At 28.1% G+C, this 57,539-nt stretch carries 69 protein-coding genes and 1 tRNA gene (2 of these 70 running past the window's edge); 15 read left to right on the forward strand and 55 right to left on the reverse strand.

Going from position 1 to position 57,539, the window contains the following annotated elements; translation table 11 throughout:
* From K0039_RS01430 to K0039_RS01465, 8 genes are all read right to left on the reverse strand, one after another.
* On the reverse strand, positions 1-466 hold the 5' portion of the coding sequence (locus K0039_RS01430) for an EAL and HDOD domain-containing protein (RefSeq protein ID WP_228103282.1). It extends 746 nt beyond the left edge of the window; the window shows 466 of its 1,212 coding nt (coding positions 1-466); it begins with the start codon at positions 464-466; the stop codon falls past the left edge of the window.
* A gap of 260 nt (positions 467-726) precedes the next feature.
* Positions 727-1,530, reverse strand: coding sequence for a formate/nitrite transporter family protein (locus K0039_RS01435; protein WP_228103283.1), 804 nt, complete (start codon positions 1,528-1,530; stop codon positions 727-729).
* A gap of 19 nt (positions 1,531-1,549) precedes the next feature.
* Positions 1,550-2,518 carry a sulfite reductase subunit C gene (asrC, locus tag K0039_RS01440; protein WP_228103284.1) on the reverse strand — a complete coding sequence of 323 codons (969 nt, stop codon included), beginning with the start codon at positions 2,516-2,518 and terminating at the stop codon, positions 1,550-1,552.
* Positions 2,519-2,529: 11 nt separating this feature from the next.
* On the reverse strand, positions 2,530-3,321 hold the full coding sequence (asrB, locus tag K0039_RS01445) for an anaerobic sulfite reductase subunit AsrB (protein WP_228103285.1): 792 nt from the start codon (positions 3,319-3,321) through the stop codon (positions 2,530-2,532).
* Positions 3,322-4,326 carry an anaerobic sulfite reductase subunit AsrA gene (gene asrA / locus K0039_RS01450; RefSeq protein ID WP_228103286.1) on the reverse strand — a complete coding sequence of 335 codons (1,005 nt, stop codon included), beginning with the start codon at positions 4,324-4,326 and terminating at the stop codon, positions 3,322-3,324.
* A gap of 145 nt (positions 4,327-4,471) precedes the next feature.
* Positions 4,472-5,137, reverse strand: coding sequence for a Crp/Fnr family transcriptional regulator (locus tag K0039_RS01455; RefSeq protein ID WP_228103287.1), 666 nt, complete (start codon positions 5,135-5,137; stop codon positions 4,472-4,474).
* An 11-nt stretch (positions 5,138-5,148) separates the two neighbouring features.
* On the reverse strand, positions 5,149-5,655 hold the full coding sequence (locus K0039_RS01460) for a nitroreductase family protein (protein ID WP_228103288.1): 507 nt from the start codon (positions 5,653-5,655) through the stop codon (positions 5,149-5,151).
* A 229-nt stretch (positions 5,656-5,884) separates the two neighbouring features.
* Complete coding sequence (locus K0039_RS01465) at positions 5,885-6,658, reverse strand: tetratricopeptide repeat protein (RefSeq protein ID WP_228103289.1); 774 nt, start codon at positions 6,656-6,658, stop codon at positions 5,885-5,887.
* 314 nt (positions 6,659-6,972) lie between these two features.
* Between K0039_RS01465 and K0039_RS01470 the strand changes: the two genes are divergently transcribed.
* Entirely contained in the window at positions 6,973-7,422 is a 450-nt protein-coding gene (locus K0039_RS01470; RefSeq protein WP_228103290.1) for a hypothetical protein, read from the forward strand.
* Between the two features lie 72 nt (positions 7,423-7,494).
* On the opposite strand, the gene K0039_RS01475 is transcribed toward K0039_RS01470, so the two are convergent.
* On the reverse strand, positions 7,495-8,859 hold the full coding sequence (locus K0039_RS01475) for an MATE family efflux transporter (protein WP_228103291.1): 1,365 nt from the start codon (positions 8,857-8,859) through the stop codon (positions 7,495-7,497).
* Between the two features lie 83 nt (positions 8,860-8,942).
* On the opposite strand from K0039_RS01475, the gene K0039_RS01480 reads away from it, so the two are divergent.
* Positions 8,943-9,794 (forward strand): MerR family transcriptional regulator, encoded by an 852-nt coding sequence (locus K0039_RS01480; protein WP_228103292.1) that lies wholly within the window; start codon positions 8,943-8,945, stop codon positions 9,792-9,794.
* 32 nt (positions 9,795-9,826) lie between these two features.
* Here K0039_RS01480 and K0039_RS01485 read toward each other — a convergent pair whose 3' ends face one another.
* Genes K0039_RS01485 through K0039_RS01495 form a run of 3 tightly spaced genes read right to left on the reverse strand, consistent with a single transcriptional unit; the run spans position 9,827 to position 11,726 of the window.
* Positions 9,827-10,576 (reverse strand): SDR family oxidoreductase, encoded by a 750-nt coding sequence (locus K0039_RS01485; protein ID WP_228103293.1) that lies wholly within the window; start codon positions 10,574-10,576, stop codon positions 9,827-9,829.
* A 58-nt stretch (positions 10,577-10,634) separates the two neighbouring features.
* The gene (locus tag K0039_RS01490; protein ID WP_228103294.1) at positions 10,635-11,387 is read right to left on the reverse strand and encodes a permease prefix domain 1-containing protein; all 753 of its coding nucleotides are present in this window, start codon (positions 11,385-11,387) and stop codon (positions 10,635-10,637) included.
* A 3-nt stretch (positions 11,388-11,390) separates the two neighbouring features.
* Positions 11,391-11,726, reverse strand: a complete 336-nt coding sequence (locus K0039_RS01495) for a PadR family transcriptional regulator (protein ID WP_228103295.1) — start codon at positions 11,724-11,726, stop codon at positions 11,391-11,393.
* 237 nt (positions 11,727-11,963) lie between these two features.
* On the opposite strand from K0039_RS01495, the gene K0039_RS01500 reads away from it, so the two are divergent.
* The 3 genes from K0039_RS01500 (at position 11,964) to hydF (ending at position 14,229) form a co-directional block, all read left to right on the forward strand.
* Positions 11,964-12,398, forward strand: coding sequence for a hypothetical protein (locus tag K0039_RS01500; protein ID WP_228103296.1), 435 nt, complete (start codon positions 11,964-11,966; stop codon positions 12,396-12,398).
* Between the two features lie 52 nt (positions 12,399-12,450).
* The gene (locus K0039_RS01505) at positions 12,451-12,882 is read left to right on the forward strand and encodes a hypothetical protein (RefSeq protein ID WP_228103297.1); all 432 of its coding nucleotides are present in this window, start codon (positions 12,451-12,453) and stop codon (positions 12,880-12,882) included.
* 117 nt (positions 12,883-12,999) lie between these two features.
* Positions 13,000-14,229, forward strand: coding sequence for a [FeFe] hydrogenase H-cluster maturation GTPase HydF (gene hydF, locus K0039_RS01510; protein ID WP_228103298.1), 1,230 nt, complete (start codon positions 13,000-13,002; stop codon positions 14,227-14,229).
* Between the two features lie 142 nt (positions 14,230-14,371).
* On the opposite strand, the gene K0039_RS01515 is transcribed toward hydF, so the two are convergent.
* The 4 genes from K0039_RS01515 to K0039_RS21885 all read right to left on the reverse strand — a co-directional run bounded on the left by K0039_RS01515 (position 14,372) and on the right by K0039_RS21885 (position 20,690).
* The gene (locus K0039_RS01515) at positions 14,372-17,017 is read right to left on the reverse strand and encodes a cation-translocating P-type ATPase (RefSeq protein WP_228103299.1); all 2,646 of its coding nucleotides are present in this window, start codon (positions 17,015-17,017) and stop codon (positions 14,372-14,374) included.
* A 325-nt stretch (positions 17,018-17,342) separates the two neighbouring features.
* Positions 17,343-19,016, reverse strand: coding sequence for a hydroxylamine reductase (gene hcp / locus K0039_RS01520; RefSeq protein ID WP_228103300.1), 1,674 nt, complete (start codon positions 19,014-19,016; stop codon positions 17,343-17,345).
* 349 nt (positions 19,017-19,365) lie between these two features.
* Positions 19,366-19,953 carry a sugar O-acetyltransferase gene (locus K0039_RS01525; RefSeq protein ID WP_228103301.1) on the reverse strand — a complete coding sequence of 196 codons (588 nt, stop codon included), beginning with the start codon at positions 19,951-19,953 and terminating at the stop codon, positions 19,366-19,368.
* Between the two features lie 608 nt (positions 19,954-20,561).
* On the reverse strand, positions 20,562-20,690 hold the full coding sequence (locus K0039_RS21885; RefSeq protein ID WP_265589382.1) for a hypothetical protein: 129 nt from the start codon (positions 20,688-20,690) through the stop codon (positions 20,562-20,564).
* Positions 20,691-20,870: 180 nt separating this feature from the next.
* Between K0039_RS21885 and K0039_RS01530 the strand changes: the two genes are divergently transcribed.
* The gene (locus K0039_RS01530) at positions 20,871-22,295 is read left to right on the forward strand and encodes an SH3 domain-containing protein (protein ID WP_228103302.1); all 1,425 of its coding nucleotides are present in this window, start codon (positions 20,871-20,873) and stop codon (positions 22,293-22,295) included.
* Positions 22,296-22,394: 99 nt separating this feature from the next.
* On the opposite strand, the gene K0039_RS01535 is transcribed toward K0039_RS01530, so the two are convergent.
* From K0039_RS01535 to K0039_RS01550, 4 genes are all read right to left on the reverse strand, one after another.
* Positions 22,395-22,610 (reverse strand): PF20097 family protein, encoded by a 216-nt coding sequence (locus K0039_RS01535; RefSeq protein WP_228103303.1) that lies wholly within the window; start codon positions 22,608-22,610, stop codon positions 22,395-22,397.
* Between the two features lie 61 nt (positions 22,611-22,671).
* Positions 22,672-22,983 carry a hypothetical protein gene (locus tag K0039_RS01540; RefSeq protein ID WP_228103304.1) on the reverse strand — a complete coding sequence of 104 codons (312 nt, stop codon included), beginning with the start codon at positions 22,981-22,983 and terminating at the stop codon, positions 22,672-22,674.
* Between the two features lie 150 nt (positions 22,984-23,133).
* Complete coding sequence (locus K0039_RS01545; RefSeq protein ID WP_228103305.1) at positions 23,134-23,403, reverse strand: hypothetical protein; 270 nt, start codon at positions 23,401-23,403, stop codon at positions 23,134-23,136.
* A 25-nt stretch (positions 23,404-23,428) separates the two neighbouring features.
* Positions 23,429-23,587, reverse strand: a complete 159-nt coding sequence (locus K0039_RS01550; RefSeq protein ID WP_228103306.1) for a hypothetical protein — start codon at positions 23,585-23,587, stop codon at positions 23,429-23,431.
* A 123-nt stretch (positions 23,588-23,710) separates the two neighbouring features.
* Here K0039_RS01550 and K0039_RS01555 point away from each other — a divergent pair, with 123 nt between their 5' ends.
* Positions 23,711-24,412: a pentapeptide repeat-containing protein gene (locus tag K0039_RS01555; protein WP_228103307.1), complete on the forward strand. Its 702-nt coding sequence runs from the start codon at positions 23,711-23,713 to the stop codon at positions 24,410-24,412.
* Between the two features lie 84 nt (positions 24,413-24,496).
* Here the strand turns inward: K0039_RS01555 and rocF are convergent, their stop codons facing one another.
* From rocF to K0039_RS01570, 3 genes are all read right to left on the reverse strand, one after another.
* On the reverse strand, positions 24,497-25,420 hold the full coding sequence (gene rocF / locus K0039_RS01560) for an arginase (RefSeq protein WP_228103308.1): 924 nt from the start codon (positions 25,418-25,420) through the stop codon (positions 24,497-24,499).
* 410 nt (positions 25,421-25,830) lie between these two features.
* Positions 25,831-29,238 (reverse strand): ABC transporter permease, encoded by a 3,408-nt coding sequence (locus K0039_RS01565; protein WP_228103309.1) that lies wholly within the window; start codon positions 29,236-29,238, stop codon positions 25,831-25,833.
* Positions 29,239-29,248: 10 nt separating this feature from the next.
* Positions 29,249-29,950, reverse strand: coding sequence for an ABC transporter ATP-binding protein (locus tag K0039_RS01570; RefSeq protein WP_228103310.1), 702 nt, complete (start codon positions 29,948-29,950; stop codon positions 29,249-29,251).
* A gap of 274 nt (positions 29,951-30,224) precedes the next feature.
* Here K0039_RS01570 and K0039_RS01575 point away from each other — a divergent pair, with 274 nt between their 5' ends.
* On the forward strand, positions 30,225-30,776 hold the full coding sequence (locus K0039_RS01575) for a TetR/AcrR family transcriptional regulator (protein WP_228103311.1): 552 nt from the start codon (positions 30,225-30,227) through the stop codon (positions 30,774-30,776).
* Positions 30,777-30,852: 76 nt separating this feature from the next.
* Here K0039_RS01575 and K0039_RS01580 read toward each other — a convergent pair whose 3' ends face one another.
* Complete coding sequence (locus tag K0039_RS01580) at positions 30,853-31,530, reverse strand: TIGR00266 family protein (RefSeq protein ID WP_228103312.1); 678 nt, start codon at positions 31,528-31,530, stop codon at positions 30,853-30,855.
* Positions 31,531-31,597: 67 nt separating this feature from the next.
* Positions 31,598-32,167, reverse strand: coding sequence for a DUF2238 domain-containing protein (locus K0039_RS01585; RefSeq protein ID WP_228103313.1), 570 nt, complete (start codon positions 32,165-32,167; stop codon positions 31,598-31,600).
* A 197-nt stretch (positions 32,168-32,364) separates the two neighbouring features.
* On the opposite strand from K0039_RS01585, the gene K0039_RS01590 reads away from it, so the two are divergent.
* On the forward strand, positions 32,365-32,961 hold the full coding sequence (locus K0039_RS01590) for a helix-turn-helix domain-containing protein (protein ID WP_228103314.1): 597 nt from the start codon (positions 32,365-32,367) through the stop codon (positions 32,959-32,961).
* A 54-nt stretch (positions 32,962-33,015) separates the two neighbouring features.
* Here K0039_RS01590 and K0039_RS01595 read toward each other — a convergent pair whose 3' ends face one another.
* The 8 genes from K0039_RS01595 to K0039_RS01630 form a co-directional block, all read right to left on the reverse strand.
* Positions 33,016-33,360 carry a rhodanese-like domain-containing protein gene (locus K0039_RS01595; RefSeq protein WP_228103315.1) on the reverse strand — a complete coding sequence of 115 codons (345 nt, stop codon included), beginning with the start codon at positions 33,358-33,360 and terminating at the stop codon, positions 33,016-33,018.
* A gap of 20 nt (positions 33,361-33,380) precedes the next feature.
* The gene (locus K0039_RS01600; protein WP_228103316.1) at positions 33,381-33,746 is read right to left on the reverse strand and encodes a C-GCAxxG-C-C family (seleno)protein; all 366 of its coding nucleotides are present in this window, start codon (positions 33,744-33,746) and stop codon (positions 33,381-33,383) included.
* A gap of 89 nt (positions 33,747-33,835) precedes the next feature.
* Complete coding sequence (locus K0039_RS01605; protein WP_228103317.1) at positions 33,836-34,342, reverse strand: hypothetical protein; 507 nt, start codon at positions 34,340-34,342, stop codon at positions 33,836-33,838.
* A gap of 28 nt (positions 34,343-34,370) precedes the next feature.
* The gene (locus K0039_RS01610; protein WP_228103318.1) at positions 34,371-34,664 is read right to left on the reverse strand and encodes a hypothetical protein; all 294 of its coding nucleotides are present in this window, start codon (positions 34,662-34,664) and stop codon (positions 34,371-34,373) included.
* A 126-nt stretch (positions 34,665-34,790) separates the two neighbouring features.
* Complete coding sequence (locus K0039_RS01615; protein WP_228103319.1) at positions 34,791-35,015, reverse strand: helix-turn-helix domain-containing protein; 225 nt, start codon at positions 35,013-35,015, stop codon at positions 34,791-34,793.
* 12 nt (positions 35,016-35,027) lie between these two features.
* On the reverse strand, positions 35,028-35,513 hold the full coding sequence (locus K0039_RS01620) for a DUF2975 domain-containing protein (RefSeq protein ID WP_228103320.1): 486 nt from the start codon (positions 35,511-35,513) through the stop codon (positions 35,028-35,030).
* A gap of 16 nt (positions 35,514-35,529) precedes the next feature.
* Positions 35,530-35,742: a DUF3955 domain-containing protein gene (locus K0039_RS01625; protein WP_228103321.1), complete on the reverse strand. Its 213-nt coding sequence runs from the start codon at positions 35,740-35,742 to the stop codon at positions 35,530-35,532.
* Between the two features lie 14 nt (positions 35,743-35,756).
* On the reverse strand, positions 35,757-35,969 hold the full coding sequence (locus K0039_RS01630) for a DUF3955 domain-containing protein (protein WP_228103322.1): 213 nt from the start codon (positions 35,967-35,969) through the stop codon (positions 35,757-35,759).
* A gap of 244 nt (positions 35,970-36,213) precedes the next feature.
* Here K0039_RS01630 and K0039_RS01635 point away from each other — a divergent pair, with 244 nt between their 5' ends.
* Entirely contained in the window at positions 36,214-37,032 is an 819-nt protein-coding gene (locus K0039_RS01635; protein ID WP_228103323.1) for an ATP-grasp domain-containing protein, read from the forward strand.
* Between the two features lie 57 nt (positions 37,033-37,089).
* Here the strand turns inward: K0039_RS01635 and K0039_RS01640 are convergent, their stop codons facing one another.
* Positions 37,090-38,460, reverse strand: coding sequence for a cation:dicarboxylate symporter family transporter (locus tag K0039_RS01640; protein ID WP_228103324.1), 1,371 nt, complete (start codon positions 38,458-38,460; stop codon positions 37,090-37,092).
* Positions 38,461-38,587: 127 nt separating this feature from the next.
* Positions 38,588-38,998, reverse strand: a complete 411-nt coding sequence (locus tag K0039_RS01645) for a hypothetical protein (protein WP_228103325.1) — start codon at positions 38,996-38,998, stop codon at positions 38,588-38,590.
* 262 nt (positions 38,999-39,260) lie between these two features.
* Between K0039_RS01645 and K0039_RS01650 the strand changes: the two genes are divergently transcribed.
* Complete coding sequence (locus tag K0039_RS01650; protein ID WP_228103326.1) at positions 39,261-40,172, forward strand: cation diffusion facilitator family transporter; 912 nt, start codon at positions 39,261-39,263, stop codon at positions 40,170-40,172.
* 263 nt (positions 40,173-40,435) lie between these two features.
* Here K0039_RS01650 and K0039_RS01655 read toward each other — a convergent pair whose 3' ends face one another.
* From K0039_RS01655 to cysK, 12 genes are all read right to left on the reverse strand, one after another.
* The gene (locus tag K0039_RS01655; RefSeq protein ID WP_228103327.1) at positions 40,436-40,621 is read right to left on the reverse strand and encodes a hypothetical protein; all 186 of its coding nucleotides are present in this window, start codon (positions 40,619-40,621) and stop codon (positions 40,436-40,438) included.
* A 352-nt stretch (positions 40,622-40,973) separates the two neighbouring features.
* Positions 40,974-41,246, reverse strand: coding sequence for a hypothetical protein (locus tag K0039_RS01660; RefSeq protein WP_228103328.1), 273 nt, complete (start codon positions 41,244-41,246; stop codon positions 40,974-40,976).
* A gap of 11 nt (positions 41,247-41,257) precedes the next feature.
* The gene (locus K0039_RS01665; protein WP_228103329.1) at positions 41,258-41,614 is read right to left on the reverse strand and encodes a hypothetical protein; all 357 of its coding nucleotides are present in this window, start codon (positions 41,612-41,614) and stop codon (positions 41,258-41,260) included.
* A 55-nt stretch (positions 41,615-41,669) separates the two neighbouring features.
* Positions 41,670-41,746 (reverse strand) — tRNA-Trp (locus tag K0039_RS01670).
* 45 nt (positions 41,747-41,791) lie between these two features.
* Positions 41,792-42,235, reverse strand: coding sequence for a recombinase family protein (locus K0039_RS01675; RefSeq protein ID WP_309165151.1), 444 nt, complete (start codon positions 42,233-42,235; stop codon positions 41,792-41,794).
* Between the two features lie 120 nt (positions 42,236-42,355).
* Positions 42,356-43,279 (reverse strand): bacteriophage abortive infection AbiH family protein, encoded by a 924-nt coding sequence (locus K0039_RS01680; protein ID WP_228103330.1) that lies wholly within the window; start codon positions 43,277-43,279, stop codon positions 42,356-42,358.
* Between the two features lie 274 nt (positions 43,280-43,553).
* Positions 43,554-43,892 (reverse strand): phage terminase large subunit, encoded by a 339-nt coding sequence (locus tag K0039_RS01685; protein ID WP_228104166.1) that lies wholly within the window; start codon positions 43,890-43,892, stop codon positions 43,554-43,556.
* A 184-nt stretch (positions 43,893-44,076) separates the two neighbouring features.
* The gene (locus tag K0039_RS01690; protein WP_228103331.1) at positions 44,077-44,610 is read right to left on the reverse strand and encodes a flavodoxin domain-containing protein; all 534 of its coding nucleotides are present in this window, start codon (positions 44,608-44,610) and stop codon (positions 44,077-44,079) included.
* Between the two features lie 12 nt (positions 44,611-44,622).
* Positions 44,623-44,997, reverse strand: coding sequence for an FMN-binding protein (locus tag K0039_RS01695; protein ID WP_228103332.1), 375 nt, complete (start codon positions 44,995-44,997; stop codon positions 44,623-44,625).
* Positions 44,998-45,043: 46 nt separating this feature from the next.
* Positions 45,044-45,661 (reverse strand): TetR/AcrR family transcriptional regulator, encoded by a 618-nt coding sequence (locus K0039_RS01700; protein WP_228103333.1) that lies wholly within the window; start codon positions 45,659-45,661, stop codon positions 45,044-45,046.
* Positions 45,662-45,818: 157 nt separating this feature from the next.
* Positions 45,819-46,385: a serine O-acetyltransferase EpsC gene (gene epsC / locus K0039_RS01705; RefSeq protein WP_228103334.1), complete on the reverse strand. Its 567-nt coding sequence runs from the start codon at positions 46,383-46,385 to the stop codon at positions 45,819-45,821.
* Between the two features lie 12 nt (positions 46,386-46,397).
* Entirely contained in the window at positions 46,398-47,294 is an 897-nt protein-coding gene (gene cysK, locus K0039_RS01710) for a cysteine synthase A (protein WP_228103335.1), read from the reverse strand.
* A 219-nt stretch (positions 47,295-47,513) separates the two neighbouring features.
* Here cysK and K0039_RS01715 point away from each other — a divergent pair, with 219 nt between their 5' ends.
* Complete coding sequence (locus K0039_RS01715) at positions 47,514-48,116, forward strand: GAF domain-containing protein (RefSeq protein ID WP_228103336.1); 603 nt, start codon at positions 47,514-47,516, stop codon at positions 48,114-48,116.
* Between the two features lie 212 nt (positions 48,117-48,328).
* Entirely contained in the window at positions 48,329-48,775 is a 447-nt protein-coding gene (locus tag K0039_RS01720; RefSeq protein ID WP_228103337.1) for a MarR family winged helix-turn-helix transcriptional regulator, read from the forward strand.
* A gap of 52 nt (positions 48,776-48,827) precedes the next feature.
* Here K0039_RS01720 and K0039_RS01725 read toward each other — a convergent pair whose 3' ends face one another.
* Positions 48,828-49,466: a nitroreductase family protein gene (locus K0039_RS01725; RefSeq protein ID WP_228103338.1), complete on the reverse strand. Its 639-nt coding sequence runs from the start codon at positions 49,464-49,466 to the stop codon at positions 48,828-48,830.
* A 779-nt stretch (positions 49,467-50,245) separates the two neighbouring features.
* Here K0039_RS01725 and K0039_RS01730 point away from each other — a divergent pair.
* Positions 50,246-50,923, forward strand: a complete 678-nt coding sequence (locus K0039_RS01730; RefSeq protein ID WP_228103339.1) for a hydrolase — start codon at positions 50,246-50,248, stop codon at positions 50,921-50,923.
* 40 nt (positions 50,924-50,963) lie between these two features.
* On the opposite strand, the gene K0039_RS01735 is transcribed toward K0039_RS01730, so the two are convergent.
* The 4 genes from K0039_RS01735 to K0039_RS01750 all read right to left on the reverse strand — a co-directional run bounded on the left by K0039_RS01735 (position 50,964) and on the right by K0039_RS01750 (position 54,269).
* Positions 50,964-51,455, reverse strand: a complete 492-nt coding sequence (locus K0039_RS01735; RefSeq protein ID WP_228103340.1) for a flavin reductase family protein — start codon at positions 51,453-51,455, stop codon at positions 50,964-50,966.
* A gap of 154 nt (positions 51,456-51,609) precedes the next feature.
* A complete protein-coding gene (locus K0039_RS01740; RefSeq protein WP_228103341.1) occupies positions 51,610-51,924 on the reverse strand; it encodes a tetratricopeptide repeat protein in 315 nt (104 codons plus the stop codon).
* 142 nt (positions 51,925-52,066) lie between these two features.
* Positions 52,067-52,918 (reverse strand): YitT family protein, encoded by an 852-nt coding sequence (locus K0039_RS01745; protein ID WP_228103342.1) that lies wholly within the window; start codon positions 52,916-52,918, stop codon positions 52,067-52,069.
* A gap of 499 nt (positions 52,919-53,417) precedes the next feature.
* Entirely contained in the window at positions 53,418-54,269 is an 852-nt protein-coding gene (locus K0039_RS01750; protein ID WP_228103343.1) for an AraC family transcriptional regulator, read from the reverse strand.
* Positions 54,270-54,610: 341 nt separating this feature from the next.
* Here K0039_RS01750 and K0039_RS01755 point away from each other — a divergent pair, with 341 nt between their 5' ends.
* Entirely contained in the window at positions 54,611-54,949 is a 339-nt protein-coding gene (locus K0039_RS01755) for an Mbeg1-like protein (RefSeq protein ID WP_228103344.1), read from the forward strand.
* A 356-nt stretch (positions 54,950-55,305) separates the two neighbouring features.
* Here the strand turns inward: K0039_RS01755 and ppnP are convergent, their stop codons facing one another.
* The 3 genes from ppnP to hypD all read right to left on the reverse strand — a co-directional run.
* The gene (ppnP, locus tag K0039_RS01760) at positions 55,306-55,620 is read right to left on the reverse strand and encodes a pyrimidine/purine nucleoside phosphorylase (protein ID WP_018592666.1); all 315 of its coding nucleotides are present in this window, start codon (positions 55,618-55,620) and stop codon (positions 55,306-55,308) included.
* 37 nt (positions 55,621-55,657) lie between these two features.
* A complete protein-coding gene (gene proC / locus K0039_RS01765) occupies positions 55,658-56,458 on the reverse strand; it encodes a pyrroline-5-carboxylate reductase (protein ID WP_228103345.1) in 801 nt (266 codons plus the stop codon).
* A 116-nt stretch (positions 56,459-56,574) separates the two neighbouring features.
* Positions 56,575-57,539, reverse strand: partial view of a trans-4-hydroxy-L-proline dehydratase gene (gene hypD / locus K0039_RS01770; RefSeq protein ID WP_228103346.1) — the 3' end only. It continues 1,405 nt past the right edge of the window; the window shows 965 of its 2,370 coding nt (coding positions 1,406-2,370); the start codon falls outside the window, past its right edge; the stop codon is at positions 56,575-56,577.

Consider the following 57,539-nt stretch of genomic DNA (forward strand, 5'->3'; position numbering starts at 1 on the left):
TATTTTTATATTTCCTAGCTATTTTTCTTCTTTTATATGAATCAAGTAAACTATATTCAACTTTTATAATATCTACATAAGGTAATAATGAATCATAAGTACCATCATCCACAAAATCATCAAGTGCTAATGTATATTTTTTATATTTAAGAAAAGCAACTCTATCTATTAACTCCTGATCCATCTTAGTATTTTCTAAAATCTCAATTATAATGTTCTCGGCATTGAAAAGCAAAGGTATATCAGACATTAATGATTCTTTATTAAAGTTTATAAAACCATACTTTTTCTTAATCAAAGAATATAAATCAAATTCTGATAAAACATTATAAGTTAACTCCCTTGTAGCTTCATCTTCATCAACATTTGCATATCTATTTTCATTACTATTTCTATGTAATAATTCATATCCAAATAGCAATTTATCACTATTAAAAATAGGTTGCCTTGCTATATAAATTTTCATATAAACCCCCAAGCATTTAAATATTTTTCAACTAACATATATATATTAATACATGCATCTACAAAATACCATCAATTTAGACATATTAATTATTTTATATCACATTTGAATAAAATTTTTTAGAATATTAGGCTCTATTAGAAAAAAATAAATATAAAGCCAATAATTGCAATCATTTTGATTATCAACTATTGACTTTATATTTTTAGTAATAAATGTTTTTCCCACACATCTACGATTAGACGAAGTAATGCATTTTTTTATATTTGCTTTACAGAAGAATTACTTATACTTTTGTCTTCACTTCCCATTATAAAAACTCCAAGTCCCATTACTAATGCTCCACCAACCATGTTTCCAAGAGTTACTGCAACTAAGTTGTAAACAGCTCCTGCTAAAGTTGCTCCTTGAATAGCTGGTGATATTAAAGCCACAGAGAATATTGTCATATTTGCAACACTATGCTCAAATCCACTAGTTATAAAAGCAAATAAACATAAAAATACCATAAGTATTTTCGCTGTATCGTCGTTAGTTCTAAATGAACATAAAACTGCTACACAAACTAATATATTACAAAGAACTCCTCTAAAGAATAATGACATAAATGGTGCTGATGCTTTTGCTATGGAAGTTGTTGCAAAAAATTCCATTATGGGGCCTTCATTTACAAGACCTGTTCCAACGAAAAATCCTGCAACTAGTATAGATCCAAGTAAATTTCCAACAAAACTAGATAGCCATACTTTGTTCATATCTCCTGTAGAGACACCTTTATTTAATCTACCTGCAGTCATAACCATATTGTTTCCAGTAAATAATTCTGTTCCTGTCATTATCACTAAGCATAGTGCTACTGCAAATGACAACCCCATTATGATTTTTGTTGCAGGAGAGTTTGCTGCACTTAATAATCCCCCTACTGTAAATATTAATATGATTCCTAATCCCACATATAACCCTGCGAAAGCTGCTGATACTAAGTATTTTAATTTACTTCTATTTAATAAATTAATCTTATTTTTTGCAGCGTTGCTTAATTTTAATACTGTTTCATTATGCATAATAAACCCTCCTGAATTTTTAATATTTTATGCCGCTCCAATAAATATTTTCATTTACTTTAACTATATCTGCAAACTCTACACCTTCTAAAGCCCATTTTTTATATTCCATAAATCCAGTTCTATCAATTATATATCCAATATGCTCTTTACCTCCTGGAGCATCTTTATCTATATATTGTTTAACATATTTATAAGTATTAAGAACAATTTTGATAATTGATTCTTCATCTGCCCAAACTAAAAAATCTTCAGCAAGTCTTGGATTTTTCTTCCCAGTTCTACCCATAATAGCTAATCTATAATATTTATTTTCATCTCTAGTCCATGCACTTGTTGGACAGTTTAGTGTACATTCTCCACATCCTATACATTTGTCGTGATTCCTTACTATTTTGTAGTTTTCCATTTTGAGAGCACCTGTAGAAAGTTTTTCACATTTTTTCACACATGCACCGCAAGATACACATCTATTTTTATCATATAGAGGAAGTGTCATTCCTATTATTCCAAAGTCATGAGTTCTTGCTTTTATACAGTCATTTGGACATCCGGTAAAAGCAATTTTAAAATGTAAATCGTTTGGGAATACTGCCTTTTCCATTTCCTTAGCAAATTCAGTAGTGTTGTATTGTGCCTTTGGACAGACTTTATTTCCTATACAAGCACATATGTTTCTAGTTCCTGCTGCTGGATATCCTGAGTCTTTTGTTTCTTGATTAATATCCATTTTATCTATAACAGGTTGAATGATTTTATTTACTGCTTCCATATCTTCCATTTTGATACCAAGGATTTCAAAACCTTGTCTAGTTGTAATATGAATTTCTCCATTACCAAACTCATTAGCTATTTTTGAAACTGTCATCAAGCTTTCTGAATCTACACATCCTCCAGGAATTCTAACTCTTAGAGAGGTTTCATATTTTTGTTTAGTAATTCTATAAGCATTTTTCATTACTTTTTTAGTATTTACATCTCTTAACATTATCTTTCCCCCTAGTCTATAAGATTTTTCGCATAAGAATAGTCAAATACAGGACCATCTATACAAATATAAGTGTCATCTATTTTACAGTGTCCACATTTACCAACACCACAACACATTTTTCTTTCATAAGAAACCCATATGTTTTTTTCGTCTAAATCTCTTTTTAAAAATTCTCCCACAGTAAACTTCATCATCATTGGCGGTCCAACAACTATGGCAGACATATTGTTTATATCTTCTATATTTAAATGTGGAATGTATTTTGTAACAAGACCTATATTTCCATCGTATCCTTCCTCAGCTCCATCAACTGTTACAAGAATATCTAATTTTTCACTCCATTTTTTTAGATCATCTTTGAACAATACATCTTTGGGAGATTTGAAACCTACTACTAGCTTAAAGCTTTTGCATTTTTCTGGATTATGGTAGAAGTGCTCAACTATTCCTCTTACGGGTGCTAAACCACTTCCTCCAGCAACAACTACAACCTCCCTTCCTTCGTATAAACTTACATCAAAGCCATTTCCATAAGGTCCTCTTATGAAAAATCTATCTCCTACTTTGTAGTTAAATAACTCACTAGTTACTTTTCCCACGTTTCTTATAGTAAAATCTATATAGTTTTCTCCATATCCACTTACTGAAATTGGCGATTCTCCATATTTTGGTATGGATATTTCATAAAATTTTCCTGGAAGTATATTTTTAGTATATGTCTCTACTCTAAAAGTCCATTCAATTTCTGTATGTTTTACTATACTTTTTATTGGTGCTGCTACTGGTATATAAGCATTCATTTACTTTTCCTCCTCATTGACTACTTCTTTTACTTTATCTATACACTTAGAAAATGATATATATTGTGGACATACATCGTCGCATCTTCCACACCCTACACACATGTCATATTCAAATCTTTTGTTAAAGTCGTGAATTTTGTGCATTACTTTAAATCTCATTCTCTCACCTTGTTTTTTTCTAAATGAGTGGCCACCTGCCATATCTGTATACCCATCTACTTGACATGATGCCCATACTCTTCTTCTCTCTCCTACTTTGTCGTTTTCTTTGTAGAAAATATCTTGCATTGTAAAGCAGGTACAAGTTGGACAGACAAAATTACATCTTCCGCAAGCTATACATCTTGCATCATATTCATTCCACATTTCATGTTTTGATAATTGGGCAGCATTTATATTTCTTGGAATCTCCACTGATATGTTATTTAATCTTACATAATCTACTTCAAAGTCACACTCTTTACCATCAAATACATTTAAATCTTCGTCTTTTATATCTAAATAAACTTCTTCTTCTCTTATATTTAATCCCATTGAGTAATTGTCAGCTTTATTTGACTTCATACTTACACAAAAACAATTTCTATAACTTTCTTTGCATCCGATTAGAACAAACTTAACTTTTTCTCTTAGTCTTTCATAAAAGAAATCCTTTTCTACTCCATTGTTTAAGTAAATTTCATCTAATCTTTTTATTCCATTTAAATCACAAGCTCTAAGAAAAACTAATAACTTCTTATCATCTACATCACTTGTTTTAAATTCTTTTTCAGTAAAATAAAAAAGTATTTGATTTATTGGCAATATTACTTCTTTTACAGAAAAATTAGACTTTTTATTAAATTCTATGTCCTCTATTCTTTCAATTTCTTCGTATTTCGTTAAATCCGTATCAGAAAAAGTACCTTTGAAGGGTTTTGTCACCGGTGCTAATATTTTGTATTCTAACTTTAACCTTTCTAAACCTTGATTAAATCTTTGCTTATCTAATTTAATTTTCATATATTCTCCTCCCTTTAACTTGTTAAAAAAATAATAACACGCCATATTACCCAAAATCTATGATATTAATCACATGTTTATGAAGAAATTATGAATTTTATTTTTTAATATAAAAAAGCACCCACCAAAAGGTAGGCACTTATATTTATGTACTTTTAAAATATGATGATAGTTCATCTCTTTTAATATATACTTTTTTATTTTCTATTTTAACTAAATTTTCATCTTTTAAAACTTTCATAGATCTAGATAGAGTTTCTCTTTTACATCCAAGCATATCAGCAATATATGTTATAGTTAAGTTGGCATTAATCAAAGTCCATTCATCTTTTTCTACACCAAATTCTCTACCCATTCTATAAAGTTTTGCAGCAAGCTTTTTGTCCATTCTTATGGATATTGAGTTTTTAAGTTGTCGATAAAGTCTTCTATTAATATTTTGTAAATGATTTAATACGTTTTTAGTTAAAGTAAAATCATTTTCCATAATGTTCATAAAATCCTTAGAATTGCACTCTAGTAAAGTGCTTTTTTCGAATGCTTCACATGATACTGCGCTACTTTTATTTTCATCTATAAAAATATCATTTATCATTTGACCTTTTGGAAGTATAAAGATAATTTTTCTTTCACCACTTTCATTTATTTTAAATAAGGAGATTTTGCCTTCCTTAATAAAATAAATTTTATCAACAATATCTCTTTCATAAAAAAGAATTTCTTTCTTTGACAATTTTCTAGTTATAATTATTTTCTCCAGATTAACCTTACTTTCTTCCTTAATATTTTTAAATACCTCTATATTATTCATATGAGTACCTACTATTCAAATCTATTTTTATGGATTTTATTTTCATCAAATTTATCTATGAATTTATTTTCTTCATCACTATAACCTATTGCTACAAGAGAGTATGGAATTAAATTTTTAGGTAAATTCAAAGTTTCTCTAACTTTATCCATAACCTTACGTTTAGGATGAACTCCTACCCAACAAGAAGCCAATCCTTGATTAGTACATTCTAATAAAATATTTTGTGTACATGCTCCTAAGTCATGTATCCACTTCCCAGGTTTTAAGAATCTTTCTTTGTTTCCTGTAATTGCTATACATAGTTTTGCATCTTTAATATGCTTTGATTTATGATGAGTCTTTGATAAGTTAGATAAAATTTCCTTATCATCTATAACTACAAATTCCCATGGTGAAGAATTCTTTGACGATGGAGCTTGCATAGCTGATTTTAAAATCTCAAATATTTTTTCTTCTTCCACCTCTTCGTCTATATATGTTCTTATTGAACGCCTATTTTTTATAGCTTCTAACATTTTATCCTCCCCCTTAATAGCTTAAAGCTTAATTACAAATTTAAAATCTATTTTTTATTATTCTAACAAATTTATTAAACTTCTAAAATATACTTTTCATATATATCATAACTAAATTAAATGTCTCGGGCAGTTAATATAATAACACTCATAATAAATATAATAATCAGGATTATATTTTACCTCTTTATTATTATTTATAATTCCATCATAACATTTCTTAATTTCTTCAAGTCTGTTTTTTTTCAGAGGTAATATATTCTTTGTAATCCTCATAACTTTCCCAGTCATCAGAATAAAGTTCTTCATTTATTTCCTTTTCAATCTTTTGTGTAATTTCTACTAATTTTTTATTAGCCTTACATACTTGATTCATCTGCTTTAGTGAATAAAAATATTTATTTAGCCACATAGCATCTTCTAAAAGTTTGCTTTTATCATATAGTTGTACGCAATGTTCATAGTCTCCCAAAATAAACATATAATCTGTATTTAATAAAATACAAGCTATCTTTCTTGCTTCCTCTAAATTTCCTGTAATTGCTAATTCTGTACCTAATACGAAGGCAATCTTCTCATTAATTATTATATATTCAAAAGGATATGTATATATGGACTTTAATAATGAAATACCTTCTCTTTGATTATCATTTATTAAGTGACTAACTGCTTCACAATATTTATATTCTTTTCTTGGAGATAACTCATATGCCCTATGAAATAACTTGCATGCTTTTTTATAATTTTTTCTTTCAAAATTTATTCTTCCAAAAGCATAATAAGTTTTATCATAATTTGAATTGCGATTTACGGCTTGAGAAAGTAAATCATATCCTCCATTTTCACTTTCTTTATCACATCCCTCTTCTATTAAAAAGTAGGCAATACAAGTAGCCCATAATGAAAAACTATTATCAGAGAAACTTTCTTTATTTTTAACATAACATTCTTCTAAGATTTCAATTGATTTATTTGTACTTTCTCTAAGTTCAAATATTAACATGGCAAGTAAACAATAGGCTTCTATATTTAATGGATTTTCACTTATTTCTTTTTTAAGAATATCTCTATATTTCGCAAAATAAACAGCACTTTCATCAAGGCATAAATTCCTAATACTATGAAGTTCTTCTTTTATTTTTTCAATTCCATTAATGACTCTCCTTAATGAAGTAATTGTCTATATCTTTTTTATAAGTATAAGTTATTTTCTTAACATAAACTATACAAATTTTGAAATAAGAAAATTTTTCCATTTGTTTATTTACTATTTTCTTGGGTATAAATCTTACATGATTAAAAATTGGAGATGATATTATGGAATTATTTACACCTAGATGTAAAAAAAGAAGTTTACTACTTATAGCAGGATTAGTTTGGATATTTGCTGGTGGTATGGTATCAAAACTTGGATTTAATGTGTTATTTACTTCATCAATACATCCATTTACTTCATCAATACATCCATTTACTTCAATAATGGTTGCTGTTGTTACTTTTTTAATATTTTTTAACTTTATTTTTATAAAGTTAGTTAAAAAACATAAAGTTAGAATTTCTGAAAAAGAACAGGATAAACTATGTTTATTTTCTTTCTTTGATGTTAAAAGTTATGTAATAATGATATTTATGATGGGCCTTGGAATTACTATTAGATCCATTAATTCAATAAATCCACTTTGTTGGGCTGCTATATATATAGGAATAGGCCTTGCTTTACTTAGTGCAGGTGTTGCCTTTATGGTGGAATGGAAAAACTGGAATTAATTTGCTTACTTTATTAAAATCAACATAAAAGCAGGGGGCGTTACATTTTTGTAACGCCCCCTGCTTTATATATTAACTAACACTTATCTTTCTTTTAAAAGCAAATGCATTATCATACAAATACTCTTTTTTATATTTATACATAAAGATTAAAGATACTACCATAGTAGCAACTTCTGCAAAAGGAACGACTAGCCAAACTCCATCTACTCCCATAATTCTAGGTAATACAAATATTCCCATTAGGAAGAAAACAAAAGTTCTTAATAAAGAAAGAATAGCTGATATCTTCCCATTTGAAAAAGCTGTAAACATTCCAGAACCAAATATATTTATTCCTGCGACTAAGAACGCAATTGAAAATATCATAAATCCATTATGACTTATCTCAAATAATGTGCTTCCTTTTGTAGCAAATAAAGTTATTAATATTTCTGACATAGCTCTAGACATTATAAATGTTATTACACCAAATGCTGAAATTATTATAATACTATATTTAAATAATTTTTCTACCTGATTTTCATCTTGTCTTCCATAGTTATAACTAATTCTAGGTGACACACCTGAGGTAAATCCTAAATAAGCTGCATTCAATAAAAATTGTATATAAAGCATAATAGTAATGGCAGCTACTCCTTCTTCACCTAAAAATTTAAGCATAACAATATTAAATAAAAAAGTTGTAAGGCCTGATGATATTTGTGTCACCATTTCTGACACACCATTGAAACAGCTTCTTGAAATAACTTTAAAGTTAAATTTAGGCTTTACAAAGTGTAATAAGTTTTTTTTGTTGAAAAAGTAAATTATACCTACTAAACTTGGTAAAACATATCCTATGCAAGTAGCTAAAGCTGCACCCCTAACCCCCATATTTAACTGAACTATAAATACATAATCTAAAGCTACATTTAAAATTCCACCAGCAACAGAACTTAAAAGCCCTAAATTAGGCACACCAGCCGTTACTAAAAAATAATCAAAATAAAGCTTTAATATTATAAATGGTGTAAAAATTATCATAAAGAATAAATATTCTTTGCAGTAAAAAAATAAAGACTGAGTTGATCCTAGTGCATATATTATGTCGTTCATAAAAATAATACATATTATTTCAACAACAATTCCTACAATAATAGCGCTTATGGTAATAAGGGTAAAGTACTCTCTTGCCTCTTCATTTTTATTTTCTCCCATGGTTTTAGCAACAATTGCACTACCTCCTGTCGCAAACATAACTCCTATTCCTATTAATACATTAATTACAGGATAAACAATATTTGTAGAAGAAAGTGCATTTGCACCTACAAATTTAGATATAAACATCCCATCAACTATAGTATATAATGAAAAAAACATCATCATTATTACAGTTGGCAAAGTATATTTTATTAAAGAAGTCAACGTGACTTTCTTTTCCAATGAATTTTCCATAAAGACCTCCTTGCAATATAAACTCACTTATCTTATAATAAACTATCCTGTTAATGGATAGTCAATAAGGAGGATTGTAAAAATTGAACAACAATATAAAATATTTTTCCACGGGTGAATTTGCAAAACTGTGTAATGTTCACAAAAAAACACTTTTTTACTATGATGAGATAAATTTATTTAAACCAGAAAAAGTTATGCTCACTGGATATAGATATTATTCTGAGTATCAATTAGAAACTTTCAATATTATTTATACTTTAAAAGATATAGGTATGCCTCTAAAGGAAATAAAAGAATATATGGATAATAGAACCCCTGAAAATATGTTAGAACTTTTTGAATATGAAACTAAAGAAATCGAGAAAGAAATAAATAAACTTAAAAGAAAACAAGAAATTATGGCTAACAAAATTAAACTTATTAAAGAAGTAAATAATATAAAGCGTGATGTTTTACTGGAAGAACAAGAAGAAGAATATATTATTTTAAGTGATTTAATAGATAATAATAAATTAAATAGTTTAATTGGTAACAATAAAGATGCTTATGATATTGATGCATATGTTAATCTTTTGAATCTTGCTTATGATAATGATTTGAATTTTGGATATGCTGGAGGTTCTATAAAAACAAAGGAGGATTTACTTCAAAATAATAATTATAGTTATTATTACATAAGAGTAAACAAAAATTGTAATTACGAAAATATTATAGTTAAACCTAAGGGAACTTATTTAGTTGGATACTTAAAGGGCTATTATTCAAAGGCGCCTATTATTTATAAGAAACTTTTACAGTTCATCTATAAAAATGATTTAGAAATAACTGGCTTAGCTTACGAAGATGTTTTAATTGACCAAGTTTGTGTAAAAAATCCTGATAATTTTGTTCTTAAGGTATCTATTCAGGTAAATAAAAAGGATAAAAACTAGAGAATTTTCTCTAGTTTTTATCCTTTTTATTATTATATTGAGTAATCCCAGCCATTGTCATCGTTATAAATCATTAGCTTTGTCATACCACCTTCTATTTTAATATCTTCACCAGTTATAAAACTTGCTTTTTCACTACATAAAAACATAACCATATTAGAAATATCTGAAACTTGACCAACCCTACCTACTGGGTGTTGCAATTTATCTTCTTTTGAATGTTTTACATTATCTTCAGTTTCAATCCAACCAGGACTTATGGAATTAACTCTTACTTTTCCAGATAAGCTTATACTTAAAGCATGAGTTAAAGCACTAATTCCACCTTTTGCTGCGCTATAACTTTCTGTATTAGATTGGGACATATAGGCCCTTGTAGATGAAATATTCACTATGGCGCCATTTTCATTAAAATTATTCATAAACAATTTCGAAAGCATGTATGGTGCACTAACTCCTATTCTTAATACATAATTGAAGTCATCATAGCTACAGTCAGACAAAATTCCTCCCTTACTTATACATGCATTATTAATTAAATAATCTATTTTATTGTATTTTGATAAAACCATATTGACAAACTCTTTTAGTGTTTCTTCCTTTGCAATATCTCCATGACAATATAATAAGTTATTATTTCCATACTTATTAATTAGAGCATTAGCACTATTTTTGTCCATATCTATAAAACAGACTTTTGCTCCTTTTTCTAAAAATGATTCCAATATACCCTTTCCAATTCCATTGGATCCACCTGTTAAAACTACCACCTTATCTTTCATATGTTATTCTCCTTATTAATATAATTCTTATAAATTTTAATGCCCGAAATTATATAATTTATAAGCTTTCTTTATACTTTCCATTAACATAGAATTTATCTAACATATCTAACTTTGATAAAATAAATCCAATAAATCCAGCTAATCCAACGAATAAATCTATCAATAATAATTTATCAGAAATTAAATATAAGCCACCTTTTACTCCAAGTTCAAAGTGTAATTTATTAGCATTACCTAAGTCATCATTACTACTTTCAAAATAAATGGTATTCGCTAAATTTCCTTTAATATAATTATATTTCAAATTTTCTTTGGACTCATTATTTTCATTTGAATAGATTTTTAGCTGCTTTATTTCCCCATATTTTTCATTTAACATATTATCTAATTTATTCTTATATTGTTTTGGATTATTGATATCTGCAATTATTGTATGCAGATCCTTACTTACTTTGTCATATATTTGCGCATGGTAATCAATCATTTTGTTGTTATAAAAAGTCAAACATGCATAAACTACTACACTTACAATTAATATATTTCTAAATAAAATAGTCATCTTATTTTTTATATTATTTTTCTCAAACCAAGTTTGTTTAATAATTCCTTGTAACTCGTCTTCCATTTCTACTCCTCCATCAAATCTGTCAATTGATATTTTAATAGCATCTTCTTGGCTATAACCTTCATCCTTTAACTCTTTCACCGATTCCAATAAATGCTCTTTCATTTCTAACTTAAGGCTTATTGTTTCTTTACTTTTATCCTCTTTATATAAATTATCTAAGTATTCATCTATTTGTTTCATATTTTAATTTTCCTCCCCTAAAAATGAATTCATTATATTTTGAATAAAGTACCACTCTTTCTTTTTTATGGTAAGAGCTTCTTTTCCTTCTTCAGTAATTTTATAATATTTTCGTCTTCCTCCAACTCCCGACTCCGCTCCCAAGTAGGATTCAATCAGCGATTTTGACTCCATACGTTTTAGTGCCAAATACATAGTCCCTTCTTTTAACTCAAATGTATTATTGCATTTTATCCTCACTTTTTTTGCTATTTCATATCCATAACAATCTTCTTTATTTAATATTGATAAAATCAATGTATCTATATGTCCTTTTAGCGCCTCTTTGTTTAATTGCATAATTCACCTTCTTTTAAGTTTATTTAATCATTACTCTATAATGCAATGTATTAATAATATAAATATAATATACAATACTCTGTAATGCAAGGTATTTTTATTCTATTGTATGAAATATATCTGAAACTTTTATTAACCTATTCTTACTCTAACTTTTATAATATTGTAATTTATGCGAATATTAGCAAGTATTGAGTAAATACTAAATTTGACAATACTATATACTTGGAGGAAAATATGAAAAAATTTTTAACATTAACCCTTTGTTTTATTCTACTTTTTACAAATATATCTTACGGTCAACCTAATAACGTTAAAACTGCAATACAAGACCTAGATACTGTAAATAATAGAGTAAATCTTATGATAAAAGAAATTACTGGAGATGAACCTCTAAATATTGATGAATTAACAAAAGATATAAAATTTTGTGAATCTATTTTGGCATCAAACTCTAAACAAATATCAAACGCCTATTCAACAGAAACTAATATACAACTCAGAAGAACATATTCTACAATATTATATGTCATAGCTTTATATGAATTAAGCTTAAGTAGTATGCTGGTGTATATAAATGATGATAGTAAAACTAGTTATTTTATAGATACATGTGCTGTTTTTAAGCAAGGTAATATGTCATTACATGAACTTAAATCAGAAAACAATTAGTATATTCAAATATTATATGTATTAAGACAGCCTTAGATACCAGGAGGAAGTTATGAAGAAAATTATATCACTAACACTTTGTTTTACATTGATCTTCACACATATATCTTACTGTCAAACTAATAATATTTCCGATGCCATAAAGGATTTAAAAATAGTAGGTAATAAAATTAATATTATGATTGATGAAATATCTGGAGATGAACCTTTAGATATGTCTAAGTTTAAAGAAGATGTAAAATATTGTGAATCTATATTGGCATCACGTTCAAATAAAATATCAAAAGACTATTCAAATGAATCTGATATTGAACTTAAAGCTGCTTATTCATCTTTATTGTATGTATCATCTTTATATGCATTAAGTTTAAACAGTATAATAGTATATATACACAATAATAGTAAATCTCATTATTTTATTGACATATGCACAACTTATAGAAATGGAACTCTTGCATTAGATGCAATTAAATCAAACTTTTAAAACTGGTGACTATAAAATCACCAGTTTTATTTTTTATAAACCTTTATTAACACTTATATATCTTATATTTTCACTGTGATATAATTTATTATATATAAAAATTGGGAGGCAATTATAATGGGATTAAATAGTACACCTTCTGCTGAACGTGTTCATATTGGAATATTTGGAAAACGTAATGCAGGAAAATCCAGCGTAATAAATGCAATAACAAACCAAAGTATAGCTATAGTATCTGATATAAAAGGTACTACTACAGATCCAGTATCAAAAGCTATGGAGTTACTACCTTTAGGACCTGTAATAATTATAGATACTCCTGGTCTTGATGATGTGGGAGAACTAGGCAAAATGCGTGTGCAAAAAAGTTATCAAGTTTTAAACAAAACGGATATAGGGATTTTAGTAGTTGACGGAACTTTAGGTGCTACACCAGAGGACGAAGGTTTAATTGCTAGATTTAAAGAAAAAAACATTCCTTACATTATAGTCATGAATAAATTAGATTTAGTAAAAGATAATTCTCCATATATAAATGAAAGTACATATAATCTATCTAACACTATTTGGGTAAGTTCAACTACTAATGAAAATATACATGAATTAAAAGAAATGATAGCTAAGCAAGCTCCTACGGATGAACCTAAGTTTAAAATTGTTGCTGATTTGCTAAATCCTTCTGACTTTGTAGTGTTAGTTGTACCTATTGATAAAGCAGCTCCTAAGGGAAGGCTTATTTTACCTCAACAACAAACTATTCGAGATATCTTAGAAGCCAATGCTACTGCCATCGTAGTTAAAGAGCACGAACTTAAAGAAACCATACAAAATTTGGGTAAAAAGCCGAAGCTAGTTATAACAGATAGCCAAGTATTTGCAAAAGTTTCTGCCGAAACTCCAAAAGATATTTTATTAACTTCATTTTCTATTTTATTTGCCAGATACAAAGGTGATTTAGAAGAAACTATAAAAGGCGTTAGAGCTTTAGAATCTTTAAAAGATAATGACACTATTTTAATTTCTGAAGGATGTACTCATCACCGTCAGTGTGATGATATAGGTAAAGTAAAAATTCCTAGATGGGTAATACAACACACTAATAAACAGCTTAACTTTGAATTTACTAGTGGAACAGAATTTCCTTGTGATTTATCTAAATATAAAATGATTATACATTGTGGTGGATGTACTTTAAATGAAAGAGAAATGAAATATAGAGTAAAATGCGCCAAAGATCAAAATATACCAATAACTAATTACGGAATATTAATATCCTATATACAAGGAATATTAAAAAGAACAGTCGAACCATTCCCTTATATTTCTTACTTGTTAGAAGAAAAATAGGAGGAATACATCATAACTAAAATTAGTTATTTATAGAAATAATAATCTAATTTCACAAATAATATATTTTAGCATATTATAAAGGAGCACTTCAGTTTTATACTGAAATGCTCCTTTATTTATATTACAAATCACTAATAAATTATCTATTAATAATTTTTTTACTAAGTTCCATAATTAAACTTGCAACTACAGCAAGCCCAAATGAAATTCCTAGGCTACTTAGACCAAATGACATTGGTATTGAGAAAATATCTCTCATAAAAGGTAATAATGTTAAAGAAAACATTACTAAACAAACGCCAACTGCACCTAGTGCATATTTATTACTTCTAAATCCTAAACTAAATATTGTTTCAGTATTTGATCTTGCAGCAAATGTTTGAACTATTCTAGATAATGTAAGTGTTGCAAAAGCCATTGCTGTTCCAAGTTCTGGCGAAGTTTGCATTCCTATATATTGTGCTAATATTGTTACCATACCTATTACACTACCTCTAAATGCTACTGACTTTAAAGTTCCTCCTGCTAATATACTTTCATCTGGATGTCTTGGTGGATTTTTCATTATACCTTTTTCTGGTTGCTCAAATCCTAATGCTATAGCTGGTAGAGAATCCGTTACTAAGTTAATAAATAACAATTGTATTGTAGTAAATGGATTTGACCAATCTGCAATAACTGCAAACAATATGGCAATTATACCACCTAAATTTCCCGAAAATAAATATGTGATTGATTTTTTAATATTATTGTAAACTGTTCTACCTACCTCGATGGCATTTACTATAGTAGCAAAGTTGTCATCTAAAAGTACCATGGCAGACGCATCTTTTGCAACTTCTGTTCCACTTCCCATGCCTATACCTATGTCTGCTTGCTTAAGTGCTGGGGCATCGTTGACACCATCTCCTGTCATGGCAGTAATTTTATTTTTTTTCTGCCAAGCTTTAACTATTCTTATTTTATTTTCAGGAGAAACTCTAGCGTAAACTGAAATATGTTCTAGTTTTTCATCTAGTTCTTCATCAGTTAAATCATCTAACTCCTTACCTGTAAGGGCTAAATCATCATCTTCCATTATTCCTATATCTCTACCTATAGCTGCTGCAGTAGTTTTATGATCCCCAGTTATCATTACTGTTTTTATGCCTGATTCTTTAGATTCTTTTACCGCTTCATAAACTTCTTTTCTAGGTGGGTCAATCATTGCCATTAATCCTATTAAAGTAAGTTCATCTTCATCTTCTAAAGTTGGTACAAAGTTTTCATCTTTAATTTTTTTTGTAGCAAATGCTAAAACTCTTAATGCTTTATTTGAAAAATCTTCGTTTGCTTTTTTAAATTCATTTATAATATCATCATTTATTGCTACTACATCTCCACCATCTAATGCATATTTACATCTGCTAAAAATCACATCTGGTGCACCTTTTGTAAACATGTATATATTATTATCTACTTTGTTTATTGTAGACATTAATTTTCTATCACTATCAAAAGGTAGCTCATTTAATCTATTGCATTTTTCTCTTAATGTTTTATAGTTTATGTTGTTTTTCTCTGCATGATTTATAAGAGCAACCTCTGTTGGGTCTCCTATTTCCACACCATCTTCTGTTACATCTGAGTCATTACATAAAGTTGATGCTAGAGTTAATGCTATTTCACTTTCATTAAGTTCACTAGTCGATGCTATGTCATCGTTGCTAGATAATGCTATTTCTTCATCTATATTAGTAGCTAAAACTTTTTCTTTATCACCATACATATAAAAGTCAACAACAGTCATTTTGTTTTGTGTGAGTGTTCCGGTTTTATCTGTACATATTACACTTGTTGAACCTAAAGTTTCAACAGCTGGTAACTTTCTTATAACGGCTTGTTTTTTAGCCATTGTATTTGTTCCTTTTGCTAAAACAATTGTTACTATGGAAGACAATGCTTCTGGTATGGCTGCAACTGCTATGGCAATGGCAAACATAAATGAATCTGCTATATTTGCTCCTCTAATAACTTGAACTAAGAAAATTAAACCTGCTAATATAACTATACCTACACCAAGTTTTTTACCAAATTCATCAAGTTTCTTTTGCAGTGGTGTTTCTTTATTTTCTGCGTTATCTAGTAAGTCTGCTATTTTTCCTATTTCACTTTTCATTCCACAGGCTGTAACTACATAAGTAGCTCTACCATAAACTACCATAGAACCACTAAATACCATATTCTTCTGATCACCTATGGCACACTCTTCATCTATTTTATTTTCATGTTTTAAGACTGGTTCACTTTCTCCTGTTAACATTCCTTCTACCACTTTAAAAGTCTGAGCTTCTATTATTCTTCCATCTGCTGGCACATAATCTCCAGCTTCCAAAACAACGATATCTCCCTCAACTAAATCTTTTGATGGAACTGCAATTTTGATTCCATCTCTAATTACTTTTGCATTTGGTACAGATAATTGTTTTAAACTATCTAGAGATCCTTCCGCTTTTTTAGTTTGAACTACTCCTAGAATAGAGTTTAATATAAGTACTGCAAAAATAATTACTGATTCTACTACTTCTCCTAAAAATATTTGAACCAAGGCTGCAATTAAAAGTATTACTACTAATGGATCTTTAAAACTATCTAAAAACAGCTTCCAAGTTGGTACCTTTTCCTTTTCTTTTAGTTCATTTGATCCATTTTGTTTTAGTCTTTTCATAACTTCCATTTGAGATAATCCATCTAGGCTACTCTTAAAATGTCCAATTGTTTTTTCACTCGTTTCCTTATAAAACATACCATTTCCTCCCATTATTATGAAATTCATTTTTTGAATTAATATAAATACTACTAAATTTTGTTAAAGTGATAATTTGCAATAAAAAAAGACCAGCAAAGTAGATAGGACTACTCTGAAGGTCTTGCTAACAAGTTTAAACTCGCTAATCAACCGGGATTTTACTCCGTTCTGACGACTGATTATCACAATAATGTGAAAGCTACTCCCCTTCGTGGGAATTTCTTTATTTGTTAATTATTATAAACATAAATGAACACTTATGCAAGTTTTTATTTGTTAATTATTTTTTACTTTACTTATGCTTTATTTTATCTCCTTAATTTTATACTTCTTGTTTTAAGCAAGATTTTAAATCATCATCTGGTGTACTTATTGTTCTTAAATCAAAAGTATCAACTAAATATTGAAGTACATTAGGACTTAAAAATGCTGGAAGCGTTGGTCCTAAGTATATCCCCTTTATTCCTAGAGACAACAATGCAAGTAAATCTGCTACTGCTTTTTGCTCATACCAAGATATAATTAGTGATAATGGTAATCCGTTTACATCAGTTTCAAAAGCATCTGCTAATGCTGTTGCTATCCTAACTGCTGAATAAGCATCGTTACACTGACCCACATCTAAAAGTCTTGGAAGACCTGCAACCTCACCAAAGTCTAATTTATTAAATCTGTATTTTCCACAAGCTAAGGTTAATATTACACAGTCCTCAGGAACTTTTTCTGCAAATTCAGTATAATAGTTTCTGCCTGGTCTTGCACCATCGCATCCACCTATTAAGAAGAAATGTCTTATTTTTCCATCTTTTACTGCATTAACAATTGTTTCTGCATGAGAAAGTGTTGCATGGTGTCCAAATCCAACTAAAATTTCATGTGGCTCTTGGTCTTCTTCATACCCACCAAGTTCCAATGCTTTTTCTATAATTAGACTAAAATCTTTTTTACCGTCTTTTCCTACTCCTATATACTGAACTCCATCCCATCCAACAACACTTGTTGTAAATATTCTATCTTTGTAAGACTCTCTTGGTTTCATCAAACAATTCGTAGTCATAAGTACACAACCTGGAATATTATCGAATTCTTTTTGCTGATCTTGCCAGGCTCCACCAAAATTTCCAACAAGATGATCATATTTTTTAAGCTCTGGATATCCGTGACATGGAATCATTTCACCATGAGTGTATATGTTAATACCTTTACCTTCAGTTTGTTCTAATAACATTTGTAGATCCCATAAATCATGACCTGATACTACTATAAATGGCCCTTTTTTCAAATGAACATTTACTTTATTAGGTTCTGGATTTTTATAAGTCTTTGTGTTTGCTTCATCAAGCTTTTTCATAACAGCTACACTCATTTCACCAGTTCTCATAGTCCATCTGATTAAATCCTCTACACTTAAATTATCATCAGTTGTAGCTTCTAGTGCCCTTACATAAAAGTTATCAACTTCATCGTCAAAATATCCCAGTTCTCTTGCTTGATGCCCGTAGGCTGATATACCTTTTAGTCCATATACTATAGTTTGTCGTAGAGAGCGAATATCTGGATCCAATTCTCCATTATACATTATACCTGCTTTTTTTGAATCCTTAAGCATTTCTGCTTTTGTTTCACTTAAGTTATATGTAGCATGTTCTGTATCATTTTTAATTTTTCCTATTTTTTTTCTTAATGACTCTTTTATTTTTTGAGATTCTTTTAACATTTTTACATGAACTTCAGCATCAAAGTTTACATTTGTTAAAGTTGTAAATAAAGAATTTTCAATAAAACTTACTATATTCTTATCTACATTTTCTCCTTTTTCAACTATTTCTTTTGCATAACAACTTATGCCTTTTATTTGGTAAATAAGTAAATCCTGAAGATTTGCAACTTCTGGTGTTTTACCGCATACCCCTATTTTTGTGCATCCTTTCCCTCCTACTGTTTGTTCACACTGATAACAGAACATAGGATATTCCATTGACATATTATTTCCCATTTTCTTACCTCCAAAAGTTTTATTCATACTATAGTCTTCACTAAATTTCTAAAAAATATAGTTACTTATTTAATAGTTTGAAGGTTTTCATAATCAAGAAATTAGTTTTTGAGTCCAAAGAGATTTACAATTTCAATATAAGGTATAAATTTTTTAAATTTAACCTTTTATTTCATATGTCATCTATGGGACTATTAATTTCTAGATATGGCTAAATTCTATATATATATATATATATATATATATATATCCATAGCCTCTTTAAAATAATGTCCTCTTTAGAGTGTATTACTATAAGTTGCATTTTTATCTCTTGTAATCTTACTAAATTTTATTATTTAATCGTAATTTATCTTCTTCTGTATTTATTCGCATCCTCTTCTGTAATTTTTCTTAAAACTTTACAAGGATTTCCAACCGCTATAACTCCTTCTGGTATATCTTTGTTCACTACACTGCCTGCCCCTATGACTGAATTATCTCCTATTTTAACACCTGGCAATATAGTAGCTCCTGCTCCAATCCAAACATTATTTCCAACTGTTATAGGCCATGCAATTTCTAGCCCCATATTTCTTTGATCTACATCCAATGGATGTCCAGCAGTGGAAAAACAACAATTTGGTGCAATAAACACATTATCTCCAAATTTAACTTTTGCTCCATCTAAAATTACACAATTATGATTTGTATAAAAGTTTTCGCCAATTTCAATATTATATCCATAGTCGCACCAAAATGGCGCTGTAATAACATAGTTTCCTTTTACCTTTCCTAATATTTTATTCATTATTTTTTCTTGTTCTTCTTTTTTAGAAGGTAAAATTTGATTATATTGGCAACATAAATCCTTACAATAATTTCTATCCTTAATTAGTTTTTCATCATAGTTTGCATCATATAAATATCCCTTTTCAGCTTTTTCTTTTTCTGTCATATTACCCCTCCACATATTATAATTTTTATTACTTAATTATCCTTCAAATTTCATTTTTAAGTCAAGTTTTACCTAATCTATATTAGTAACATTTAATTACAAAAAATACCTGTTAATTTACAATACGTTATGACGTATATACTATTATAATAAAGAAAGGAGCCATTAATGATAAAAAGAATAGGATTATTTACTCCCTTTGCAATTCTTGTAATAATGGGACTCTTAACACATGAGAAATTTTATAAGTTAGCAGGAATGAATATGCAAGAGGCGGGGTACTTAGGCATCATCAATACATTTATTTTATTTCCCATAGTATTTTTAATATATGGTCTATATTGTGCCGTATGTGGAAAAGATGCTCTGTTTTCTGTTATAGCAACTTTTATTCTTTATATGTTTATAATATTTAAATCTTATGTGAAATACATACAATTTTCACTTTGTTTAATCAGCATTAATATTTTTTTAATCTCTTATTTTATAATGAGAATGCACTTAAATCAGAAGAGAATTTAATAAGGTATAAAAAATCCAGTAGGAAACTTACTGGATTTTTTAACTTCCTTTTTTCTATTATTTATTTTTTAGGTGTATACATACATTTATTCAAAATTCACGTTAGTAGCAGTTAAAGTAAAAAAATCATAGTCATATTCATTGCTATCACTGATTCCTATGCCAAACTCATATCCTTCTTTTGTTATATATATTTCATAATAAATTCCCCTCATTTTAATTTTTTCTTCTAATTTTATTTAGTAATAAGTATAACATTTGTACATGTTACAAAATACAATCATACCTTTGCATACATTTCATTTTCGTAATATTTATGGAAAAGTATGGAATCTAGTACTATAATATAAATTGTTTTAAAATAATAAATCTAAAAAATAATATGAGGTGATATTATGAGAAATAATATATTAAAAAAAGTTATGATTACAGGATTAGTATCGACTGTTTGTATGGGAGGAGTATTTACGGGAAATTTCCATACAAAAAATGGTAATTACGTATCTACTGCTTATGCAGCTGCAATTAAGGAAACTGTTTATTCAGCAAAAGGTACTGCTAAATCAAGTCTTAATATAAGAAAGGGCCCTAACACTACTTATACTAAAGTTGGCTCTTTAAAGAAAAATGCTAAGTTTACTATTGTTGCTAAAACGGATAATAATTGGTATAAAATTAAGTTTAACAAAGGTTACGGATATGTTTCTTCTCAATATATAACTATTGCAATTAATAAACCTGAGCCAAGCGAGACTCCTTACTCTGTAGCTGGTACTACAAATGATAATCTTAATGTTAGAAAAGGCCCTGATACTACTTATGCTAAGGTAGGCTCTTTAAAGAAAAATACTAAAGTTACTATTGTTGCTAAATCTTCTAACAACTGGTATAAAATTAAACTTAATAGTGGTTACGGATATGTTTCTTCTCAATATATAACTATTGCAAATAACAAACCTGATCCAAGTGAGACTCCTTACTCTGAAGCTGGTACTGTAAATGATAGCCTTAATGTTAGAAAAGGCCCTGATGCTACTTATGCTAAAGTTGGCTCTTTAAAGAAAAATGCTAAGGTTACTATTGTTGCTAAAACGGATAATAATTGGTTTAAAATCAAATTTAATAATGGTTATGGATATATTTCTTCTCAATACATAACTATTGCAAATAATAAACCGGATCCAAATGAAACTCCTTACTCTGAAACCGGTACTGTAAATGATAGCCTTAATATTAGAAAAGGCCCTAATACTACTTATGCTAAAGTTGGCTCTTTAAAGAAGAATGCTAAGGTTACTATTGTTGCTAAAACGGATAATAATTGGTTTAAAATCAAATTTAATAATGGTTATGGATATGTTTCTTCTCAATACATAACTATTACAACTAATAAACCTGGCACAAACGAAACTCCTTGCTTTGCAGCTGCCGCTATTACTAGCAACATTAATGTTAGAAAAGGCCCTAATACTAGTTATGCCAAGATCGGCTCTTTAAAGAAAAATGCTAAAGTCAGTATTGTTGCTATAACTTCAAATAATTGGTATAAAATTAAATTTAACAGTGGCTATGCTTATGTTTCTTCTCAATATGTAACTCTTACTGAAGTTGAAGAGTTAGAATACTCGGCTACCGCTTCTATTTTATCTAGTGTTTATGTAAGAACAGGACCTAACACTAATTATGAAAAAATTGATTCAGTAAAAAAAGATGCTAAAGTAGATATCGTTGCTATAACTTCTAATGGTTGGTGTAAAATTAAATATAATAACAAATTCGGATATATTTATGGTGGATATGTTGATATTTTAACTAAATAAAAGAATAAAAAGTAGCACTTTATCTTAAAATAAAGTGCTACTTTTTATATTATCAATCTTATAATCAGATATTATAATTTGTTTATCATATATAATAAATTATAATTGCTTAGGTACATCTATTGTTATTTTTTTACACTCACTACAATAATATCCTTCTACTTTTGAGTCCATCCACTCTAAAATTATAATTCCTTTTATAAAAGTAGATAAAATTGCACCCTTATCTTTTTCCTTTGGAATCCATTTAACCGAATCTCTTCCTCCACGTATAACCCCCAACACCATGTCATTATTGCAATATGGGCATTTCATATATATTCTCCTCTTAAGTATATTTTTAGTTATAATATATTTTCTAAATATTTTTTAGTTATTAATCCCAATTATATATATTCCATTTTTTATTTTTATGTTCAATTGTTCCCTTTATTTTCGCTTTGTACTTGTTACGTTCCAGATTATTGTACATATCATACATATCCCCATAGTGACCAATAACATAATAGTCTACTCTAATAGATCTCTCATATTTATAAATGTTTGAAAAATCAATCAAAAGCCCTTTATTGATTAATTGAAAGATTTCATTTTTTATTTCTTCGTCCATTGGATATATTTTTCTCCTTTTATTTGTAGAAAAACTGTCTATAATCTTATTTGCAATTATATCTTTGAATACTAACATATTCTTGCAATATAATTTACAATACCATCCATCATCATGAGCAAGATAAACAAAATTATTATTAATTCTATTAAAAAATGGGGATTTTAAAGGTTTTCCAAAATGTGATAAATACAGAAACTCTGCCTTTTCCTCAGGTGTACAACTGTTTTAACTCTCTTCATTATTGTAATCTATCCAATGAAAATTTCCCAATCCATAAATGTCTTCCTTAGACAACTCCAAAATTTCATTTTCTCCATTTGCTGTTTCTAAAAACCAATTATAATTAAAATTATTAGCAATATAATCTCCATCTGTAACTAAAATATTTTCTATACTTATTGGGCAATACTTAATAAACTCTTTAAATTCCATTCCGTAATATATACAAAAATTCTCATTAGCATTTATGTAAAATACATCTCTTATTTGTCTCATTAAACTTTGACCTCCTCTTAAGTTATCATTTTATATTAATACCTAATTGGCTTAAAGCTTCAACTGCTTCTGAATATACTGTTGAAAAAGTTTTTACATAATTTCTACATAACATGCATTCATAAGGCTTATTATACATATCTAAATAAGATGGTGTTTCTTTAATATTTGCTATATATTTCATCTAATCACATTTTTATTTTCAATTATTTAAACATTTTTATAACTAAATTATACATTAAAAACAAAATTTTCTGCTACAATATAATATATTTAGAAAAAATTTATCCAAAAGAGGTGTTATCATATGAAAATTATTACACAAAAAGAATTGAAAAAAATAATTGATCATAGAAACAATTTTGAACCATTAGTACTAAGAGAGTCTAGTTTTAAGCATATGAATCTAACTGGTTGGAGTCTAAGTAATATAGATTTTACACTAAGCTCTTTTCAAAATGTTAAACTTGATAAAGTAAATTTTCAAGATAGTATTGTGGAAAATGTCCTATTCGATGGATGTACTATCCATGGTTCAAACTTTAAAAATGCAAATATGAATACGGCGTCTTTTAGATATTGTGATATGAGAGAGTGTAATATCGAAGGAGCTGATTTATATGGCGCAGTTTTAGAATATGCCAAACTGGACAGAATTCGCTCCGACGAAAATACAAAATGGTTTCGCCTTCGATGCCCAGAAGCTGGTGCATTTTTAGGATATAAGAAGTGCGTAAATGATTGCATGGTTCAGCTATTGATTCCTGAAGATGCCAAAAGATCCTCTTCAACTCTGCCATCTTGTAGATGTAGTAAAGCAAAAGTTCTTACAATCAAGAGTTTTGACTTTAAAGAAAACTTTGATGAAGCCTGGTCTTTGGTAGATGAGAACTTTATTTACAGAAAAGGTGAATGGGTGGAAGTAAAAAATTTCAATGAAGACCGTTGGATGGACTCCACTACAGGTATCCATTTTTGGATGTCAAGAGAAGAGGCACAAGCCTATTAAACAAAAATAAACTCACTATGTAAATTTATAATAAAAAAAGCTGTAGCTAGTTTGTTTTCACAAACCTGCCACAGCCCTATTTTTTTAGCAATTAACTAATTCCTTACACGAGAGAAGTTTGCCGAAATACTCTAATAAATCCTTACAAATTTTTAAAGTATTATCATTTACATCTAATCTTGGATTAAATTCAACAAAGTCCATTGACTTAACAATTCCTGTTCCCATAAGACGTTTTAAAATATATTTAGTATCTTCTACAGTATATCCTCCAGCAACTCTAGTTCCTGTACCTTCCACTATGAATTTATCCATAAAGTCTATATCTAGACTTATATGAAGACCATCAATATTTTGTTCTTTACATTTTTTTATTATATCATTAACTACATCTTCTAATCCTATTTTATCTATTACCTTTTTATCATAAAGATTTACTTTAGAATTATCTAATAAATCTTGTTCTCCCTTATCTATATCTCTTCCACCTATATGGAATACGTTTTCCTCTTCTATTTTAACACCATCATAATATAAATTAACTAATCTAGAATCTCCATGTCCACATAAACAAGCTAAAGGCATTCCGTGAAAATTCTTACTTGGTGATGTTGCTGATGTGTTAAAATCCCCGTGAGCATCAATCCATACAACTCCTAAATTTTTTGAGTGCTTGCTAGAACCTGTTATACTTCCAAGTCCTATTCCATGATCTCCACCTAATATTAATGTAAAATTACTGTTATCCATTGCTTCATCTACTGCTTTAGATAATTTTAAATTTAAATCATATATACTTTCAAAATATTTAATATCTTTTTCATTTTTAAACTTATCTAATTCCATCACTTCTTTTACATCAATATCTCCAAGATCTGCAACTTCTATTTTCCCGTTATCTTTTATTAAATCAATGACATTTGCATTTCTTAATTTTTCTGGTGAATGTTGTGTTCCATTATTGTCACATCCATAATAAGTTGGAACTCCTATTATACTTAATTTCATAATACCTCCCCCTATTGACACTCCTTGGTGTAAATCTAAATCTTTATTAAATTTAAACAACACACAACATATTAGTTGTTTATACATAATATTATATAATATAATCTGTGATATAGTTTATTTGTTTTATATAATATTAATTAAACTCTTACTTTTTTAATCCAAAATAACTAATATACCTAAAGAAATGTAACTATATCTGGTAACTACATTCATTTTATAAATTGATTAATATATTAAAAATCACAAAACAAACTAGACGTATAACAAAGCCTAATACTATTAGTTTATACTCTTTTTTGAAAAATGCTACTATAGAAGCTATTACACTAAAAATTCCCACCCCTTATAATAGTTTATAACATAAAAATAAGGTGGTTAAAATACCCACCTTATTTTTATCCTAGCTCTTATTCCACAGATTTAAGTGCATCAATCATATTTATATTTTTTAATTTTTTATGCATCATTAACATAACAAGTAAAGCAAAAATCATTGTAATCACTCCAGATATGATATAACTACTAATATCCACCGTTGGTATCATCATCATATTATCCATTTCTGCCGTACTTACTAAAAATACATATAATAGTTTACCTAAAACAGATCCTGCAAGTATACCAAGTACTGTTAGTATTATATTTTCTCTAAATATATACATATCAACTTCATTATCATAGAAACCTAACACTTTTATAGTAGATATTTCTCTAATACGCTCTGATACGTTTATATTGATTAAGTTGTATAATACAACAAAGGCTAAACTTCCTGAAGCAACTATTATTACTATCATAACTAACCCTAAGTCTGCTGATTCACTCATGCTTTTCATTTTAGATGCGAGAGTAACATTTGCAACTTTGCTATTGTCCATAAGTATTGATGATAATTTATTTTCATCATAGATTTTAGAATTAAATTTTAATAATTGTGCATTATATGACACGTCTTTTTTAAATATATTCTTATAATATGATGGTGATAAATAAATATAATGACCAGTGTAATTTTCTACTATATTATCTACTTTCATCTTGTGATCATTATTATTTGAATCTGTTAAGGTTATATAATCTCCCGTAGACACATTTAAAAGTTTGGCTAACTTTTCATTTATAATAGCACCATCATTACTAAGTTTATACTGAGTACCACTAGGTCTATCATTTAATAAGATAAAGTCATTTAATTTATCTGTGATTTGTGGGACATACATTATTGCACTTTGTTTGCTCATATTTTCTTTGCTAAAAGTAACTGATTCTTGATAAATATTTAAATCATCCTCATAATTATCTAGAGAACTTAAACATTTATCATATTCTTCATCTTCTTTCTTAGTACTGCTATCATCAAATACAACCATTGCATCATATTTTATTAGTTTACCAAATTGTAAATCTGATAAAGATGAATTTGATTTTTCAAGAGATATACCTGCTACAAGCATAGCCATACATCCTGATATTCCAAACACTGTCATAAACATTCTTCGTTTATATCTAAAAAGATTTCTAAAAGTTACTTTTTGATTAAAGTTAAGTCTCCTCCATATAGGCGTAATTCTCTCTAGTAATATTTTTTTACCTAGCTTCGGTGCTTTTACTCTCATTAAATTAGAAGGATTCTCTTTTAATTCTTCTTTTAAAACAATAAATGATGCTCCCACTGTGCAAAGTAGTGATGCTACTAAAGATTGAATTATATATGATGGATAGAAATTTATTATTACTTTAGGTAAAGTAAAGCTCGATGAATAAGCTATATTAACTATTAATGGTAATGCAATACTTCCTACTAATATACCAACTATAGCTCCTGCAATACTAGCAATTGAAGCGTAAACTATATATTTTCTAGCTATTTCTAAGTCTCTATAGCCTAGTGCTTTTAAAGTTCCTATTTCTATTCTGTTTTCTTCTACCATTCTTGTCATAGTAGTTAAGCATATTAGCGCTGCTACTAAGAAGAAAAATACAGGAAAGACTGATGCTATTTTGTCTAAACTATCAATTGAACCTTTGTATGTTGAGTAGCCTGGGTTGTCATTTCTATTAAAGCAATAATATTTACTATCATCAAGTTTATTTAATTTTTCTTTTTGACTGTCTATTTCTTTTCTAGCATCTACTAGTTTTCCTTTATTTTCTTCAATTTGTTTTTCTCCATCAAGAAGTTTTTTCTCAGAGTCAAGAATTTCTTTTTGTGCTTTGTTAAGTTTTTCTTGACCTTGCTTTTTACCTTCTTCAAATGAATTTTTACCCTTTGCTAACTCTTCTTTTCCTTTATCTAGTTTACTTTGAGCTTGATTTAGTAATGTCTTTCCTTCAGTAATTTCAGCTTTTTCTTTTTTGTATGATTTTACACCTGATTGATACTGAGTTATTCCACTAACTAAAGTTTCCAGCTTTGATTTATTTTCGCTTGCACTTTTACTTGCACTTTCTATACTCTGTGAAAGTCTAAGTGCTAAAGAAATATTTGATGAATCTTTTTCTAATGCATTTACTAAATCACTTAATTGGTTTAATCCTAAATTAGGATTTGATATAATCATTTTCCAATATTGAATTTTTCCGCTTGGAATTTCATTATTTTCATTTAAATTCTTTGTACTATCTTTTATATCTTTAGATAGTGCATCATATGTAGATATCAAAGTATTCAAACCTGATATTTGATTTTCATATTCTTTTGTATCTTTTGTAGGATCAATTCCTTGATTTAAGAATACTTGCTTTGACTCATCTAACTGAGTCTTACCACTTTCAAGTTGTTTTTGACCTTTGGCTAAAGTTTCTCTTTGCTTATCAAGTTCTCTTTGACCTTTTTTTAATTCAGATTCACTATCTTTTAATAATTTTTCCTTATCTTTTATTTCTTGTTGAAACTTTGCTAAAGCTTTCTCATATTCTACTTTACCATCTAAAAGTTGCATTTTACCATTGTCTATTTCTGTCTGAGCATCTTTAAGCTTATTTTCATTTTTTTCTATTTTTTTATATGCTTTATCAAATTCTTTTTGCGACTCTGATTTAACTTCTTCAATTCTTTCTATTGATCTATGTGAGTATAAATTTTCAAGATATTTATTGTTTTCTTCCATTCTATCTTTGTACTCATTCTCATAAGCTCCAAGATTTTCTGTATTTCTAAATCTTACGTAAATTTTACTGTAAACATCCATGGATATATCAGAACTATTTATAAGTGTAAAATAATCTATGCTTCCCTTTCCTACAGTAGTTGTTCCCCTAGACATATTATCTATGTACATGGGACTTTGAACAAATCCGACAATTTTAAAAGTTTTCTTTTTAAAATAACTTTCTGTATCTTTGTCTGATTTTATAACGTATTTATCACCTATTTTTAGATTTTTATCTATTTTCAATGCATTTATATCTATGGAAATTTCACCACTGTTTTGAGGAAGTCTTCCTTCTGTAACAACTGGTGTATTTATCTTATCAGCGCTACTTTCATCATACTCCATAAATTTAACTACATGATTTGTATTAGTTAAATTCACATCCACACTATGGCTTGCATAATAATCAAGAATTTTATCATTATTTTCTAGTAGTTTTAAATCATTTTTGTTAAGTCCAATAGTAGATATTATCTTGCTATCCATTAAATTTTGTTTTGCAAAATATTCATTAATGGATTCTTTTAAATCTGGCCCACAAGATTTTATTCCAGCATAAAAAGCAACACCTAAAAAAATTATTGCCATTATAGAAATGAATCTACCTTTTGAAGATAGTATTTCTCTTTTTATTGATTTTTTATATGCTCTATTTTTCATCTATCATCCTCTACCATTCAATAGATTCTACAGAAATAGGCTGCTCATTTATTTGTACATTTTGAACTTTTGCATCTTTAATATTTATAACTCTATTTGCAATTGGTGCAAGTGCTGCATTGTGAGTTATAACTATTACAGTTGTGCCCATTTCTTTGCATGTATCTTGTAAAGTTTTTAAAATTTGTTTACCTGTTTTATAATCAAGAGCTCCTGTTGGTTCATCACACAGAAGTAATTTTGGATTTTTTGCTATGGCTCTAGCTATAGACACCCTTTGCTGTTCTCCTCCTGATAATTGACTTGGGAAGTTATCTTTTCTATGACCAAGACCAACAATCTCTAAAGTTTTATCTACGTCTAAAGCATTTTTTGAAATTTGCGTTGCCAGCTCCACGTTTTCTCTGGCAGTTAAATTTTGCACTAAGTTATAAAACTGAAATACAAACCCCACATCATATCTTCTGTAATTTATTAGCTCTTTATTACTAAACTTAGAGATATCAACATTATCAATAATTATGTTTCCTTCATCACAAGTATCCATTCCTCCGAGAATATTCAGCACAGTTGTTTTTCCAGCACCACTTGGTCCTAAAATAATTACAAACTCCCCTTTTTCTATGGAAAAATTAATACCATTATTAGCAACAACCGTGTTTTCTCCAATTTTGTATCGCTTATACTCATCTATTATTTGTATATATGACATTTCTTCCCTCCATCATTTTGCTTTACCTGCTCACTGTTATTAAATAGACACTCTGTTTGGTTAATGCTATAATACATAAGTATAAATAATATACAAACTACTTACAATAATCACATGCTATCATATTGTTATTAAATAGACACTTAATCTTTTTCTGTTGATTTAATAACTTGTAACATAAAATTGTAATTATAAAAATTCGCTACCATTTTAAGTACCGTGTGGAGCAATGAAATTTCCGGTAGCAACCTCATTTAGAGAAAGGATTATGTATATGGCTGGTATTAAAGGAAATAGGAGAATTTTATATACTAAGAAAATAATTAAAGATAGTTTACTTGATTTACTTAAAAATAAAAAAATTCACCAAATTACAGTTACGGACATATGTAAAAATGCTAACATAAACAGAGGTACTTTTTACACTCATTATAAAGATGCTTATGATTTACTACAATCAACGGAAGATGAATTTTTTAATCAAATATTAGAATATATAGAAGAAACCCCACTAGAAGGTTATAAAGATGTTTTATTGCTTAATGCTCTTAAACTTATTGAAGAAAATAAAGAGTTGTGCAAAATATTATTTTGTCATCATATAGAAAATAATATTATGGATCGTATCTTTTTACTGGCAAGCAAAGCTGAAATTGACAAACTTATAAGCTCTTCAAAGGTTGACGGTGTATTTTTAGATTACTTTATAAAATATAACGTGGGAGGAGTTTTTTCCGTTGTTCAAACATGGCTGGAAAATGATTTAAATGAATCTCCAGAAGAAATAGTAACTATAATAAACAATATTGTTGCTTTTCATCCATAACATTGTAACTTAATTTATTTATAATAATTGGGTATATCATTTGATATACCCAATTATTATAAAGTTTATTATTTTGTTAGTTTGAACTTGTTGGTATAAATGATCCTACTCTTAAAGCAAACTCATTCATATTCATTGTTTGAAGGACAACTTGCCCTGGTCCTGTAAGCTTAGTTAAAAATAACCCTTCTCCACCAAAGAACACATTACCTAAGCCTTTAACCATTTCCACTTCATATTTAACAGTATCTTCAAATCCTACTAGATTTCCTGTATCTATTTTTACAACTTCTCCTGGAGCTAAATTCATTTCTATAGCATCACCGTCTATTTCTAAAAAAGCAGTTCCTCTACCTCTTAGCTCTTGTAATATAAATCCTTCACCACCGAAGAATCCTGTTCCCATCTTTTTATTAAAAATAGTTTTTAGTTCTACTGAAGACTCAGCAGCAAGAAAAGCTCCTTTTTGTATAGTAAAGCGACCTTCACTTACATTTATAGGTATTATACTTCCTGGCACAGTTGAGGCAAAAGCTATTTTAGCATCTTGCATTGCAGTGTAAGTTGCCATAAACATAGATTCTCCGGCAAACATTCTTCCTATACCTTTTAGTAATCCACCTCTTGTATTTGTATCCATTTTTATTCCTTCAGTTTGATAAAACATACCTCCACTTTGTGTAAACATAGATTCACCACTTGATAAACTTACTTCCACACTCGGTACTACTTTTCCTACTATCTCATAGTTCATTAAATTTCCCCCTAACTTTCATTTATCTTTATTTGTAATTTACTTACTAAATCCTATACATCGCATCCTATGATTTAGGAGATTTTTTAAGATAATAAGGTATCATTATAATACTTCCAATTAAGCAATCAAAAGTATCCATCATAGTATCTACTAACCCTCCTGCTTGACAGTTCATTCCTAAAAACTTATCTATAGAAAATTCTATAAGTTCCCAAAGGCTAGCACCACCCATACTAAACATAAACATAAATATAACAAAGAATATTTTTCTCTTAGTACTATTTATTTCTATATTACCAAAATAGTTAAATAACACATACGCAACACTACAAGAAATAATCCCTGACCACATATGCAAAAAGTCGTCATAATTTTTTATAGAAGCATATAATCCAAAGGAAGAACCCAAAAGACCTGCAAATAAAATAAATATGACTAAAGTTATTATTAATGTAGTATCAAAGAGCTTATCAAACTTCTTGTTTAAGTAAACTAATATAATTGTTCCTGCTAAACTAGCTAAAGCAAATAATATATTTTGTAACTTATTTTCAATAACAAAATATATTATGGAACCTAAATAAATAATATATATAAACATAGACATCCAGTTTAAGACTTTTTTATTATTCATAATTATGCCCCCTAAAATTCTATTAGATAGATAATCTATTTGTTATATTTATAACTATAACACAAAATTTTTTTTCATTCACCTCTATATTATATGGAAATTTGTTAAATATATAAAAATATAACTGAAACTCTACGAAGAGTTGATTGAAAATATAAGACTTACAGTTTATTCTTATATATGTGGAGGTAGTAAATATGAACTGTGAAAAAGTAGGAAGTCTAATATTAAAACTTAGAAAAGAAAAAAATATGACTCAAAAACAAGTGGCTGACTTATTAAACATCAGTGACAAAACTGTTTCAAAATGGGAACGAGGTCTAGGCTGCCCTGATGTGTCAATACTTACAGAGTTATCAAAAATATTTGATATTAATATAGAAAAAATATTATTAGGAGATTTAAATCCTAATGATGTAGATGGAGGAAATATGAAAAGGATCAAATTTTACGTTTGCCATAGCTGCGGCAATATAATAAGTACAACTGGTGAAAGTGAAATCTCTTGTTGTGGAAGAAAACTAAAAGCAGCTATTCCAAGTATAATAGATGATAATCATAAAATAAATATAGAAGAATTGGAAAATGATTATTACGTTACCATTGATCATAAAATGTCTAAAGAACATTATATATCATTCGCTGCCTATGTAACTTATGATAGAGTGCTTTTAATAAAACTATATCCAGAGCAAAGCCCAACGGTAAGGTTCCCAAAACTTAGTGGAAAATTTGAAAGAGGCAAATTTTATATATATTGCAATCAACATGGATTGTTGATGAATGGAAAATAATTTTATAACGTTAAAAAGACCATCAATTTAGATGGTCTTTTTAATGTTTAATGTTTAATTTTTACTTAGCTTACCATTATAAGAAGATACTCCTCCACTTAAGTTGTAAACTTTATTAAATCTATTTTTAGATAAAATATCACAAGCTCTTGCACTTCTTTCTCCAGAAGCACAATACACAACTATTTCACTATCTGTATATGAATTTAAAGTTGATAATTTTGATGAAAGTGTATCAACAGGTATATTTCTAGCATTTGGAATGTGCCCACCTTTGTACTCCCCTAAACTTCTCACATCTAAAATTAGTATATTGTTGTTACTCATCATCTTTTGTAGTTGGGATCCAGTTATAGTAGTATAACCTCTTTTTCTAAATAGTCCTGAAAATAATCCCATAACATCTCATCCTCCATATTTTATGCATCTTTTAAAACTTCTTTTAATGCATTATATGAAAAATCTATGATTTCGCTACAACTTACCTTATTTTTCTTCAAATTAGCACAAATTTCTGTATTATATTCTTCTCTTACTTTTTTCATTATTTCTTTTGAGTATTTTCTAGCTTCATTTGGAGTAGAACTATCTTCTCTACCTTTTATATAACCTGCTACTAAGACAGCCGCATTGACTGCTCCACATAGACTACCCACTGTTATACCAGTTCCCATTCCACTTCCTAAAGCAACAGGTATGTCTGTTTTAAATTCTTCATTATATGATTTTATTAGTGCTTCTGCACAAGTATACCCTTGACTATGATATATTGATGGTTTTGTCATTTTAATGTCTCCTTCTCAGTTCATTTTAATTATACATATATTGTATCACTATTTTAGTTTTTTTCTGTGACTTTGTCACAAACAATATATTATTCCATATAATTATAGCCTAATCTGAAAAACATAATTTTATCGTCATACATCCAAAACTCCAAAGAAGTATTATTTTTTCTATCTACATAACCTAAAATATTAGTTCCCTGCTCTACTCTTTTATAATAATTTCTTCCATAGCATTTTATTATTTTAACTTTATCATCACCAATTTTTATATCTTTATCACTGGATATATTCTTATCATTTACAACAAATCTTATAATTTTATCATCATATTTTTCTGTTGCTACTTCCATTTTTTCATTTAAATAATAATAGTTATATTTAACATTATCTTGGCTAAGTTTATTTATATACCCATACTTGGACTTTACATTGTCATTATTAATACTTTCACCTAAATATATACCACTTACATTTTCTTTTGATAAGTCTGTAGACTCACTAAAAAAATGATGATAGGTTCTTGAAAAACTTAAGTGAAAAAAAGACATAAACATAAACAATAAACCTAATACCACTAATAATTTTTTCTTCATTTTTATTTACTTAATTTATTTTTTAATTTTATGTATCTAATTCACAAATATAAAGTTTATTTTTATCTAAATCAAATATGGCAACCGTAAAATTGTAAGACCATCTTTCATTTATATCAATGTCTGCTTCTTCTGGATAATTTTCAGCATATCTATCTCTAAAATAATAAATGCCATTCTTTATATCCCTAGGTATATGTCCGCCATCTTCGAAATAACCATCACCATGAAATCCACCATGACTATTTTTAAATTCCAATACAGAGGAATCTTCAGGTATTGATATTCCTATCTTATCATTGTAAGTAGATGGTGTGTTCATATATATTTCATAATCTTTTTCCTATCAATAAGTTTAAATCCAACAATATGAATAAAATTATATAAAATTTTCTTTTTTTTATTAGAATCATCCCCCTGATTCCTAATAATTTTTATGCTTTATTTTCTATTCATGTATCTCCTCATCATCTTCCACATATTCCAAAATATCCCCAGGCTGACAATCAAGTGCCTTACATATTTCATTTAATGTGGAAAATCTCACAGCTCTTGCCTTATTATTTTTCAATATTGATAAGTTGGCCATGGTGATTCCTAGTTTTTTAGAAAGTTCTGTGGCACTCATTTTTCTCTTTGCCATCATCACATCTAAATTTACAATTATAGCCATTTGCTTTCCTCCTTAAATAGTTCTATCATTCTCATCTTTAATATCTATTATCATTTCAAATAATTTAGATGAAATAAGAGCAAATACCCCTATGGCAATTGATAAAAATGAAACTATTACACAAGGTAAAATAGCAAACGCATAAAGATATATATTAAATATAAAGTAAAAAATTATATTCATTAAGTTAAAAAGAATCACCTCACTAAATGAACAATAAGCAATATTATTTATCAACTTTGGTATACTCTCAGAAAAAGGATTTTTACTTGTTATATGAGAGCATAACTTTTTCAAATTAAATAAAGCGATTACATAAGGCGTTGCACAGATGTAGATAATCGCAGTCATAACCGTTATATATTTTGATTCAATATTTATGGATGTACTTTTACTTAGTGCACCCAAAATAAAAGGTAAACCTGCCAGCATAATTAATGTTAAGATTATTCCCACCGAAACTATAATATTTAAAATCTTAGAATAATTATTTTTCATTCTATATTGTCTCCTTTTAGTTATGTTTTTTTAATTTATACACACCTTTAGTCTTAATAACTACTGCACTTATTATTGAAGTAAATAAGAATAAATATGCTATTGGAATTAAAAAGAATGGTTCCTGTAAAGTTCCATCTTCTAAAACTTTGCTTCCTATTAATTCAAAAGATACTACACATAACATAGTCATTAATAAACATAATAATGTAATTTTGTATTTTTTCATTTTCTTATCTCCTTTTAGTTATGTTTTTTTAATTTATACACATCTTTAATCTTAATAATTACTGCACTTATTATTGAAGCAAATAAAAATAAATATGCTATTGGAATTAAAAAGAATGGTTCCTGTAAAGTTCCATCTTCTAAAACTTTGCTTCCTATTAATTCAAAAGATACTACACATAACGCAGTCATTAATAAACATAATAATGTGATTCTGTATTTTTTCATTTTCTTATCTCCTTTTTTATTTTCTATAATTATATTAATACATTATTTATAAAAATACAATAAAAATTTATTGTTTTTCAATAATTTTTTATTGATAAATTATTATTCCATCATTATCTTAATTCTATAATATTTTAAATTTAGATAAATAAAGCATTTGGAAGGTTGCTATAATATAAGTTTTTAATTACAATTTATGTAATTAACTTTCTGCAATCATACTTAATTATTAATGGGAGGTACTATGAAGAAAATACTATTTGTAACTGACTTATATTACAATGCTAAAGGTAGAAATTACTATGAAGAAGATCTTTTTCTTACTTCTGTACTTAGAGAGGATTTCAAATTACTTATTTGTAATCCAAAGGATATAAATAATTTTAGCGAAGACTTTGATTTAATCTTGTTAAGAAATACAGGTCCTGCTGCTAATTTTGAAGAAGAGTACAAATTATTTAGAAATAAAATAAAAACTCATAATTTGCTTACTTATAATTCTTTTGATGGCCATGGTGATATGAATGGGAAAAATTATTTGATGGAACTTACAAATAAAAATATGCCAGTTATTAAGACTATCAATAATATTAATGACTTTCATAAGCTACCATATGCTGAGAATTACATAATAAAACCCATAGATGGTGCCGATTCCATAGGTTTAGAATTCTTAAGCAAGAAAGAAATATATAAAAGAACTAATCCAAATAATTACAACATCTTAATTCAACCATTCATAGATTTTGAGTATGAAGTATCTTTTTATTATATAGATAGAAAATTCCAGTATGCTCTTTATGCTCCAAATAAAGAAAAAAGATGGCAAATGGAAGAATATACACCTACAAATGAAGATTTTCATTTTTGTAATATTTTATTAAATTGGAATAGTTTAAGTCATGGAATTCAAAGAATTGATGCTTGTAGAGATGAAAATGGTCATTTACTTCTTGTAGAAATGGAAGATTTAAATCCTTATTTATCTTTATTAGATATTTCTCCAACTTTAAGAGATAAGTTTGTTTCTTCATTAAAGGAATCTTTAAATAATCTTTTATAATAAAATAGCAACTATTTTACATTCTCTAAAATAGTTGCTATTTTATTCTTCATTTAATTAAACTACTTTTGTATCTTTTTTTTCATTCGATTTTAATGACTTGTCCACAGCAACAGCTGTTGTCATTGCTCCATTAACATTTAACATTGTTCTTCCCATATCAAGAATTGGATCTATAGCTATTATTGCTCCAGCCAGTGGGAAATAGGCTCCCATTCCCATTCCTGAAATTACCACAGATACAGACATAGTTGCAGTTCCTGGTATTCCTGCAATACCTAATGAACTTATTGTTATAACTATTATTAACATTACATAGAAAGTAAAATTCATATCTATCCCGGCCATATTAGCAATCAATACAGTAACTAATGCTGGATATACTCCTGCACATCCATTCATACCCATATTTGAACCTAAGCTGGTTACAAAACTGGCAGTTCCTGAGTCTACTTTCATATTTTCAGTTAAAGCTTCTATAGTAACAGGTAGCGTTCCCAAACTTGAACGAGATGTGAAAGCTAGAATTAATGCTTTTGATGCGTTTTTAATATAAGTTATTGGATTCATTCCACTTAAAGTAATTATCACCAAATGAACAACAAACATAATTGCCACACTTATATATAATGCTAAGATGAAATCTACAACATTCAAAAGTGAATTAACTCCTCCACTTACTATAGTACTAGCCATAAGTGGTACAACTGCATATGGCATAAGTTTTATCACTGTAATAGCAACTGAAACTATAATTTTATAAAAAGCTTCTACAATATCTATAAAAGGCTTTATTATTTCTAAGTATTTTTTTCTAAGTCTTCTTATTGCAAGACCTATAAAAGCTGCGAAAATTACTACTGCCACTGTATTTCCATCAGCCATAGCCTTAATTGGATTTGATGGAAGTAAATTTCTTATTGTATCTGGCAATGATGTTATCTCTCTAAGTTCTTCACTAGTTTTAACTACTTGTACAGAAGAGCCTAAATCAAATATATTTGCCACTATCACAGCAATAATAGCTGCTATTGCTGTTGTTGCAAAAAACATTGCCATAGATCTAAATGTTAGTTTCCCTAAGTTGTCTTCTTTCATATTCATTATAACTCTAATTATTGAAACTAAGACTAAAGGCATTACTATCATTTTTAATAGATCCATAAATCCGTTACCAAATAATCCATACCATGTACTTACTTCATTTATCCATGTAATTGATGTAGGATCTTTCGGAAACTGAGCCAATGCTTGAATTAAAATCCCAAGACCTAGACCCATAAAAATTGAAATTACCATTAAGTTTGTAAATTTAAATTTCTTGCTTATTCTATTTATTATAAAAAATAAGCCTACTAGTACAACAACCATTAATACGCTGTATATATTAGTTATCATTAAAAATTGCGATAAAAATGTATTACTCATATTATCCTCCCAAATATTTATTATCAAAATGATAATTTAAATTATATCATTATCATTTTGATAATACAACACTTTTTTATAAAAAAAGAAGTATCTCTTAAAAAACTTTGAGATACTTCTTTTAAAGTTAACTTCTTTTTATAAAATCTACATTGCACTTTGGGCAGTGAATAGAAATCTTACCTTTCCCCTTAGGTACTCTCACCTTTTGTTTACAAGAAGGACATTTAAAAAATGCATATGATTTCTTTTGCTCCTTGATCTTATTTTGTTTATCTAATGATAACTTCACTTTATTATGAAAATTTAAATATAGTGTTCTTTCTGAATATCTTTTATTAAAGTTCTTAGAAAACATTCTAAAGTATATAAATACCACCATAATTAAAGCGAGAATGTAAAAAATTTCACCAAAGAAACTTGCTCTACCACTTAATAAAGATATTATTAAACTTACAAATACTAACTTAAACAGAAATTGATTCAATTCATCATTTCCATATCTTCCATACATAAATTTCATTAATTTCTCTTTCATTATTAATCTCCCTTGAAATTTTAATCTTTCGTGTAAAGAATTTTAACATATATAATGATTTTTAACAACTCATTTCCATATTAACAAAAAACCTTATTATAAAAATCATATTTGGGGTATCTATTAATTATATTTATCTTGTTAAAACAAATGTCATTTTCAATTGAGAATTCAGACCAACTTTTTTTCTTGACATAATCACATTTTAACAGTAATATAATATTATTAATTGAGAACGAAAATTTAAGTGAGAGGGATTAATATGAGCAATAGTAGATATGAAGAAGCAACAAAAGTCACATTAATATCCATTGTATGGAATGTGATTTTAACATTTATAAAAATTTTAGGAGGTATATTAGGAAAATCAAATGCCATGATTGCAGATGGTCTTCACTCTGCATCAGATATAATTAGTTCAATAGGAGTTTTAATAGGTAATAAAATTGCAAAAACACCAAATGATAAAGAACACAATTATGGACATGAAAAAGCAGAAACTTTAGTGTCTTTTTTATTGTCTATGTTACTTATAGGTGTTGCACTAAAAATAAGTTTAAATGGATTAAATTCACTACTTCATTTGGAAGATGTGCAAGTCCCTACGTTTTTACCTCTAATTATTTCTGTAATTTCCATAGTAATAAAAGAATATCAATACAGAATTACTATAAAAGTTGCTAAGAAAATAAATTCGCCATCGCTAAAGGCAGATGCATGGCATCATAGATCTGATGCTTTATCTTCTGTGGCTGCATTTATCGGTATAGGTGGTTCTTTACTTGGATTCAAAGCCCTAGATCCTATTGCTACAGTAATTGTTGGTTTATTTGTTGCAAAAGTTGGGTTAGATATTTTTAAGGATGCAATTAATGAATTAATGGATTATTCCATAGATGAAAAAGATGAATCACAAATCATTACAATCGCAAATTACACAGACGGTGTTTTAAATATTGGCGAACTTAGAACAAGAAAACACGGTTCAGTGGCTTATGTGGACTTAACTATTTGTGTAAATAAAGACTTAACAGTTTTACAGGGACATGAAATTGCAAATAAACTTGAAATTTCTATTCTAGAAGAATTACAAATTGTAAAAGGTATAACTGTTCACGTTGAACCTTGTATAAATCATTATAATTGTTGCAGTAATATATTTTCACAAAAATAGCATTGTAAATTGTCATTTGACCAAATTGCCCACAGACTTTTATCAGCTATGCACATTTATAAAAAGGCTAAGGCGTTATAAAAGGCTGGTAAGGATTTATTCCCTACCAGCCTTTAAAAAAATTTATATTAAATAATAAAGCACAGATATTAAAATTATGGGCATACTTAAAAAGTCCTATACATATTATAGTAATACCTATAATTAATGATTATTTTTATTATTTCAAAAGGTGGCTAACGGAAGGCCACCTTATTTTTTATTTAATCATTAAAGCTAATATTATAACTGATAGTATCTAGATTATCATTGATGTAATGTAATTTAACAATATCCAATGCTTGATTAAAATTGAGTTTGTATTTCTTTTGAACGTAATTAATATCTTCTATAATTTTTTTTACTCCCTCTATAAACTCTGGATTTTCTCTACAAGACTCACATCTCATATGCAGTCCTTCTCCGGACTCATAAAAGCTTGAGCCACATATATTACATATAGACATAAACATTCCTCCAATATAATATTTTATTAGATTATATGCTTAGTCACTTAGATTATACTTCTATTATTTTAACGTACTTATTACTAGCAGTAACGTATGTATCAAGAATAGTCTTATACATCTTAGTAGAACCGTTTTTAGCCGTCAAAGGACCTTCTTTTATATTGGCATTTGTCTAGCAAAAAAATCTATCATTTCCTCATTAGTATCCCGTTCACAACAATGAGATAGTCCACTTTCATCACAATATTCATCACTTTCTTCTGATGATCAAACTGCGTTTGTGCATATAGTATTATATCTTCTTTAAAATATCTTCATATAATGTTTCAGCCTCATCCATTGCAATTACCAACGTACATGTATAATTACTGTAACTATCTAAATAAGCTCTCACTCCACCAGATATTTTTATATCCCTTAAATCTTTGTTAGTTATACAAATTATAGCGTTAACGTATCTCTTATATATCAATTCTAATAAACCACTGGTCAATTGACTAGCATACTCTTTTTCTAATATATATATTACCTTTTTAATACTATTTGCTAGGTCTTTTATATTCATCCTTATCACTCCTATTTAGGTGGCACTAATCTAATTTTTGTAATCCACCTTGAATCCCAATTCAACGGTAATACTACTTGGTCACCACCACCAGCTAATTTACTACCACTTTCTGTTATTTGTTCTGCAACTTTTCCTATGTTTAAAATTTCACCTTTAGGAACTTCTATAACTGCTTCATACATTCTACTATTTCCCCAACTTGGTAACAAAGTACTATCTATTTTAGCCTGTATTCTGCTCTCTGCTGGAGTAATTGTTAAAAATGAATCTCCAGCATCTGCTCTACCTCCAAAAGTTCTATAAACTATTATTTTATCTTCAGTTATTACAGTTCTATAATTGACATCAGTAAACGTCTTGCTCAACGTGTCAGGTAGATATGCCTTTTCAATTACTTTTACTTTATCATCAATTCATATTTGGCAGACGATATAGGATTTGAACCTATGCCAACGGTTTTGGAGACCGCCACTCTAACCAAACTGAGTTAATCGTCCATAATAAAATAAGGACTGAAACTTTTAACTTCAATCCTTTTATAATTACATATTTTTTTCTTCATATTCTTTTTTATATCTATAATAAGTAGGCTTTGTAAGTCCTAATAATTTCATACACTCCGTAGACTTTATCTCACCTTTTAGTACTCTTTTGTATTCTTTAGAAGACTTTTCAAAATCCATAGTTCTTGGTCTACCATAATCAGACCAATTACCTCTTTCTTTCTTAGCTTCTATACCTTCACTTTGTCTTTTAGCTCTTTTTTCCATCTCAGCATGAGCAAATGATACATACATTTCGATTAACATGTTATTGATAGTTTCCATCATCATAGTAACCATATTTTTATCTAATTTACTTAGGCCCTGACATGTTGTAGTCTTATTATTTTCTTTAAGCGTAAGTTCTTTATTTCTACCTAATCTATCTAATTCAGATACTATAAGAGTTACTTTTTCATTATTAGTTTCTATTTGATATTTAATAGTTTCAAATAAATCACTCTAACCAGGTCTATTGAAGTTTTTACCAGTACACTGGTCAGTATATATTTTATTATTTAGTTTAATATCATTGTCTTAGCAAAATTTATTTATAGATTTATTTTATATTGTAAATTCTTTAAATATCCCTTTAAATCCACATTTCTCAATTTTATCTCTGTATTTTTTTATCTCTTCTTCGCTATCATAGCTGCTTAAATACCAAATTAAATTTGTAGTATCTATTCTCCTACAAATCTCTTGTATATAAGGCAAATCTACTTCAGAAAAAGAGAATCCATGTGAATATATCTCAGTAATATGTGATAAATTATTAAAAAAAACTTTAGACTTATTTATTATTTCACTGGTATCTTTTCTCAATGCGTTGTGTATTTTTATAAAATTACCTTCTGCACTTGTATACTCATCTTCTAATGCATCATATTCTTCATTATGACCTACAACAATGTCAGCTCCTTGTATTCCATGTATATGAAAAACATTATTTATCTTATATACAACTTCTAATGTTTTTGTATAATTAAAATTTAAAAACAAATCTTGTTTTGAGTCTATTAAATTTTTAAATTTTTGATTTGGCTTACTGTTTTTTACATCAATCGTTTCAATCCAGTCAGATAATAATTCTTTAATTTTTAATGTAGGTTTGTAAAAATCACTTGAAGCAATCTCATAGAGGAAATCCATTTCGCTCCAATCTAAATCACCATCTTTGTCGTATTGTTTTTCTACCATATCTTCTAAAAGCATACCAAAATCTAATTTTCCTAAACTAATTTCTATATCATTCCATTCATTATCATATCCTTCTGCTTGCGATATTAGATTAAAAATAAAAATTGCTACTTCTTTTTCATCGTACTCTAAATTACCATCAGGCAACATACTTCCTTCAATACAATATAATGGAGTTTCATCTACTCCTGGATATCTTTCTAGTAAATATTCACGAAAGTCTTCATATTTTGTTTTTAGATTATGATTTAGATCAAACCCATTACCTAAAATAAATAATTTACTCATGACATCCTCCTTTATAAATTTTATATTAATTTCAATATAAAGTATATGAATTTATAGACAAAGTGGAATATCTTTTTTAGAATACTAATCTCCACCATCTAGTTTATATGTTATCTGAAATAATTAATCTCTTTTTAATTACCCGTTGTTAAACTCACTTAACTAACTATAATTCAACTCCAAGCTCTTCCTTATGTTTTACCGTCCATATAAGACACAATATGTTCCACACGAAAGCTCTTAAATGATTTTCATCATCGTCACCTCTTAGATTTTATAGATAATGTCTTGCAGCACTATCTATAAATCTATTACCTAAATAAATGCTATGATGATTAAATATATCTTCACTCTCATAATCAAAGTACTTACGTTTAATCCAATGAGTTGCTGCTACTGGGTTAAATATAAATGTTATTTGATAATACAAGTTAGGATTATCTAAAATACCTCTCAAACGGTCGTCTAGTATATCAACATCGCTTTCAGCTAATTCAGTAGCTTCTTCGCACCATATCCATGTAAGTTTTCCAGTAGGAAGGTTTATAGATTTTAGTTTTTCTCTTTGTTTTGCATAATTAACTTCCCTAAATATAACTGAATTACCTGTAATTCTGCTTCCATTTCAAGATGGTTAAGAGCTATCTAGAATACAGTAATGCTCTTATCAAGTATATTGAATTATATCTAAATACAAACAAAATACCGTTCACGTTGAACATTGCATAAACTGCGGCGACTATAAGTGTTGTATCTAGTATAAAAACTCAGCTTAAATATTTAAGCTGAGTTTTTTATTATTGTAAATTTATTTCTTTAACTGACTTAATTATTGGTTTAATATTTTCTTTATCTGTAAAGTCAACAGGTGTTACATAAGCATCTAACATGCCTTTTGTGTTTTCATCCATTTCTTCTTTTTTTTGTCTTTTCAATATTCTTTTAAACATATTCATCATCAATTTATCTGTTACAGTTAAACTTTTATAATTGAAAGCACCTCTTAAATAAAATTCTTTTATATTATCTAAATCTTTAAAATTATTTTTCTTTACTTCTTCATAAATTTTGTCATCCATAATAGATAGGCCTACATAAAATACTATGAGATTTTTACTCTTAAATTTATCAATCTCTTTATAAATATTTTTAAATCCTTTTATAGTCCCTGCATGAAGCCAACCACCAAAAATAATATTATCATAGTTTAATAAGTCTACTGTACTTATATCATCTATTTGGGATACTCTACAATCTAGTTCTTCTCCTATCCATTTTGCATATTTTTCCGTACTACCATACCTTGATTCATAAACAACTATACTTTTCATATTAATTACCTCCTATTTATTTAGTGCATTTTCCACAGATTTCAAATATGCTTTTGATGATACAGTTGCACCACTTATAACATCTACATTTACATTTTGCTTTTCTATTATTTTTTTCGACAATTCATCACCTACATCTGGAGTTAGTGGTTCTGACAATAGTTTAATACTTTCTATTTTCTTCCCCTTCACACTAACTTCTACTTCACTAGTCCATCTGTTCTTAGAATATTTTCCTACATAAGCTCCATCCTCTAATTTGCTTATATCTACACTATTTATTTCAACCTTTTTCCCTTCTTTTATTCCTCTTGTTACTGCAAACAATCCGCTCACAATTATAACTAAAAGAGCACATAAAAATATTTTAGTTTTTTTCAACCTCATTAGTATCTCCCTTTAGAATTCAATTTTAAATTTATTTCCATATTTATTAATTATTTTTAAATAATCCGTAAATCATAAAATCCACATATTCATCTATTAACTTGTTTAAAAATTCTTTATCTTGATTATTTGATAAGACCATATTTGATATAAATCCATTTATTGATATCCAAGAAAAAAATGCATATTTTTCTGTATCAACATGGCGCAATAATCCTTCTTCTAAATATTTATCATATTTTTTTTTAGTCTCTTTTATTTTTAAACTGTTTTTTTCTTCTTCTGTAAAATCAAAATTTGATTTTTTAATTATATCAATATTATTTAGCATTATTGCTCTATATTCTTTAGGACTTTCTAGAATTAGGTTAATGTATGTTTTAAATAAATTTTTAATATTAGTTTCTTCGTTAGAATCATTCAATTTTAAATTACTCATTGTATGAATTATTTTTGATGATTTTTCTTGCCATATTGATAATACTATGTCTGCTTTATTTTCATAATAGTTATATATTAAAGAAGGAGAATAATCTATCTTACTTGCTATTTTTCTAATGGATAATTTTGAATATCCTTCCTCTATTATTATTTCACTAGCTGCTTTATGTATTTCTTTTTTGATTTTTTCTTTTTCTATCTTACGTCTTTCTTGTATTCCCATTGTTCCTCCTTGCAAACCTTATTAATTTTATATACATAGTTCAATTTATGAACACTGTTCATATTATTAATAGTATCACATTTCACACAATTTACTATAAAAATATTTCGACATTTTCTTTTTCACATAAAAAAAAAGAGGTCTTCACCTCTCTCATTTATATAAAATATATAACGTTGTCTATATCTTCTTTATTCATATTACTTGTGTTATATTTGATTTTTGCAGGTATTCCTACGGCTGTACTATTAGAGGGCATATCTCTTAAAACAACTGAATTAGCTCCTATTTTACAATGATCACCTATATTAATTGGCCCTAATATTTTTGCTCCAGAACCAACTACAATATCATCACCTAAAGTAGGATGTCTTTTAAATTCTTTTTCATTTCCTGTAGCACCTATAGTAGCTCCTTGATATATAGTAACTCTGTCTCCAATTATGGTTGTTTCTCCGATAACAACTCCACTTCCATGGTCTATAAGTGTTCCCATACCTATTTGCGCTCCTGGGTGAATTTCAATTCCAGTAAAAAATCTACTCAGTTGAGATATTGCTCTAGCAATAAAAAATCTTTTTTTATTATAAAAGAAGTTGGATATTCTATACATTATAAGAGAGTGTACAGAAGGATATAGTAAAAATACTTCTATCTTATTTCTAGCAGCTGGATCATTCTCTAGTATAAAATTTATATCTGCTCTTGTATGCTCAAATAACATAATCTCACCTCTCTAAAAAATACCCATGGACATATATTTGTCTACACCATCTGGTGCAACAGTAACTATTTTTTTATTAGGGTATTTTTTAGAAATTTCTATAGCACCAAATACATTTGCACCAGAAGATATTCCTACTAGAACACCTAATTTCTTTGCAAGCAATCTAACCATTTCAAAAGCATCTTCATCACTTACTGTAATTACCTCATCCACTATATTTTCATCGTAATTTTTAGGTATAAAGTTTGCACCTATTCCTTGAATCTTATGTGGACCTGCTTTTTTCTCAGTAATAAGTGGTGATGCTAAAGGTTCTATTCCTATTGCTTCTATACTTTCATCCTTCTCTTTTAAAAATTTTCCTACGCCACTTATTGTTCCACCTGAACCTATCCCTGCAATAATAACATTTATATCTGGAACCTCTTTGTATATTTCTGGTCCTGTTCTTTCATAGTGCACTTTTGGATTATCTTCATTTTCAAATTGACCAAGATTTGTATAGTTATCATTTTCTTTTAATAGTTCTTCCAATTTTTCAATAGATCCATTCATCCCCTTAGATCCTTCTGTTAATATTAATTCCGCTCCAAAAGCTTTTACAAGCTGTCTTCTTTCCATACTCATAGTTTCTGGCATTATTATAATAACTTTATAACCTTTTAAGCTTCCTGCCATAGCAAGAGCTATCCCTGTATTTCCACTTGTAGCCTCCACCAATACACTACCTTCTCTTAATACTCCTCTTTCCTCAGCTCCTTCAATCATGGAGAGTGCAATTCTATCTTTTATACCTCCACCTGGATTATATTTTTCCAATTTAACATATACATTTTCATATCCTATTTTATCTAAAGATATAATAGGTGTATTACCTATTAACTCCAACCCATCTTTATATATCATTTTCATTCCTCCCAATATTTTTAATTATCAAAATGATAATATCATTGTAGCATTATCAAATTGATAACGCAAGCATTTTATTATCAATTTGATAATTTTTTATTTTTCAAAATTTTACCTGTTTTAAAATATTAAAATTGATAAAAATTAACAATAATAATATGATATACTTAAGTAAACCACATTTTTTTAGAATAAATTATGTTGGGAGGTTGAATCTTGAAATTAATTGATATAAAAAATTATATACAAAGCGTTTGCCAAAATATTTCAACTTTACTTGATGTAGATGTTACAGTAGTATCAAAAGATTTAGTAAGAATAGCTGGCACAGGAATTTTTAAGGATAAAATTGATGAAAAAATCTCTGATAAGTCTGCTTATTCTAATGTATTAATATCTGGAGAACCTTACATCATAAATCGAGAGATAGAACATAGTTGTAAAAATTGTATTCATAGCAAAGACTGTAAAGAATTAGCTGATATTTGTACTCCAATAAAACTTGGTGATCACAATATAGGAATACTTGGTATAGCAGCTTTCACAGAGGAACAAAAAAATAAAATTTTATCTAAGGATCAAGAATTATCCGAGTTTATCAGTAGTATGTCTAACTTAATTTCTTATAAATTAGATGAATTATACAAAGAAGAAATTAGAACTGTTGAAGAGTTGGAAAAAGAAGAAATTGAAAAAGCAATAAAAAAATATGGAAATAATACACAGGAAATGAAGCAAGTTGCAAAGGCATTAAACATTGGAATAGCCACTCTTTATAGAAAAGTAAAAAAATATAATATTAATGCCGAAGAAGAATAATAAAAAACAGTAGATTTGCACTTCGCAAATCTACTGTTTTTTATTATTCTACAAATATTACAACTTCATCTAAAGTCATTTAAATTTTGCACAAATAGCAAACAGCTTAATCATTCATATATATTTAAAATTGTGTTTATTTTCTTTTAATCTATGATATTATAAAATAAGTTAGATTTGAAAAACTTTACTCTTGTTTTAAGGAGGTAATTATGAAAGATAAATATATTATATATTTTATAAGTAGAACAAAAGCAGAAATGATAAAATTTATAGATAACAAACTAAAAAAAAATAACTTAGATGATTTAATACCTAGTCATGGTAATATACTTACTGCACTCTTTGAAAGTGATAAACCTTTAACTATGAAGGAAATTTCAAAGAAAATCGGAAAAGATAAATCAACTGTAACTGCTTTAGTAAATAAATTAATAAGCTTAGGATATATAGAAAAAGAAAAATCTATCTCTGATAAAAGAATAACTTATATAAAATTAACTCAAAATGCAAGAAATATAGAAAATAGTTTTAATCATATATCTTCTCAAGTTAGAGAAACTGCATATAATAATTTCACAGAAGAAGAGAAAAAAGAATTCTTAAGATTACTAAAAAAACTTAGTACAAACTTCAGAAATGCTAATAAATTAGATTAAAAAAACTGTAGGAAGCTATAGTCCCTACAGTTTTTTTAATCTAATTTTTCTATTAGTCTACAAAAGTAACTACTTCCTGAAGTGGTTTGCGAGGTAATTTTTCAGGAGTATTATCCTCTGCTATACCAACAGATATCATGGACATTAATTCGTAATTAGGCTTTTCAAATCCTATTAATTTTTCTAGCTCTGCCTTAGCATGAGTAGGACCTGTCATATAACAACTTCCATAACCCATTTCTGTCGCTGCTAATAAGAAGTTTTCCACTGCTGCGCCTATTGCTTGTGCTGCTGATTGAGGAGATACTAAAACATCTAGGACTTCCTTTGTAGCTCCATTTTCTTTTAATATTTTGTACTCTATCATATCGTAAGGCTTTGAATAAACCATTACAACTGCTGGAGCATTTTTAAATGAAGTATAGTATTTTAGTACACTCATATGTATTTTTCTATCTTTTTCAGTTTTAGCTATTTCCCCAATTTTTTCATGACTTGTAGCTACTATTTCAGCCATTTTATTTATTAGTTCTTTATTAGTTATTACAACAAAGTTCCAGTTTTGTTGATGTTTTGGTGATGGCGCTTCAATTGCTGCCTCTAACATTTTTAATATGTCTTCTTTTGGTACTTCCACATCTTTAAACTTTCTCACACTTTTACGATTGTAAATCATATCTAAGTTTGCCATTTTATTTCTCCTTTTATGTCTTAATTATAATATTTATAAAAACTTAATTTTTATCAACTGATTTAGTAAAATTACTAATATTTCAGCAATGGCATTACCACCTAATATATTAGTACCATGATTCCCTACAACTATTTCACCAGTTGCATATAACCCTCAATAATTTGTACTAGATTATTTTCTACTTTATTCTTGTCATTTATTTTTATTACAGATAAAGTGCCAGAGATACTACTTGTATATAAAATGACCTTCTTCATATGGACACTAAGTTTCCTCTTCTATTAAAGTCTTCATCTTTGCCCAGTTACACAAATTTATTAGATTTTTCTATAGTATTATTTTCCTTTATATTAAAATACTTACTTCTTGATTTAGTATACATTCAGAACCAATCTCTCTTCTTTTCAATTCCTCCACAAAACTAGCTCCCTATATGAGACAACTCTCCATTTTTAGGATTACATATAGGAAATGTCTGAATGTAATTCATATGTTGACTCCTCGATTAGTTTTTTCGACAGACCAATTATACCTAATAAATAGTTTGTCGTCAAACTATTTTTATAGTATTGTTAAAAATTTAAATAACTTCTTAAGTTCCTCATCCACTAAAAGTAAATCAAGCAGTAGTTTATTATATGTGGAATAATTTAGTATTTTAATTATAAAAATTATTAATAAATCTTAACCTACATAGAAATTAACCTCCTTGGAAATATTAAAAAAGAAATTATATTTTTATTAAAATACCCTTTTTTGAATTGGAGGTTTATTATATGAAAGAGATGCCAACAGCCATTGATGGAACTCTTCGAAAATCTTTTCTTCGTGTGCCAGAAGTTATTAGAGAATGTAGTGGAATTAATGTCTTTGGAAAAAGAATTAAATCTTTAGTATATACAACAGATTTAGCTATTATAAGAAATGTCAATGCAGACGCCATTTTAGCAGTGTATCCATTTACCCCTCAACCAATAATTACTCAAGCCCTACTTTTAGCTTCTGATGTGCCCGTTTTCACAGGAGTTGGAGGTGGACTAACAAATGGACTTCGTTCTGTCATGCTTGGTACAAATGCTGAAATACAAGGCGCTATAGGAGTCGTTGTAAATGCTCCCACCTCTAATGAAACACTTAAAAGTCTATCTGACACACTAGATATTCCTGTGGTTGTTAGTGTCATAAGTGATGATTGCGATATAGAAGGAAGAATAAAGGCAGGGGCAAGCATATTAAACGTTTCTGCATCAAAAGATACTCCCAAAATAGTTGCAAAAATAAGAAAAGAATATCCAAAGTTTCCTATTATAGCAACAGGGGGACCTACTGATGATACTATTAGAGAAACAATAAAGGCTGGCGCCAATGCTATAACTTGGACACCACCTACAGTTCCTCACCTTTTCAAAGGTGTAATGAATTCTTATAGAATTAATGTAGAACATCATCACTAAAAGTAAATTATAAAAAGGCAGTGAGACTCACTGCTTTTTCTTATTTTTTATAAGCTTTTACTATTTCACCATAATATAAATAATGATAATCTTCTTTAGGATAATTCTTTTTCAACTCTTCCGGGAATTTATCTTTATCTATAAGATCAACATATTTTATCTCACATTCGTAGTACATATCACAATTGTCTACAACTGGTGAATCAACAACTTGACTTGGTATAAATTTAATTTCGCCTTCTTTTTCCTTATCTATATCTCTTCCTGACTTTGTTCCACAAATAGTTAATGCTTCTTTAAAGTCATCACTATATGGAATACTTATAGTATAATCCTTAGCATATTTTATTAATTCTTGTGTATACCTTTGTGGTCTAACCATGGCAACGAAAAATGGTCTATTCCAGCTATACCCCACATATCCCCAAGCAATTGTCATTGTATTTACTATATTTTCATTTTTTACTGTAAGAAAAGCTCCCCTTTTACTTAGGTTATCCATTGCTATTCCCAAATCTTCATAAAAATTCATTGTAAATTTGCCCCTTTCTATAAAACATATCTTTACTAGAAATTATATCAGATTGTAAATATATATTAGAAATTATATTCTACTTTTTCTTTTCCATGTTATTTTAGATCTTCATAATAATAATTATATAAAAGATTTCTATATAAAAAATTATTTACTCTCCATAGTCTATATATTTGTCGTTGCATAAATATCTAAATGATCCAATTCTTTCAAGATTTTTTCTTGAGGCAATAAAAGTGGGGTCCAAATCACTGGCAACTCTGTAGTGTTTTATTGCTCTATTATAATCTCTTTGTTTTTCATAATAAATTCCTAATAAATTATGGATTCTACCCGAAGATAAATCCTCAATCATAGCCTCTTTAATTTTACAAATAGCCGAATTATAATCATTTATTTTTAAGTAATAAATAGCTTTATCTATTGTACTATTAATACTATTTTTATCTACATATGCTTTAACCATTTTACTCAACTCCCATTTTTATAATATATTACTATTATATTTATATTTTAGTTAAGTTCATATTAAGGTTTTTATTATTATATAAAGATTGTGTGAAGATTTTCATGAAAAAACAGCAATATTTAAATTGCTGTTTTATATACTATAACTTTTTCTCCTTAAATCCTCCACCTTTTACTTCATCAATATTATTAATTGACACAAAGGCATTTTTATCTTCTTTATATATGATTTCCTTTATTTTAGCAATTTGACTGGATGCAACTACACAATATATCATCTTCTTATTTGCCTTTGAATAAGCCCCTTGTGCATCTAAAAAAGTTACACCTTTTCCTGTAACTTTCATTATGCTATTAGCAATATCCGTATTTTTCTCTGATATAAGTAAAATTAACTTTTGTTTATTAAAAATATCTTTTGCCTTTTCTATTGATATAGATGTTAAATACATAGAAATTAAAGTATACATTGCCTTAACTCCACCAAATAACATACCGCCTGCACAAATAATAAAAAGGTTTATTACTAAAGATGCATTTTTTATAGATATGTCATATTTAATTTTCAGTGCTGCCATTACAATATCTAAACCTCCCACAGATGAGTTCGCCTTAAATATTAAACCAACTCCCACACCTATTAAAACTCCTCCAAAAATGCTTTGAATCATTAAATCATCAATCCTTATATATTTATAGAGATTTTCTGAAATGCCTAAGGCAAAAGAATAAATAAACATATTGATTATACTCGTAAAAAAGAACTCCTTGTCCACATACTTTTTACAAATTAAAAATATGGGGATATTCATAATTAATATGGCTATTCCTTGATTAATTCCAAATAACTTATTAAATATAACTACTATTCCTGCTAGACCACTACTAAGTAAATCTGCTGGTGATAAAAAACCGTTAATTCCTATGGCGCATATTATTATTCCTATAATTATTAATAATTGCTTTCCTACCTTACTTTCTAAAAAATCCACCTGTCACTCTCTCCCCCTTTAATATATATCCCCAATTAATATTTTACCTAAATTTTCATTATAATGGATAAGAATTATGTAAAAGGATTTTTTTAAATAAAAAAAACTGCTTATCTCAATAGATATACAGCTTTTTTATATTTTATTATTAATATACAGGTATTATTGGTACATCTAAAAATTCTTGTATTGGTATGTCTACTTTTGTATCATCATATTCTTTTTCATATATTTAATATTCTATAATAAGTTAGCCAATTTGTTTTCCTAATTTTAATCCTTCTACACAACCCCATCTAAGATGATCTCCCACGTACACTCTTGAAATTTATTCTTGTTTACCAATTTTGCTAATTTTTTTAGATTCTTCTGGAAAATAATAAGATAAAACTTCGCAAGTAGCTCCAGATACTACAGAATATCCAGATAAATTCGCTGGTAATCGATGGGAAGGTCTGTTGCAATTTGTTGTATTTTGTATTTTATTATATGCTTATTCTTACTTTTCTTTTATTGGTATCCAAACTTCGAATACTGAGTCTAACGGATCTGCATTAAGATATAATTCTATATCAGGTTGATTTGCATATTCATAAGAAGAAGATGGCAACCATTCAATTATTGCTCTTTTTTCAACTTCTTGTATAGCTTCTGGCATTTTACCTTTCCCAGGAAATACAGCCCAGGTACAAGGTTGAATTATATATTCATACATACCTTCTTTTATCTCCTTATTTGTCTCAACTCCAATATAATATTCCCACTTATCCATAATATCCATACATGCACTAACTCCAAGTACTCCTTTGCTATTTTCATCCATAAGTGATATTAATTCATTTAACTTATTATTTTGTGATACTTCACTCCAAAACTTAGGGACTTCTTTAAAATTTTCTTCAATATTTTTACTCATTTCTTTTTTTAAACCTACTATTCTTATTTCATCTCTTTTTCTTATTTGATATTCCATATCTTTCACTCCTTTTATAGTAATTTTAAAACTAATTGGAGGATATGCTTTTAGAACAGTTCCTTCTTTACTGGCTATAGACGGAGAAACATTGTGTATCTTTTGAAATGCTCTATTAAAAGATGTAGGACTTTCATATCCATATTTATAAGATACATCTACAACCTTGTCTCCTTTTTGTAAATCAAATGCAGCTAAAGTCATCTTTCTTTGTCGTATGTATTCCGAAAGAGGAACTCCAGCAATATATGAAAACATTCTTTGAAAATGATACGTACTACAGCATGCTATTTTCGCTGCCTTATTATAATCTATATTTCCCTGTAAATTATCTTCAATATATTTTATAGATTCATTTAATTTGTTCAACCATTCCATTAACTAACCTCCTTTAATTAATATTATATTTGAGTAAAAATATAATAACCTCTCATTTCGTGCACAATAATGAGAGGTTTACATGTATAACACTCTTTATTCAATTCTATATCTAAGCATAATATCCTTTATTAATATAAAATATTACATCCTGTTACAAATTTAAATTAAGAACCACATCAAACTACTAAGCTTCCTATAAAAAAACATACTTTTGTATAATTTTAAGAATAGATTTTATTAAAGCATAACGAATCTAAGTATATTCAATATTTATAGTTACCATATGAAATTGTATTGAGTATATTATTAATATAAAATAAATTATTAAGGAGGTTATTGTGAGAAATATAATCGACTATGTTGAAAATGAGTTTCATACTATAAATGAAGTTATAAAAAGTGAAGAGTTTAAATCTATCAAAAATAAAATAAATAAAACTATCCCTTACTCTTCTTTAGTTGGTATCCTACTTGAAAATCACGAACATTATCATGTTGTAAAAAATAGCGGTGTGGGGGGTATTATGCAATATGATCCTTTTTGGTGGAAGGTTGGAAAATATGATTTCATTTACCTAGATGAATTATCTTCAAAATCTAAGTATATTAACAAAACGCTGAACGCTTGGCTTAGTCAAATTTCAGATGAAAAACGCAAACAATTTATTGAGGCATAGTTTGAAATTTTGAATTCAACTAAATGTAAAACTATTACTGATATCGCAGCTAATTAGAAAATTAACTTACCTATTATCCTAGATGCTATAAAACACATGGACCCAGAAGAAAAAATTCTTATTATAAAGTTATTTAGGCAATTGGCCTTTCTATCTATTAATGGCATGTCTAAAAATGATAAAAACTATGTAGTTCTACAAAACAGAAGTAAATAATAATTCTTGAATAAAAAATTTGCCTGCTTAAAACACTGTGTGAGAGCCATGCAATTTCACAAAACGACCTTGTTCAATCCAAGTGGTTATAAACTAAAAAAGTGTAATGAGATTATAAGTAAATCTCATTACACTTTTTATTACTTATCTTTATAAGAACAGCAATAATCTCCGTAAGTTTTAACTCTTACTTCAAAAGCTGATTTTTCAGGAACTATAAAGCTGTCCCCTTCTTTGTAAGTTCTAAATTCACTTTCACCAGGTAAACAAATGTCCATTTCTCCGCCTATAACTTCCATTAATTCTTCAACACCAGTGTTAAATACATATTCTCCTGGCATCATAAATCCTAATGTTTTTCTTTCGCCATTTTCAAAATACACAGTTCTACTAGTTACTTTTCCATCAAAATATACTGTAGCTTTTTTTACAACTTTTACATTATTAAATTCCATAATTTTCTCCCTTATTATTTATATTAATATAATAATTCTATAAACCTCTTGCTTTATTAACACAAGATTTCATACATTCTATTATTGCACTTCTAAATCCTTTTTCTTCTAAAACTCTAACTGCTTCTATAGTAGTTCCTCCTGGAGAACAAACCATATCTTTTAATTCTCCTGGATGTTTACCAGTATCTAATACCATTTTCGCACTTCCCATAACTGCTTGAGCCGCAAATTTGTAAGCTTTATCTCTAGGCATTCCATCTGCAACAGCACCATCTGCTAAAGCTTCTATAAACATATATACATAAGCTGGTGAAGAACCACTTACTGAAACTACTACATCCATTAAGTTTTCTCCTACAACTTCTACTTCTCCAAATCCACTTAGAATATTGCATACATAATCTAATTCTTCTTTAGTTACTAAATCATTATGACAAACTCCTGTTATTCCCTCGCAAACTAATGCTGGAGTATTAGGCATTGTTCTTACTATCTTCACATCTCTATCAAATAAAGAATTTAATCTTTCTAAAGTTTGACCTGGTGCTATAGTTACTATAATTTGATTTTCTCTTATATGGTCTTTTACTTCATTTATTACTGATGCATAGTATTGAGGTTTTACTGCTAAAACAACTACTTCAGCTTCTTCTATTACTTTTAAATTACTTTCTGTAGTTTCAATGTTTAAACTTTCTCTTGCTGAAGCTAAACTTGGAGCATAAGCATCTGATGCTATAATTTCTTCACAAGGAATAATTTCATTTCTTATGATACCTCCCATCATAGCCTTAGCCATATTTCCTGCTCCAATAAATCCTAATTTTTTACTCATTTCAAGTATCTCCTTTTCCCAAATCAACACTGTAGCTACTATTTATATTACTTATAGCAACTACAGTGTTTTTATTTATAATAAATTTTAATTGTTTATGTTAAACAAATTAAGGTCTATAAAGCTTGTTCAGTACGATCAATTATTTCATCTTGAAGAGCTTTGCTTAAGTTTCTGAAGTGATCGCTATATCCTGCAACACGAACTATTAAGTCTTTATACTCTTCTGGACTGTTTTGAGCATTTATTAATGTTTGTCTATCTATAACGTTAAATTGTATGTGATGTCCATCCATATCAAAATAAGCTCTAACTAAGTTTGACATTTGATCTAAACCATTTTCACCTGCAACTACACTTGGAGTGAATTTTTGATTTAGAAGTGTTCCACCAGTTCTTAAGTGGTCCATTTTAGATGCAGATTTTATAACTGCAGTAGGTCCATTTGTATCTCCACTCTTAGATGGTGAAATACCTTCTGAAACTGGTTTATGAGCAAGTCTTCCATCTGGAGATGCCATCATTATTTCACCAAAATAAACGTGGCAAGTAGTTGGAAGCATGTTTATTCTGTATTGTCCACCCTTCATATTTGGTCTACCAGTTATTGTTTTTTGGTAGAAGTTAAATATGTTTTGCATTATATCATCTGCATAATCATCATCATTACCATATTTAGGTGTTTTGTTGCTAACTAAGTTTTTCATTATTTCATGACCTTCAAAGTTATCTTCTAAAGCTTTCATTAATTCTCCCATAGAGAATTTTTGCTTATCAAATACATTGTATTTAATTGCTGATAAAGAATCTGTTATTGTTCCTATACCAACACCTTGGATGTAGTTTGTATTATATCTTGCTCCTCCAGCATTGTAGTCCTTACCACTTGATATACAATCATTTGTTATTATTGATAAGAATGGAGCTGGCATGTATCTAGCATAAATTTCTTCTATTACGTTACTTCCCTTTATTTTTATATCTAAGAAGTATTCTATTTGCTTCTTGTAAGCTTCAAATAATTCTTCAAACGATTTGAAGTCTTTAGCATATCCTAGTTGTAATCCTAATTGCTTTTTAC

Source organism: Terrisporobacter mayombei, assembly GCF_020748465.1.
Taxonomy (GTDB): domain Bacteria; phylum Bacillota; class Clostridia; order Peptostreptococcales; family Peptostreptococcaceae; genus Terrisporobacter; species Terrisporobacter mayombei.

Coding starts and splice junctions, on each gene's coding strand:
- K0039_RS01655 (WP_228103327.1), bottom strand. CDS start 40,621: ATGAGATGTGAGTCTTGTAGAGAAAATCCAGAGTTTATAGAGGGAGTA.
- asrC (WP_228103284.1), bottom strand. CDS start 2,518: ATGTTAAGAGATGTAAATACTAAAAAAGTAATGAAAAATGCTTATAGA.
- K0039_RS01590 (WP_228103314.1), top strand. CDS start 32,365: ATGAACTGTGAAAAAGTAGGAAGTCTAATATTAAAACTTAGAAAAGAA.
- K0039_RS01555 (WP_228103307.1), top strand. CDS start 23,711: ATGAAAATTATTACACAAAAAGAATTGAAAAAAATAATTGATCATAGA.
- K0039_RS01490 (WP_228103294.1), bottom strand. CDS start 11,387: ATGAAACAAATAGATGAATACTTAGATAATTTATATAAAGAGGATAAA.
- K0039_RS01730 (WP_228103339.1), top strand. CDS start 50,246: ATGAAAGAGATGCCAACAGCCATTGATGGAACTCTTCGAAAATCTTTT.
- K0039_RS01695 (WP_228103332.1), bottom strand. CDS start 44,997: ATGAGGTTGAAAAAAACTAAAATATTTTTATGTGCTCTTTTAGTTATA.
- K0039_RS01650 (WP_228103326.1), top strand. CDS start 39,261: ATGAGCAATAGTAGATATGAAGAAGCAACAAAAGTCACATTAATATCC.
- epsC (WP_228103334.1), bottom strand. CDS start 46,385: ATGTTATTTGAGCATACAAGAGCAGATATAAATTTTATACTAGAGAAT.
- K0039_RS01475 (WP_228103291.1), bottom strand. CDS start 8,859: ATGGAAAATTCATTGGAAAAGAAAGTCACGTTGACTTCTTTAATAAAA.
- K0039_RS01455 (WP_228103287.1), bottom strand. CDS start 5,137: ATGAATAATATAGAGGTATTTAAAAATATTAAGGAAGAAAGTAAGGTT.
- K0039_RS01505 (WP_228103297.1), top strand. CDS start 12,451: ATGAAGAAAATTATATCACTAACACTTTGTTTTACATTGATCTTCACA.
- ppnP (WP_018592666.1), bottom strand. CDS start 55,620: ATGGAATTTAATAATGTAAAAGTTGTAAAAAAAGCTACAGTATATTTT.
- asrA (WP_228103286.1), bottom strand. CDS start 4,326: ATGAAAATTAAATTAGATAAGCAAAGATTTAATCAAGGTTTAGAAAGG.
- hydF (WP_228103298.1), top strand. CDS start 13,000: ATGGGATTAAATAGTACACCTTCTGCTGAACGTGTTCATATTGGAATA.
- K0039_RS01515 (WP_228103299.1), bottom strand. CDS start 17,017: ATGTTTTATAAGGAAACGAGTGAAAAAACAATTGGACATTTTAAGAGT.
- K0039_RS01740 (WP_228103341.1), bottom strand. CDS start 51,924: ATGGTTAAAGCATATGTAGATAAAAATAGTATTAATAGTACAATAGAT.
- K0039_RS01680 (WP_228103330.1), bottom strand. CDS start 43,279: ATGAGTAAATTATTTATTTTAGGTAATGGGTTTGATCTAAATCATAAT.
- K0039_RS01645 (WP_228103325.1), bottom strand. CDS start 38,998: ATGAAAGAGAAATTAATGAAATTTATGTATGGAAGATATGGAAATGAT.
- K0039_RS01580 (WP_228103312.1), bottom strand. CDS start 31,530: ATGAACTATGAGATAGTAGGAAAAGTAGTACCGAGTGTGGAAGTAAGT.
- K0039_RS01485 (WP_228103293.1), bottom strand. CDS start 10,576: ATGAAAGATAAGGTGGTAGTTTTAACAGGTGGATCCAATGGAATTGGA.
- K0039_RS01620 (WP_228103320.1), bottom strand. CDS start 35,513: ATGAAAAATAATTATTCTAAGATTTTAAATATTATAGTTTCGGTGGGA.
- K0039_RS01610 (WP_228103318.1), bottom strand. CDS start 34,664: ATGAACACACCATCTACTTACAATGATAAGATAGGAATATCAATACCT.
- K0039_RS01690 (WP_228103331.1), bottom strand. CDS start 44,610: ATGAAAAGTATAGTTGTTTATGAATCAAGGTATGGTAGTACGGAAAAA.
- K0039_RS01660 (WP_228103328.1), bottom strand. CDS start 41,246: ATGAATATAAAAGACCTAGCAAATAGTATTAAAAAGGTAATATATATA.
- K0039_RS01470 (WP_228103290.1), top strand. CDS start 6,973: ATGGAATTATTTACACCTAGATGTAAAAAAAGAAGTTTACTACTTATA.
- K0039_RS01625 (WP_228103321.1), bottom strand. CDS start 35,742: ATGAAAAAATACAAAATTACATTATTATGTTTATTAATGACTATGTTA.
- K0039_RS01700 (WP_228103333.1), bottom strand. CDS start 45,661: ATGGGAATACAAGAAAGACGTAAGATAGAAAAAGAAAAAATCAAAAAA.
- proC (WP_228103345.1), bottom strand. CDS start 56,458: ATGAGTAAAAAATTAGGATTTATTGGAGCAGGAAATATGGCTAAGGCT.
- cysK (WP_228103335.1), bottom strand. CDS start 47,294: ATGATATATAAAGATGGGTTGGAGTTAATAGGTAATACACCTATTATA.
- K0039_RS01435 (WP_228103283.1), bottom strand. CDS start 1,530: ATGCATAATGAAACAGTATTAAAATTAAGCAACGCTGCAAAAAATAAG.
- K0039_RS01530 (WP_228103302.1), top strand. CDS start 20,871: ATGAGAAATAATATATTAAAAAAAGTTATGATTACAGGATTAGTATCG.
- K0039_RS01635 (WP_228103323.1), top strand. CDS start 36,214: ATGAAGAAAATACTATTTGTAACTGACTTATATTACAATGCTAAAGGT.
- asrB (WP_228103285.1), bottom strand. CDS start 3,321: ATGAATGCTTATATACCAGTAGCAGCACCAATAAAAAGTATAGTAAAA.
- K0039_RS01525 (WP_228103301.1), bottom strand. CDS start 19,953: ATGACAGAAAAAGAAAAAGCTGAAAAGGGATATTTATATGATGCAAAC.
- K0039_RS01465 (WP_228103289.1), bottom strand. CDS start 6,658: ATGTTAATATTTGAACTTAGAGAAAGTACAAATAAATCAATTGAAATC.
- K0039_RS01545 (WP_228103305.1), bottom strand. CDS start 23,403: ATGAGACAAATAAGAGATGTATTTTACATAAATGCTAATGAGAATTTT.
- K0039_RS01585 (WP_228103313.1), bottom strand. CDS start 32,167: ATGAATAATAAAAAAGTCTTAAACTGGATGTCTATGTTTATATATATT.
- K0039_RS01565 (WP_228103309.1), bottom strand. CDS start 29,238: ATGAAAAATAGAGCATATAAAAAATCAATAAAAAGAGAAATACTATCT.
- K0039_RS01575 (WP_228103311.1), top strand. CDS start 30,225: ATGGCTGGTATTAAAGGAAATAGGAGAATTTTATATACTAAGAAAATA.
- K0039_RS01550 (WP_228103306.1), bottom strand. CDS start 23,587: ATGAAATATATAGCAAATATTAAAGAAACACCATCTTATTTAGATATG.
- K0039_RS01735 (WP_228103340.1), bottom strand. CDS start 51,455: ATGAATTTTTATGAAGATTTGGGAATAGCAATGGATAACCTAAGTAAA.
- K0039_RS01750 (WP_228103343.1), bottom strand. CDS start 54,269: ATGGAATGGTTGAACAAATTAAATGAATCTATAAAATATATTGAAGAT.
- K0039_RS01570 (WP_228103310.1), bottom strand. CDS start 29,950: ATGTCATATATACAAATAATAGATGAGTATAAGCGATACAAAATTGGA.
- K0039_RS01460 (WP_228103288.1), bottom strand. CDS start 5,655: ATGTTAGAAGCTATAAAAAATAGGCGTTCAATAAGAACATATATAGAC.
- K0039_RS01595 (WP_228103315.1), bottom strand. CDS start 33,360: ATGGGATTATTTTCAGGACTATTTAGAAAAAGAGGTTATACTACTATA.
- K0039_RS01495 (WP_228103295.1), bottom strand. CDS start 11,726: ATGCAATTAAACAAAGAGGCGCTAAAAGGACATATAGATACATTGATT.
- K0039_RS01720 (WP_228103337.1), top strand. CDS start 48,329: ATGAAAGATAAATATATTATATATTTTATAAGTAGAACAAAAGCAGAA.
- K0039_RS21885 (WP_265589382.1), bottom strand. CDS start 20,690: ATGAGGGGAATTTATTATGAAATATATATAACAAAAGAAGGATATGAG.
- K0039_RS01630 (WP_228103322.1), bottom strand. CDS start 35,969: ATGAAAAAATACAGAATCACATTATTATGTTTATTAATGACTGCGTTA.
- K0039_RS01500 (WP_228103296.1), top strand. CDS start 11,964: ATGAAAAAATTTTTAACATTAACCCTTTGTTTTATTCTACTTTTTACA.
- hcp (WP_228103300.1), bottom strand. CDS start 19,016: ATGGGAAATAATATGTCAATGGAATATCCTATGTTCTGTTATCAGTGT.
- K0039_RS01535 (WP_228103303.1), bottom strand. CDS start 22,610: ATGAAATGCCCATATTGCAATAATGACATGGTGTTGGGGGTTATACGT.
- K0039_RS01725 (WP_228103338.1), bottom strand. CDS start 49,466: ATGGCAAACTTAGATATGATTTACAATCGTAAAAGTGTGAGAAAGTTT.
- K0039_RS01600 (WP_228103316.1), bottom strand. CDS start 33,746: ATGACAAAACCATCAATATATCATAGTCAAGGGTATACTTGTGCAGAA.
- K0039_RS01615 (WP_228103319.1), bottom strand. CDS start 35,015: ATGGCTATAATTGTAAATTTAGATGTGATGATGGCAAAGAGAAAAATG.
- rocF (WP_228103308.1), bottom strand. CDS start 25,420: ATGAAATTAAGTATAATAGGAGTTCCAACTTATTATGGATGTGACAAT.
- K0039_RS01605 (WP_228103317.1), bottom strand. CDS start 34,342: ATGAAGAAAAAATTATTAGTGGTATTAGGTTTATTGTTTATGTTTATG.
- K0039_RS01640 (WP_228103324.1), bottom strand. CDS start 38,460: ATGAGTAATACATTTTTATCGCAATTTTTAATGATAACTAATATATAC.
- K0039_RS01540 (WP_228103304.1), bottom strand. CDS start 22,983: ATGTTAGTATTCAAAGATATAATTGCAAATAAGATTATAGACAGTTTT.